This is a genomic window from Sphingobacterium sp. NGMCC 1.201703 (assembly GCF_047784615.1).
Classification (GTDB): domain Bacteria; phylum Bacteroidota; class Bacteroidia; order Sphingobacteriales; family Sphingobacteriaceae; genus Sphingobacterium.
The window spans coordinates 57,672-115,342 of record NZ_JBLOHD010000010.1; the positions used below are offsets into that span (position 1 = coordinate 57,672).

The 57,671-nt window shown below is 40.5% G+C and carries 47 protein-coding genes (2 of these 47 cut by a window edge); 30 read left to right on the forward strand and 17 right to left on the reverse strand.

Going from position 1 to position 57,671, the window contains the following annotated elements; all coding sequences use genetic code 11:
* From ACK8HY_RS18885 to ACK8HY_RS18955, 15 genes are all read left to right on the forward strand, one after another.
* Nucleotides 1–290 carry the 3' end of a GH92 family glycosyl hydrolase gene (locus ACK8HY_RS18885; RefSeq protein ID WP_416134487.1) on the forward strand. The gene continues 2,005 nt to the left of window position 1, outside the view, so only the last 290 of its 2,295 coding nucleotides appear in the window; its start codon lies off the left edge, out of view; its stop codon occupies nt 288–290.
* Nucleotides 291–540: 250 nt separating this feature from the next.
* A complete protein-coding gene (locus ACK8HY_RS18890; protein WP_416134488.1) occupies nt 541–2,829 on the forward strand; it encodes a GH92 family glycosyl hydrolase in 2,289 nt (762 codons plus the stop codon).
* Nucleotides 2,830–2,985: 156 nt separating this feature from the next.
* Complete coding sequence (locus ACK8HY_RS18895) at nt 2,986–3,366, forward strand: hypothetical protein (RefSeq protein WP_139351229.1); 381 nt, start codon at nt 2,986–2,988, stop codon at nt 3,364–3,366.
* Nucleotides 3,367–3,511: 145 nt separating this feature from the next.
* Nucleotides 3,512–4,618 (forward strand): efflux RND transporter periplasmic adaptor subunit, encoded by a 1,107-nt coding sequence (locus ACK8HY_RS18900; protein ID WP_077438262.1) that lies wholly within the window; start codon nt 3,512–3,514, stop codon nt 4,616–4,618.
* An 11-nt stretch (nt 4,619–4,629) separates the two neighbouring features.
* Nucleotides 4,630–9,180, forward strand: coding sequence for an efflux RND transporter permease subunit (locus tag ACK8HY_RS18905; protein WP_416134489.1), 4,551 nt, complete (start codon nt 4,630–4,632; stop codon nt 9,178–9,180).
* A gap of 276 nt (nt 9,181–9,456) precedes the next feature.
* Nucleotides 9,457–10,986, forward strand: a complete 1,530-nt coding sequence (locus ACK8HY_RS18910) for a DUF6377 domain-containing protein (protein ID WP_416134490.1) — start codon at nt 9,457–9,459, stop codon at nt 10,984–10,986.
* A gap of 243 nt (nt 10,987–11,229) precedes the next feature.
* Complete coding sequence (locus ACK8HY_RS18915; protein WP_416134491.1) at nt 11,230–14,202, forward strand: SusC/RagA family TonB-linked outer membrane protein; 2,973 nt, start codon at nt 11,230–11,232, stop codon at nt 14,200–14,202.
* A 10-nt stretch (nt 14,203–14,212) separates the two neighbouring features.
* The gene (locus ACK8HY_RS18920) at nt 14,213–15,733 is read left to right on the forward strand and encodes a RagB/SusD family nutrient uptake outer membrane protein (protein WP_077438258.1); all 1,521 of its coding nucleotides are present in this window, start codon (nt 14,213–14,215) and stop codon (nt 15,731–15,733) included.
* Between the two features lie 36 nt (nt 15,734–15,769).
* A complete protein-coding gene (locus tag ACK8HY_RS18925; RefSeq protein WP_139351227.1) occupies nt 15,770–17,242 on the forward strand; it encodes a glycoside hydrolase family 30 protein in 1,473 nt (490 codons plus the stop codon).
* An 11-nt stretch (nt 17,243–17,253) separates the two neighbouring features.
* Nucleotides 17,254–18,588 carry a DUF5125 domain-containing protein gene (locus tag ACK8HY_RS18930; protein WP_416134492.1) on the forward strand — a complete coding sequence of 445 codons (1,335 nt, stop codon included), beginning with the start codon at nt 17,254–17,256 and terminating at the stop codon, nt 18,586–18,588.
* 110 nt (nt 18,589–18,698) lie between these two features.
* Nucleotides 18,699–19,079 (forward strand): hypothetical protein, encoded by a 381-nt coding sequence (locus tag ACK8HY_RS18935; protein WP_416134493.1) that lies wholly within the window; start codon nt 18,699–18,701, stop codon nt 19,077–19,079.
* Between the two features lie 328 nt (nt 19,080–19,407).
* Complete coding sequence (locus tag ACK8HY_RS18940) at nt 19,408–20,349, forward strand: hypothetical protein (RefSeq protein ID WP_416134494.1); 942 nt, start codon at nt 19,408–19,410, stop codon at nt 20,347–20,349.
* A gap of 5 nt (nt 20,350–20,354) precedes the next feature.
* Entirely contained in the window at nt 20,355–22,343 is a 1,989-nt protein-coding gene (locus tag ACK8HY_RS18945; RefSeq protein ID WP_416134495.1) for a TonB-dependent receptor plug domain-containing protein, read from the forward strand.
* A 29-nt stretch (nt 22,344–22,372) separates the two neighbouring features.
* Nucleotides 22,373–23,239 carry an MbnP family protein gene (locus tag ACK8HY_RS18950; protein WP_416134496.1) on the forward strand — a complete coding sequence of 289 codons (867 nt, stop codon included), beginning with the start codon at nt 22,373–22,375 and terminating at the stop codon, nt 23,237–23,239.
* A gap of 172 nt (nt 23,240–23,411) precedes the next feature.
* Nucleotides 23,412–24,428, forward strand: a complete 1,017-nt coding sequence (locus ACK8HY_RS18955; protein WP_416134497.1) for a cytochrome-c peroxidase — start codon at nt 23,412–23,414, stop codon at nt 24,426–24,428.
* 46 nt (nt 24,429–24,474) lie between these two features.
* On the opposite strand, the gene folP is transcribed toward ACK8HY_RS18955, so the two are convergent.
* From folP to ACK8HY_RS18975, 4 genes are all read right to left on the reverse strand, one after another.
* Nucleotides 24,475–25,314: a dihydropteroate synthase gene (gene folP / locus ACK8HY_RS18960; protein WP_416134498.1), complete on the reverse strand. Its 840-nt coding sequence runs from the start codon at nt 25,312–25,314 to the stop codon at nt 24,475–24,477.
* 53 nt (nt 25,315–25,367) lie between these two features.
* Nucleotides 25,368–25,847 carry a DUF4920 domain-containing protein gene (locus ACK8HY_RS18965; protein ID WP_416134499.1) on the reverse strand — a complete coding sequence of 160 codons (480 nt, stop codon included), beginning with the start codon at nt 25,845–25,847 and terminating at the stop codon, nt 25,368–25,370.
* 219 nt (nt 25,848–26,066) lie between these two features.
* Complete coding sequence (locus ACK8HY_RS18970; protein ID WP_416134500.1) at nt 26,067–26,645, reverse strand: L-threonylcarbamoyladenylate synthase; 579 nt, start codon at nt 26,643–26,645, stop codon at nt 26,067–26,069.
* 28 nt (nt 26,646–26,673) lie between these two features.
* Nucleotides 26,674–27,492: a 2,3,4,5-tetrahydropyridine-2,6-dicarboxylate N-succinyltransferase gene (locus tag ACK8HY_RS18975; RefSeq protein ID WP_077438248.1), complete on the reverse strand. Its 819-nt coding sequence runs from the start codon at nt 27,490–27,492 to the stop codon at nt 26,674–26,676.
* A 176-nt stretch (nt 27,493–27,668) separates the two neighbouring features.
* Between ACK8HY_RS18975 and ACK8HY_RS18980 the strand changes: the two genes are divergently transcribed.
* The 3 genes from ACK8HY_RS18980 to ACK8HY_RS18990 all read left to right on the forward strand — a co-directional run bounded on the left by ACK8HY_RS18980 (nt 27,669) and on the right by ACK8HY_RS18990 (nt 29,573).
* Nucleotides 27,669–28,079, forward strand: a complete 411-nt coding sequence (locus ACK8HY_RS18980) for an RNA-binding S4 domain-containing protein (RefSeq protein ID WP_077438247.1) — start codon at nt 27,669–27,671, stop codon at nt 28,077–28,079.
* A gap of 179 nt (nt 28,080–28,258) precedes the next feature.
* Nucleotides 28,259–29,311 carry an isoaspartyl peptidase/L-asparaginase family protein gene (locus ACK8HY_RS18985; RefSeq protein WP_416134501.1) on the forward strand — a complete coding sequence of 351 codons (1,053 nt, stop codon included), beginning with the start codon at nt 28,259–28,261 and terminating at the stop codon, nt 29,309–29,311.
* Nucleotides 29,312–29,411: 100 nt separating this feature from the next.
* Nucleotides 29,412–29,573 (forward strand): hypothetical protein, encoded by a 162-nt coding sequence (locus ACK8HY_RS18990; RefSeq protein ID WP_175992107.1) that lies wholly within the window; start codon nt 29,412–29,414, stop codon nt 29,571–29,573.
* On the opposite strand, the gene ytxJ is transcribed toward ACK8HY_RS18990, so the two are convergent.
* From ytxJ to ACK8HY_RS19015, 5 genes are all read right to left on the reverse strand, one after another.
* Nucleotides 29,574–29,903, reverse strand: coding sequence for a bacillithiol system redox-active protein YtxJ (ytxJ, locus tag ACK8HY_RS18995; protein WP_217700109.1), 330 nt, complete (start codon nt 29,901–29,903; stop codon nt 29,574–29,576). It lies immediately after the preceding gene.
* Nucleotides 29,904–29,905: 2 nt separating this feature from the next.
* On the reverse strand, nt 29,906–30,646 hold the full coding sequence (locus ACK8HY_RS19000; RefSeq protein ID WP_077438245.1) for a hypothetical protein: 741 nt from the start codon (nt 30,644–30,646) through the stop codon (nt 29,906–29,908).
* A 147-nt stretch (nt 30,647–30,793) separates the two neighbouring features.
* On the reverse strand, nt 30,794–31,282 hold the full coding sequence (ribH, locus tag ACK8HY_RS19005) for a 6,7-dimethyl-8-ribityllumazine synthase (protein ID WP_077438244.1): 489 nt from the start codon (nt 31,280–31,282) through the stop codon (nt 30,794–30,796).
* Nucleotides 31,283–31,365: 83 nt separating this feature from the next.
* Nucleotides 31,366–32,037: a tetratricopeptide repeat protein gene (locus ACK8HY_RS19010; RefSeq protein WP_077438243.1), complete on the reverse strand. Its 672-nt coding sequence runs from the start codon at nt 32,035–32,037 to the stop codon at nt 31,366–31,368.
* 78 nt (nt 32,038–32,115) lie between these two features.
* Complete coding sequence (locus ACK8HY_RS19015; RefSeq protein WP_077438309.1) at nt 32,116–34,041, reverse strand: polysaccharide biosynthesis protein; 1,926 nt, start codon at nt 34,039–34,041, stop codon at nt 32,116–32,118.
* Nucleotides 34,042–34,262: 221 nt separating this feature from the next.
* On the opposite strand from ACK8HY_RS19015, the gene ACK8HY_RS19020 reads away from it, so the two are divergent.
* On the forward strand, nt 34,263–35,474 hold the full coding sequence (locus ACK8HY_RS19020) for an alanine dehydrogenase (protein ID WP_077438242.1): 1,212 nt from the start codon (nt 34,263–34,265) through the stop codon (nt 35,472–35,474).
* A 205-nt stretch (nt 35,475–35,679) separates the two neighbouring features.
* The gene (locus ACK8HY_RS19025; RefSeq protein WP_077438241.1) at nt 35,680–36,531 is read left to right on the forward strand and encodes an alpha/beta hydrolase; all 852 of its coding nucleotides are present in this window, start codon (nt 35,680–35,682) and stop codon (nt 36,529–36,531) included.
* On the opposite strand, the gene ACK8HY_RS19030 is transcribed toward ACK8HY_RS19025, so the two are convergent.
* The 3 genes from ACK8HY_RS19030 to ACK8HY_RS19040 are packed head-to-tail and all read right to left on the reverse strand — an operon-like array spanning nt 36,528 to nt 39,567.
* On the reverse strand, nt 36,528–37,622 hold the full coding sequence (locus ACK8HY_RS19030) for an ABC transporter ATP-binding protein (RefSeq protein ID WP_416134502.1): 1,095 nt from the start codon (nt 37,620–37,622) through the stop codon (nt 36,528–36,530). The two genes, ACK8HY_RS19025 and ACK8HY_RS19030, sit on opposite strands and share 4 nt — an antisense overlap.
* Nucleotides 37,591–38,001: a tRNA (adenosine(37)-N6)-threonylcarbamoyltransferase complex ATPase subunit type 1 TsaE gene (tsaE, locus tag ACK8HY_RS19035; RefSeq protein ID WP_343564844.1), complete on the reverse strand. Its 411-nt coding sequence runs from the start codon at nt 37,999–38,001 to the stop codon at nt 37,591–37,593. The genes ACK8HY_RS19030 and tsaE overlap by 32 nt, the downstream gene beginning before the upstream one ends.
* A gap of 12 nt (nt 38,002–38,013) precedes the next feature.
* Nucleotides 38,014–39,567 (reverse strand): bifunctional response regulator/alkaline phosphatase family protein, encoded by a 1,554-nt coding sequence (locus tag ACK8HY_RS19040; protein ID WP_077438238.1) that lies wholly within the window; start codon nt 39,565–39,567, stop codon nt 38,014–38,016.
* Nucleotides 39,568–39,828: 261 nt separating this feature from the next.
* Between ACK8HY_RS19040 and ACK8HY_RS19045 the strand changes: the two genes are divergently transcribed.
* The 8 genes from ACK8HY_RS19045 to ACK8HY_RS19080 all read left to right on the forward strand — a co-directional run bounded on the left by ACK8HY_RS19045 (nt 39,829) and on the right by ACK8HY_RS19080 (nt 48,484).
* The gene (locus ACK8HY_RS19045; RefSeq protein ID WP_077438237.1) at nt 39,829–41,079 is read left to right on the forward strand and encodes an HD domain-containing protein; all 1,251 of its coding nucleotides are present in this window, start codon (nt 39,829–39,831) and stop codon (nt 41,077–41,079) included.
* Nucleotides 41,080–41,112: 33 nt separating this feature from the next.
* On the forward strand, nt 41,113–42,153 hold the full coding sequence (lpxD, locus tag ACK8HY_RS19050) for a UDP-3-O-(3-hydroxymyristoyl)glucosamine N-acyltransferase (RefSeq protein WP_077438236.1): 1,041 nt from the start codon (nt 41,113–41,115) through the stop codon (nt 42,151–42,153).
* Nucleotides 42,154–42,296: 143 nt separating this feature from the next.
* Nucleotides 42,297–43,697: a bifunctional UDP-3-O-[3-hydroxymyristoyl] N-acetylglucosamine deacetylase/3-hydroxyacyl-ACP dehydratase gene (locus ACK8HY_RS19055; protein WP_416134588.1), complete on the forward strand. Its 1,401-nt coding sequence runs from the start codon at nt 42,297–42,299 to the stop codon at nt 43,695–43,697.
* Between the two features lie 10 nt (nt 43,698–43,707).
* On the forward strand, nt 43,708–44,496 hold the full coding sequence (gene lpxA / locus ACK8HY_RS19060) for an acyl-ACP--UDP-N-acetylglucosamine O-acyltransferase (RefSeq protein WP_075990789.1): 789 nt from the start codon (nt 43,708–43,710) through the stop codon (nt 44,494–44,496).
* A 23-nt stretch (nt 44,497–44,519) separates the two neighbouring features.
* Nucleotides 44,520–45,143 (forward strand): ABC transporter ATP-binding protein, encoded by a 624-nt coding sequence (locus ACK8HY_RS19065; protein ID WP_077438234.1) that lies wholly within the window; start codon nt 44,520–44,522, stop codon nt 45,141–45,143.
* Nucleotides 45,144–45,227: 84 nt separating this feature from the next.
* The gene (gene efp / locus ACK8HY_RS19070) at nt 45,228–45,788 is read left to right on the forward strand and encodes an elongation factor P (RefSeq protein WP_077438233.1); all 561 of its coding nucleotides are present in this window, start codon (nt 45,228–45,230) and stop codon (nt 45,786–45,788) included.
* A 163-nt stretch (nt 45,789–45,951) separates the two neighbouring features.
* Complete coding sequence (locus ACK8HY_RS19075; RefSeq protein ID WP_077438232.1) at nt 45,952–46,524, forward strand: 5-formyltetrahydrofolate cyclo-ligase; 573 nt, start codon at nt 45,952–45,954, stop codon at nt 46,522–46,524.
* A gap of 217 nt (nt 46,525–46,741) precedes the next feature.
* Entirely contained in the window at nt 46,742–48,484 is a 1,743-nt protein-coding gene (locus tag ACK8HY_RS19080) for a transcriptional regulator (RefSeq protein ID WP_416134503.1), read from the forward strand.
* 640 nt (nt 48,485–49,124) lie between these two features.
* Here the strand turns inward: ACK8HY_RS19080 and galE are convergent.
* Both galE and ACK8HY_RS19090 read right to left on the reverse strand, forming a co-directional pair.
* Nucleotides 49,125–50,156 carry a UDP-glucose 4-epimerase GalE gene (gene galE, locus ACK8HY_RS19085; protein WP_416134504.1) on the reverse strand — a complete coding sequence of 344 codons (1,032 nt, stop codon included), beginning with the start codon at nt 50,154–50,156 and terminating at the stop codon, nt 49,125–49,127.
* Nucleotides 50,156–51,148 carry a UDP-glucuronic acid decarboxylase family protein gene (locus tag ACK8HY_RS19090; RefSeq protein WP_077438229.1) on the reverse strand — a complete coding sequence of 331 codons (993 nt, stop codon included), beginning with the start codon at nt 51,146–51,148 and terminating at the stop codon, nt 50,156–50,158. Before ACK8HY_RS19090 ends, galE begins: the two co-directional genes overlap by 1 nt.
* A gap of 66 nt (nt 51,149–51,214) precedes the next feature.
* Between ACK8HY_RS19090 and ACK8HY_RS19095 the strand changes: the two genes are divergently transcribed.
* Complete coding sequence (locus tag ACK8HY_RS19095; RefSeq protein ID WP_077438228.1) at nt 51,215–52,453, forward strand: 3-deoxy-D-manno-octulosonic acid transferase; 1,239 nt, start codon at nt 51,215–51,217, stop codon at nt 52,451–52,453.
* A 149-nt stretch (nt 52,454–52,602) separates the two neighbouring features.
* Here ACK8HY_RS19095 and ACK8HY_RS19100 read toward each other — a convergent pair whose 3' ends face one another.
* Nucleotides 52,603–54,051, reverse strand: a complete 1,449-nt coding sequence (locus tag ACK8HY_RS19100; protein WP_077438227.1) for a glyceraldehyde-3-phosphate dehydrogenase — start codon at nt 54,049–54,051, stop codon at nt 52,603–52,605.
* Nucleotides 54,052–54,188: 137 nt separating this feature from the next.
* Nucleotides 54,189–55,319 (reverse strand): radical SAM family heme chaperone HemW, encoded by a 1,131-nt coding sequence (hemW, locus tag ACK8HY_RS19105; RefSeq protein ID WP_077438226.1) that lies wholly within the window; start codon nt 55,317–55,319, stop codon nt 54,189–54,191.
* Nucleotides 55,320–55,630: 311 nt separating this feature from the next.
* Here hemW and ACK8HY_RS19110 point away from each other — a divergent pair, with 311 nt between their 5' ends.
* Complete coding sequence (locus tag ACK8HY_RS19110; protein WP_416134505.1) at nt 55,631–56,752, forward strand: glycoside hydrolase family protein; 1,122 nt, start codon at nt 55,631–55,633, stop codon at nt 56,750–56,752.
* 131 nt (nt 56,753–56,883) lie between these two features.
* On the opposite strand, the gene ACK8HY_RS19115 is transcribed toward ACK8HY_RS19110, so the two are convergent.
* Nucleotides 56,884–57,671, reverse strand: the final stretch of a protein-coding gene (locus ACK8HY_RS19115; RefSeq protein WP_077438225.1) for a M1 family metallopeptidase. It continues 1,090 nt past the right edge of the window; 788 of the gene's 1,878 nt are visible here — the last part of the coding sequence; the start codon falls outside the window, past its right edge; it ends in the stop codon at nt 56,884–56,886.

Below are 57,671 nucleotides of genomic sequence, written 5' to 3' on the forward strand. Positions count from 1 at the left end.
ATTGTGGACAGATGTCTGCTTGGTACCTATTTACGGCACTCGGATTTTACCCTGTAGCACCGGGAGAAGATTCCTACTGGATCGGTAGCCCATTGGTGAAATCTGCAAAGATCAATCTCGAAAACGGAAAAACGATCGCCATCACCGTGCGCAACCAGTCGGAGAAGAATGTGTATGTCAAATCCGTAACGCTGAATGGTCAGCCTCTGGATAATTTGAAACTGCCATACAATAGCTTGATCAATGGTGCCGAATTGATCTATACGATGAGCAGTAAACCAAATAAATAATATGGTAGGCAATCTACGAATATAGTAATCAAACAAGTATAAAATATAGCATAGAGCAATCAAACTCGCTGTGCTGACATTTTTAGAATCCATTCCCCTATTCAAACAGACGCTTGAATAGGGGATTTTTTGTAACCATCTTGTGAAAATAAAGCGGTTCTCTCCTATATTTAAATTTCTTAACTATATTTACTAATACGTTTTAGCTTTTTGAGGTGTTTTTAAGACGGCTTCAACCAAATCAAGAATTATGTTTAACATTAAAAAAATAACGGGCGGTATCCTTTTTCTTTTTGCTGCTCATGTAAGTTTAGCGCAGCAATCTTCGCCGGTAGACTATGTAAATCCGTTGATCGGTACCGAATCTAAATACGAACTGTCTAATGGAAATACTTATCCAGCCATAGCGCGCCCCTGGGGAATGAACTTTTGGACACCGCAAACGGGGAATATGGGTGATGGTTGGGTATATACTTATACTGCTGATAAAATTAAGGGATTTAAACAGACACATCAACCGAGTCCCTGGAATAATGACTATGGGCAATTTTCGTTGATGCCCATGACCGGAAAACCGCAGTTTGATCAAGAAAAACGTGCAAGTTGGTTTTCACATAAAGCAGAGGTTGCCAAACCTTATTATTATAGTGTTTATCTCGCTGACCATGATGTCACTACGGAGCTCACCCCTTCGCAGCGAGCAGCGATATTTCAGTTTACTTTTCCAAAGACAGAGCATGCCTACGTAGCTATCGATGCTTTTGACAAGGGATCTTATATCAAGGTTATTCCGCAGGAAAATAAAATCATTGGTTATTCAACAAAAAATAGTGGTGGTGTCCCTGACAATTTTAAGAATTATTTTGTCATCATTTTTGATCGTCCTTTTTCGTATAAAGCCGGCGTAAGGAATGGCAATATGAAGGATAATCAGCTGGAAATTCAGGATGATCATGCGGGAGCGATCGTTGGCTTCCCTGCGTTAAAGCGGGGAGAGAAGGTACTGGCAAAGGTGGCCTCATCCTTTATTAGTTTTGAACAGGCAGAACTTAATCTCAACGAAGTGCGGTCCAAATCATTTGAGCAGGTTGCAGATGAAGGTAAACAGCAATGGAACGAGGTATTGGGTCGTGTTCAGATAGAAGATAAAAACGTAGACCGTTTGCGTACATTTTATTCCTGTCTCTATCGTTCAACTTTGTTCCCACGGGATTTTTCCGAGATTGATGCTTCAGGGAAAAGAATGCATTATAGTCCCTATAACGGTCAGGTCTTACCCGGCGAGATGTTCACCGATACGGGTTTCTGGGACACATTCAGAAGCTTGTTCCCGCTTTTGAATTTATTGTATCCATCCATGAATGATCGTATGCAGGCGGGCTTGGTGAATGCCTATAAGGAAAGTGGATATTTGCCTGAATGGGCATCGCCTGGACATCGTGCATCGATGATTGGCAATAATTCTGCATCGGTCGTAGCGGATGCCTTGGTCACCAATCGAACAGGTTATGATAAAGAACTCCTTTGGGAGGCGCTCAAACATGGAGCAAATAATGCCTATCCCAAACATTCTTCCACAGGGCGTTTTGGTCACGAATACTATAATAAACTTGGCTACATCCCAGCAGATGTAAAGGTTGACCAGAACGTGGCCCGCTCCTTGGAATATGCTTATAACGATTGGTGTATTTATGAATTTGGTAAGACAATCGGCAAACCGAAATCTGAAATAGCTATCTATGCACAACGGGCGATGAATTACAAAAATCTTTTTGACCCAACGACAAAGTTGATGCGCGGTAAAAAAGCGGATGGTTCGTTTGTTGCTAATTTTGACCCAAGTGCATGGTCCCGCGAATATACTGAAGGTAACGCCTGGCATTGGAGTTTTTGTGTATTCCATGATCCACAGGGACTAATAGACTTGATGGGCGGAAACAAATCTTTCGTTTCCATGCTGGACACTGTTTTTGTTATCCCGAGTTATGAAGGAATGAAAAGCCGTAGCATGATCCACGAGATGCGAGAAATGCAAGTGATGAATATGGGCCAATATGCACATGGTAATCAGCCTATCCAACATATGCCTTACCTTTATAACTATGCGGCAGAACCATGGAAGGCGCAATACTGGGTTCGTAAAATAATGGACAAATTGTATCTCCCGACACCGGATGGCTACTGTGGCGACGAAGATAATGGTCAGACTTCTGCCTGGTATGTATTTTCATCCTTGGGATTTTACCCGGTTTCACCTGGATCTGGAGAATATGTAATCGGTTCACCTCAGTTTGATAAGGTAACTTTAAAACTCGAAAACGGAAAGGAGATTCATATCCAAGCAAAGCAGGAGAGTGTTGATCAAGTCTATGTGAATCAGCTTTCCTTAAATGGAAAAGCTTATGAAAAAAATTATATTCGTTATTCGGATCTGATTGAAGGAGCAGACCTGAAATTCAAAATGAGTACCGAACCGAATAAAAATAGAGGAATTAAGAAAGCTGATGCGCCATATTCTTTCAGTAACGAAAAACGTTAATATAAAAAGGCTTGGATGAACAAATTGTTATTAAACACGGATACAGTTCGCCAAAAAAATAGTAAAATATTAAAAAAACCATGACAATTAATCGACTTGCTGTCATGGTTTTTTTACACGAATAAAATAATCTTGGTTATTTAAAGTCATACCTTTGTGATTCGAAAATTCGATATGTTAGGTAAATTATTCCATTTTTTAACACTCTTTGCGTATCTCAATCTCCTGACGTATGAGTCATTCTCATCGACGACGGGGCAGGTGCTGCATGCGGGCGAAACGATCGTGGAGTATTTTCTGGATGATGTATTGGATTTAGAACCTATTCATCCTTCAAAGGAAGAGAAAGTTTTATTGCAGGATGACTATCGCATATTTTCTGTCAATAGTCAGGTATTGTCCATTTTCATATTTGTTTTTGGAATACTATTTACTGCTTTATGCTTTTCAAAGGATAAGGTACATCCATTCTACCGGTCGAAAACACTCTGTCGACCTGGATATTACCAATTCCTATATAGACTCCGGCCTTTCTAGGTATTCAACCATACTTTTCTATTGGAGTCTATAAAATAATAGCGTTTTTACTCTTCTGGTGACCCGGGGTAGTTGCTTCGGTGTTTCCCTTTACAATATTATTGTAGCTCCCATCCAGTTTTACATTTTATTTTTTATCGTTTCTATGAGAAAATTATTTGCACTGTGCCTGTTATTGGGCGCGGTAGGGATGCTGGCTTCTTGTCGCTCCTCCAATGCTAATGCCGAGCAAAACAAAGAAATTAAAAATATCCCAATTACACCATTAGTTGTAATGGATACTACAGTGTATCAGGAGTATATCGCTGATATTCAGGCTTTGAAAAATGTCGAGATCCGCTCCAAACTAAATGGATTTCTAGATAAAATCTACGTAGATGAGGGCGCCTGGGTAAAGAAAGGGCAGGTTTTGTTCAGATATAATAACGAAGAGTACCGCTCCGAGCTTGCCAAAGCAAAGGCGCAATATGATAATTCCATTGCTGAAGCCCAAAAAATTAAGCTAGAAATGGAAAGAACCCAAAAGTTGGTGGATAAAAACATTGTGAGCTCTTCGGAATATAATCTTCTGAAAATTCAGTTGAAAGCCGCGAATTCTAAAATTGAGGAAGCCCGTGCCTTGGTCAATCAGGCCCAGACCAGACTCGATTACACGGTTATCCAAGCTCCTTTTGATGGTCGGATAGATCGGATTCTATTGAAGGAAGGATCACTCCTGACCGAAGGAAGTCTCATCACAACAATTTCCGATCTAAGCCAGGTTAACGTATATTTTGATATTTCAGAACGGGAGTATCTGACGATGATGCAGGATAAAATGAATGGCAAGGAAACCCGCAAAACGGTGAAATTAATTTTGGCAAATGGAGCATTATATCCACATGAAGGCGTAGCACATATTGTCGAAAGTGAATTTGAGGCAAATACAGGATCTATTGCACTTCGTGTACAATTTCCAAATAAGGAACATATTCTGAAGCACGGTGCAACCGGTAAGATTGCCGTACCTATGGAAACGGGAGAACATGCATTTGTACACCAGAAATCAGTATTTGAGATACAGGACAAGACCTATGTTTATACCATGCAGGCCGATAGTACAGTCAAGATGACACCTTTCGTTGCAGGGCCTCGTGTAGGTCACTATTACATTGTTGACGGCGGCCTTGATCCGGATGTTAAAGTGGTTTATGAAGGTGTGCAAAATTTGCGTAACGGGATGAAGATTAATCCAAAATTGAGGAAGCTGTAGCGGAGGATATTATGTTTGAAACATTTATAAAAAGACCCATATTATCGCTGGTCATATCGGTTTTTATTACACTTTTGGGTTTACTGGCATTATTTACCTTGCCGATTACCCAATTCCCGGATATCGTTCCTCCATCGGTAGTTGTGAACGCTAATTACACCGGTGCAAACGCTGAAGTTAGTACCAATGCCGTTGCTATCCCACTTGAAAAAGCAATTAATGGTGTGGCGGGTATGACCTACATGAACTCCGTATCGACCAATAACGGAAGTACGGTGATACAGATTTTCTTCGAAGTAGGAACGGACCCAGATATTGCTGCGGTCAATGTTCAGAATAGGGTGACAACAGTGCTCGATGAATTGCCCGAGGAAGTTATCAAAGCCGGTGTAACAACAGAGAAAGAAGTCAACTCCATGTTGATGTACCTGAATGTCTTTACCGACGACGAAACTGCTGACGAACGCTTTATCTATAATTTCGCCGATATCAATATCCTGAAGGAACTTAAACGTATTGAAGGGGTAGGTCTCGCTCAGATTATGGGTATGCGCGACTATGCGATGCGTGTATGGGTAAAGCCCGATCGTATGGCAGCCTATAATATCTCTGCGGAAGATGTGGTTGCTGCTTTGCGTAAACAGAATATTGAAGCTGCTCCTGGGCAGACGGGTATCAGCTCCGATAAAATGCGTAATATGCAACAATACGTATTGCGTTACCCTGGAAAGTTTACAGAAATTGATGAATATGCCAATGTGCCTATTCGCGCAAATTCAAATGGTTCGATTATCCGTATTAAGGATGTCGCCGATGTTGAATTCGGATCCCTGGATTATGAAATGGTTTCTAAGACGGATGGTCGGCCATCTGCCTCGATCATGTTAAAACAGCTCCCCGGATCAAACGCACAAGAAGTTATTCAACGGGTAAAAGATCGGATGGCGGAATTGAAACAGACTTCGTTTCCAGCAGGTATGACTTATACCATGGGTTATGATGTTTCCCGTTTCTTGGATGCTTCTATTTCATCGGTGATCAAAACCCTGTTGGAAGCATTTCTATTGGTTTTCATTGTCGTGTTTATCTTCTTACAGGATTTTAGAGCGACTGTTATCCCGATTCTAGCGGTTCCGGTCTGTCTGATCGGTGCTTTGTTTTTCATGCAGATGTTAGGTTTTTCGATCAACTTGTTAACGCTATTTGCCTTGGTATTGGCCATCGGCATCGTGGTCGACAACGGTATTGTGGTCGTAGAGGCCGTCTATGCCAAAATGGAGGAAGAACATTTGCAGCCTATGGAGGCGACCTTAGAGGCAATGAAAGAAGTGGGGGGCGCTGTAGTAGCGATCACGCTGGTCATGTCAGCGGTGTTTGTACCCGTTGCTTTTCTTTCCGGTCCGGTCGGGATATTTTATCGACAGTTTTCGCTGACTTTGGCTGCTGCCATTGTGATTTCAGGTATAAATGCCTTGACATTGACACCAGCACTATGTGCGCTTTTCCTGCGGTCACCCCACGACCGTAAACCTTCCAATAATTGGTTAGATCGTTTCTTTAAACAATTCAATGCGATATATGACCGCACAGCTTTCGGATATAAAGGAATCTTAGTGAAAACAAGTGCGCGGCGCGGACTTACGTTACTATTGCTGGGAGGATTCTTCGTAGCGACTTGGGGGAGTAGCGCTATATTGCCATCGGGGTTTATCCCGACGGAAGATCAGGGGATGATCTATGTCGCTGTCACTACGCCTCCAGGGGCTACGGTGGATCGTACCGAACGTGTGTTGGATAAGATCGATTCCGTCGCACGTAAACTGGATATTGTTGAAACGGTTTCAACTTTATCAGGGTATAGTATCGTGACCGAGGTATCGGGTGCTTCCTATGGGATGGGAATGATCAACCTTAAACCCTGGAAAGAACGTGATCAGACGGTGGATGATGTGATCAAAGAACTAAGGGAGAAAACGAAAGATTTTGTCGATGGGCAGATTGATTTTTTCCCGCCACCTACGGTTCCTGGCTTCGGTAACTCTTCCGGATTTGAATTACGCTTGTTGGACCGTAGCGGTAATGAGGATCTGAATAAGACCGCAGAGGTATTGGAGAAGTTTATGGAGGATATGGAAAAAAGTGAAGTTATCCAGGATATCAGTTCCAGTTTTGACGTTAACTTTCCACAATATATGCTCAAAGTGGATTATGACATGGCCGCTAAGAAAGGGATATCCGTAGAAAATGCGATGAATACCTTACAGACCTTGATGGGTAGTCTCTATGCGACAAATTTCATCCGTTACGGACAGATGTATAAGGTGATGGTGCAGGCTGGACCTGAGTACCGTCAACGACCAGAAGATGTCCTCAGGCTATATGTCAAGAATGAAACCGGCGAGATGGTACCCTATAATGCGTTTATTTCCATGGAACGTATCTATGGCCCTGAACAGATTACGCGCTACAATATGTTTAGCTCGGCCATGATCACTGGCCAGTCATCACTGGGTTTCAGTTCGGGACAAGCAATCGAAGAAGTGGAAAAGATTGCTTCTTCTTTGCCACAAGGCTATAGCATTGAATGGTCCGGAATGACGCGCGAACAAAAGATTTCAGGAAATCAGGCGCTATATATTTTTGCGCTCTGTCTATTATTTGTTTACCTGTTGTTGTGCGCCCAGTACGAAAGCTTTTTATTGCCGCTGCCGGTTCTACTCTGTTTACCAGCCGGAATTTTTGGCGCCTTTATCTTCCTGAAAGTCTTTGGCTTGGAAAACAATATTTATGCCCAGGTAGCTTTAGTCATGCTGATTGGTCTTTTGGGTAAAAATGCCATCCTAATTGTCGAATATGCTAATTTAAAATATAAACAGGGAATGGATATTGTAACAGCTTCTATTGAAGGTGCTGTGGCTCGTTTGCGTCCTATTTTAATGACTTCATTTGCCTTTATTGCCGGATTGATTCCCTTGATGATGGCTAGTGGTGCCGGAGCTTTGGGTAACCGAAGTATTGGTACAGCTGCGGTCGGCGGGATGCTTATTGGGACGATATTAGGAGTTATTGTTATCCCGGGGCTGGTCATCTTATTCTCGAAAAAAGAGAATAAAAAACAGGTCATCAAACAGACTTCACTAGTGATCGCTGCGCTCATTCTTTTCGGTAGTTGTTCCGTCCCTAAGAAGGCGGCGCAGCCTGAAAAAGTAGCCGTACCAACGACTTTTTCAGAAAGGACTGCCATGGATAGCGTAAATGTGGGTAATCGATCCTGGCGGGAAATCTTTAAGGATCCGCATCTGGTCGCATTGATTGATTCCGCTCTGAAGAATAATATCGATGTCCGTCAATCCATCTTACGACTGGAATCTGCACAAGCTTATTTTAAACAGCGGAAAGCAGCATTGGGGCCTACAGTCGAAGCCGCTGTCGAGGGCGGGATACGTAAGTATGGTCACTATACGGAATCAGGGATCGGTAACTATGATTCAAACTTTTCAGATAATTTAAAAAGTGATGAAAAGCTGCCTGAACCATTTATTCCTGATTATTTCATCGGACTTCGTTCTTCTTGGGAAATCGATCTATGGGGTAAATTAAAAAGCCAAAAACAAGCTGCTTATTTTGGCTTTTTGGCTGAACAGGAGGGAAAACGCCTGTTGGAAACGGAATTGGTATCCAACATCGCGACTGCCTATTATGAGTTAACGGCTTTAGATCAAAAGATCAAGGTGTATAACCGCAATATTGAACTGCATACCAATGCGCTTGAAGTGGTGGAGGTAAAAAAAGATGCCGGTTATGCCACAGAACTGTCTGTTCAGCAGTTTAAAGCATTATTGGCAAACTCTAAATCTGCTAAGGAGAAATTAAGTCAGGAAATTGCGCTTTGGGAACATCATATCAACGGATTACTGGGAAGGTATTATCAACCTATCAAGCGCAGTGAATACGTTGAGAACACAAGTCTATACCATGCAATGGCCTTCGGGACGCCAGACGATCTGGTCAACCAGCGTCCGGATATCAAAGCAGCCTATCTGAAGATGATGGCATCCTCAAATAGTCAGGAAGCATCACGACTGGCTTTTTTGCCTTCGGTGGCCATTAGTCCTTTTATCGGTTTGCAGAGTTTCAGTTTCAACAAATTGTTTAATCTGGACAAATCCATCGCTTATAATTTATTCGGAGGGATCACGCTGCCTATATTAAATCAACGGCAATTGAAGACACAGTATGAAGTTGCAAAAGCCGATTACGGAATTGCCTTTCTAGACTATGAGAAATCTGTTGTGAACGCCTATAATGAAGTTTCTAATGTGATTATGACCCAAGAGGCAATCAGTAAACGTAGAACATTTGTAGACGAACATGTAAAAGCCTTGGACCTTTCTATTGAAGCGGCGCAGGAGCTATTTATCGCTGGCCGCGTGACATCACTGGATGTGGTTACAGCGCAAAAGGAATCCTTGGAAGCTCAGATTGGAAAAGTTGAACTGGAGAAAGAAAATACCTTGAACCAGATTTTACTTTACAAAGCTTTGGGTGGCGGGTGGAAATAAATCCACCTTTGAATAAAAATAAGAAAACTATTTTTCATGCGATAAAGAATTAAATTGTTAATTCTTAGGCCCCTAACAGGGGTAGAAAAAGAGGCCGTCGTGAGATGTCCTCTTTTTTATTGTTATTTTTATGTAGTTTAGCTTGACGATGTTGAACCGAGCCTTATTATGTTGCAGCGCATTATTGTTTTCATTTTTCTATTTCATTTGAGTTGTTTATTGTCTGCTCAGGATTATTCGGATAGTACCAAGATTTTTCATCGCTTAGAATATCTAATGGAAAATCAGAAGATGTATGTAAAAAATCGGGAAGACAAGCTGGATAAACTAAAACGGGAAGCGAAAGCACTGGAAACTGATAGAAGTCGCTTTTTTCAAAAAAATTACGAAATCTTTCAGAACTATAAGAAATTCGATTCAGATGCTGCACTTACCTATATCACGCTTTGCCAAAAATTAGCTCCACCTAATAATGATTCACTTCATACAGTTATTCAACTTGATTTAGCCTGGGTTTATTCGACGGTTGGCCGTTATATTGAAGCATCAAAATTGTTGAATGAGATTAATCCCGCAGCTCTTGGTACCAAACTTTTAGCCAAATATTACGATACCTATAGTTCATTTTATAGTCATTACGGGCAAAGTAACAATCGTCAGGAATATTATCAGGCAAGCGAACGTTATCGCGATTCCCTATTACAGGTTTTGCCGAAATCTTCCTTGGAATACCGGACGACCATGGCGATAAAAACCTTATTTAATGGCAGTCGGGAAGATGCAAAAAAACAATTTTTCGACCTTTGGAAACAAAATCAAAAAGACCTCGAACAGCGGGCCTTATTGTCCTATTTTATCAGTTTGATCTATAAATACGAAAAAAATGCGGCCGGCCAACTTTATTATCTGACTGTGTCGGCAAGTGCGGATATTGAAATGGCAAATCGGGACAATGCGTCATTTCATGATCTAGCACTAACTTACTATGATAAACAGGATTTTGATCGTGCCTTTCGCTATATTGAAAAGGCAATCGATGACGCAATGCAATGTAAAGTTCGTTATCGCATTATCGAGGGTACTTCTTCCTACCCGATCATTAATGCTGCATATCAGCAGAAAATCAATAGTCAGAATAAACAGTTGATTGCCTTGATTGTTGTGGTCAGTTTTTTGTTGATCGGTGTTATTATTGGATTGATTGTGATTTATCGTCAAGTACAGCATCTGCGTAGAATCAGATCCGAATTGTCCGGAACCAATCAGCAGTTACGCGCGTTGAACAGTGAAATCAATCAAACGAATCTTAAACTCTCCGAGTCCAATCACATTAAGGAAGAATATATCGCGCAATTTTTTGATATGTGCTCAAGTTATATCGACAAAATGGAGGATATACGAAAGGCTTTGCTGAAGAAGGCAAGCAATCAGCAGTGGGAAGCACTTCGTGAACAATTGAAATCAACGCAGATGGAGGAAAGAGAAATACAGCAACTGTATATCAATTTTGATCGGATCTTTTTAAATCTTTATCCCACATTTGTTGACGAATTTAATGCACTTCTTCAGGAGGACGAGAAGATATATCCGAAGAAAAGCGAATTGCTCAATACAGAACTGCGTATTTTTGCACTGATTCGTTTAGGCATAGACGACTCCGTTAAGATCGCCAGTTTCCTGAGGTACTCCCTGCGCACGGTTTACAACTACAGAACCAAAGTACGCAACAAAGCCGCCGGCAATCGGGATACCTTTGAGGCTTCAGTTTGTCAAATTGCAACCATCGATCGGCTTAATAAGCAGTGAAACTACCAGAAAAGTAATAATACAGAAATGAAATCTATCTCTTTTTAGTACTTTTTATCCTGCTTTTATTTTCCAAAAGTATTGTTTTTCAGTTGTTTGTAATTTTTTACGGGTACTTTTTAAGTACCGGCACTTTTTTCCCTGTCTGGGTCCTGCTAGTTTTGTTTTGAGCGATGGAGCAGGGGAAACTCCTCGCAATTTGGAATAACCAAAAACAAAACAATAACCAATTTTTTATTTCATATGATTTACTTTACTCGAAAAGTAACCTTTTCCATGGGGCTGGTTTTCTTGTGTGCCTGGTTGAATTCGGTATTTGCACAGGACCGTATTCAGGTCAGCGGGCGGGTGCTGGATGCCCAGGATCAAAAACCACTCACTGGCGTAACGATCACACAAAAGGGCACCAGCAATGCAGTTTCCAGTAATGGAGAAGGTCGTTTCCAGATTTCGGCCTCACAAGGCAGTATTCTTCAATTTAGTTTTATTGGCTATGACAACAAAGAGTTGCCCGCCAATAGTACCATGACTGTTCAGCTAAACGCTGCGACTAATGTCCTTGAAGATGTTATTGTCATTGGTTACGGGGCCGTAAAACGGAAGGACGTAACTACTGCAATATCTTCTGTATCAACCAAAGATTTGGAGAAGAGGCCGGTCGTAAGTTTGGGACAGGCTATACAAGGCAAGGCGGCCGGTGTATCGGTGATCCAGCCCAATGGAGCACCAGGAGGGGAAATGTCAATTAAAGTCCGGGGTACAACATCATTCAATGGATCAAACGATCCCCTTTATGTTGTCGATGGATTACCTGTTGAGGACATCAAATTTCTATCGCCAAGTGATATTACAGACATCCAGATTTTAAAGGATGCTTCTTCTGCGGCTATCTATGGGTCGCGCGCAGCAAATGGTGTTATTCTTGTGACCACAAAATCCGGAAAAGCAGGGGAAGCTAAAATTACCTTGGGAGCGCAGGCGACAGCAAATGTCGTAAATAATACCGTAAAAGTATTGAATACCGCGCAATACAAGGAATTGATGGAGGAGACAGGTTATGTTAAACTGCCAGAAGGGCTTACTGATCAAACAGACTGGTTTAAGGAAACCTATAAAACCGGAGTTCAACAGAATTACCAGTTATCAATCTCTGATGGTAATGAAAAATTGCGCTATTATTTGGGTGGGGGCTATCTGACTGAGAAAGGCACGCTGCAAGGTTCATTCTTTAGACGCTATAACTTCAAAGCGAATATAGACAATCAGGTAAAAAAATGGATGAAGGTTAACGCTAATATATCTTATGCGGATTACAATACCAACGGAATTATATCAGGTAATGGATCTAATCGGGGTGGAGTAGTTACTTCGATCATCAATACACCAACTTATGCACCTATATGGGATCCTTTGTTCCCCGATCGGTACAACACCAATTTTAATGGGCTAAATATCAACAGCCCTTTAGAAAATCTTGAACGAACCAAGAATAACAATAATCGTGAGAATAGGTTATTGGCGACAGGAAGTGTTTTGATATCCTTTATGCCCAATTTAACCTGGAAGTCTTCATTTTCAATGGACAGACGATCGGGCGTACTGACAACATTTTTAGATCCCTGGATTACACAACAGGGTAGAAATCAGTTTGGAGAAGCTTCCGATGCCCGAAACACAAACACGGTATTGACCTGGGATAATGTGCTGACTTATAGCAGAAGCTTCGGAAAACACAGCTTGGAGGCGATGGCGGGTTCATCCTGGACCGATTCAAAATATACCAATAGTTATATTTATGGTTCCAACTATGCTAACGGAATTATTCAGACACTCAATGCTGCAAATAAGATTTCATGGAATGGAACAGGATCAGGAGCGTCCAATTGGGCTATCTTATCTTATTTTGCCCGTGCGATGTACAATTACGATGGAAAATATCTTGTAACTGCAAATATGCGTGCGGATGGATCGTCTAAATTAAGCCCTTCTGGTCGTTGGGGATATTTTCCTTCGGTGTCAGCCGCATGGCGCTTATCCGCAGAAGATTTTATGAAAGATGTGGACTGGATCAATGATCTGAAAATACGTGGCGGATGGGGCCAGACCGGTAACCAATCCGGACTTGGCGACTATTCTTATCTATCGTTCAATGTAATTCAGCGCTTACCTTGGTTTGAGGACAAATACCAATATTCTCCGCCAAATATTGGGAATTCGACTACATTGCGAGCAACAGATCTAAAATGGGAAACGACCACTCAGGCAAATGTGGGGATTGATTTCTCTACATTAAATAATAGATTGAACCTGACCTTAGACTACTACCATAAAAAAACAACAGATATGTTGATGGAAGTGAGCTTGCCTACAGGCTCTTCTTCGGCGAGTACAATCAAACGGAATGAGGGGGAGATGACCAATAAAGGATTTGAGATTGGCATCAGCTCCAAAAATCTTACAGGCGATTTTACATGGAATACAGATTTCAATATTTCCTTTAATAAGAACCGTCTCGATAAACTGGTCTTTACAAAAATCTACAACGATGCGGTTACAAATAACTTAGTCAATGCAACGGTCGTTAGGAATGAGCCTGGCAGGCCTTTAGGTGGATTTTACGGTTATATCTCCGATGGTGTAAATCCAGAGACAGGCGAATTGATGTATAGAGATCTGAATGCTGATGGCAAAACATCTCCTTCCGACCTGACTTATATTGGAGATCCCAATCCTAAATTTGTATATGGATTGACAAATAACTTTTCCTGGAAAAATTTTGACTTAAGTATATTTCTTCAGGGCACTTATGGTAATGATATTTTCAATGCGAGCCGAATGGAAACCGAGGGCATGTATGATGGCCGTAATCAAACGACAGTTGTACTCGATAGATGGCGCGTTCCGGGACAGATTACACATGTGCCTAAAGCAGGCTTTGATATCAGAAACTCATCTTATTTTGTGGAAGATGGAAGCTATTTGCGCGTAAAAAATATTTCATTGGGTTATTCCATTGCACCTGAACGATTGAAAAAGATTGGAATTCAAAAGATCCAGCCTTATTTTTCCGCCAGCAACCTATTTACCCTAACTAAATATTCAGGTATGGATCCGGAGGTAAACCAGTGGGGAAATTCGGGAAGAGTACAAGGTCTCGATTGGGGGACTTATCCGCAAAATAGATCTTTTGTACTTGGTGTAAATGTAGAATTTTAATTGAATTGTGATGAAAAAAACAAATATTAAATACGTTTTACCTTTGTTTGTGACAGGTTTGCTGCTGGCTTCTTGCTCGCTAAATCGTGATCCTCTGGACAGTTATACAGATGTGAGCCAAGGTAAAACTGAAAATGGAACACAAATCGTCTTTAAAAATAAAAGCGAGGTTGATAACTTTCTTTCGGGGATTTACCAACAGATGCGCGATAGGCAAGAGCATTGGTATTTGGATCTATTACTGATCGGTGATTCCCATGCGGACAATGCGTACGCAGGAACAACAGGAGCCGAAGTTGTACCCTTTGAGAATAATTCTATTGAGGGATCTAATTCCGTTATTGATCGCGATTGGGCGCGTTATCTCGAAGATATTGCGCGAGCCAACCGTTTAATCATCAATGTCGATAGTGTTGCGGATAAATCCATTAGTGATGCGGACATCAAAGTCTATAAGGCACAGGGTAAAATCTTTCGGGCGTTGGCAATGTTTGATATGGTGCGCATATTTGGATCCATTCCGGTAATCACAACACAGGGAAAAGATATTACCGCGGAAAATATCGAAGCAGTATATCCAGAATATTTCCCCAAACAGGCGACCGAAGAGGAAGCGCATAAACAGATTGAGAAGGATCTTTTGGAGGCTCTGGTTGATGCCCCGGTCAACAACAATGCAAATAAAACTTTGTTTACAAAGTCTGTCGCCCGGGCAATGTTGGCCAAACTCTATGCCGAAAAGCCCCTCCGGGATTACAATAAAGTTATTCAGTATGCGGACGCATTGGCTGGAGATGGTTTTGAGTTAAATCCTAATTACGGAGATCTCTATGAATTGAATACGGCAAAGACCGATTTAGCGCAACGAAATACCAAAGAATCAATTTTAGAGGCGCAATTTATGCCTGGATCGGGCAACTGGGCGACCTGGATGTTTGGCCGCGACCTGTCTAATTACGACAATGCATTTACCTGGGCCAAATGGGTCACACCATCACGCGATTTGATTCAGGCATATACGAATGAAGCAGACCAAATTCGGATGGCGCAATCCATTGTTTATTATACAACAACCTGGAGCAACTATTACCCCTCAAACCATTATCCTTTTATGTTCAAGCTGCGTTCGGGCTTGAATAGCATCGTCAAACTCCGCTATGCCGATATTTTATTGCTAAAGGCCGAAGCCAAGATCCAATTGGGGTCAGATCTTTCCGGAGCAGCTGACATTATTGATAAGATCCGTGCACGTGTAAAATTACCGAAATTACCTGCGGGAATTCGGTCCAATAAAGATGCTTTATTGGAAGCATATCTGAAAGAACGCCGCCTGGAATTGGCCTTCGAAGGACAGCGTTGGTTTGATTTGGTCCGTTTGGAGAAAGTAGAAGCAGTCATGAATGCCGTGTATGCGAAGGATTCAGGAAGAAAGGCGCAGGTATATCCGTTCACAAAGAATTCCTACCGTCTGCCGATTCCACAGCCGAAAATTGACCAGAATCCTAACTTAGTTCAGAATCCAGGATACTAATTATTTTAATTGTTTATGAAACGTAATAATAACACTATGATATATACATTCTTGTTGTCCTGTTTGATCACAGCAACATCTTGTAACCGTGATAGCTTCGTACCTTCACAAGGTGATGATATCAAAAAATCTGGCGATGTCACTGTGGTAATGACCAATACAAAGCGCGCCTATGATCTGACCAGAAAATACGTCGACTTTAGCACAAAGTTTAATATGTCGCCGAATACAATTACCTTAAATCCCACTCAAAAATTTCAGACAATGGACGGATTCGGTGCGGCTATTACCGGTTCAACATGTTACAACCTGATGAAAATGAGTAAGGAAGATCGGAAGAAGTTTCTTACCGAGACTTTCTCCGATAAAGATGGAATAGGCATGAGCTATATCCGTATTGCTATCGGTTGTTCGGATTTTTCATTGAGTGAGTATACCTGTTGGGACAAAGAAGGAAAGGAAAATTTTGGACTTCAGTCAGAAGAAACCCAATATGTCATCCCTGTGCTGAAGGAAATCCTGGCCATCAATCCGAGCATCAAAATTATGGGATCACCATGGACTCCACCAAAATGGATGAAGGTCAATAATCTGACTGATCTAAGGCCTTTTGATTCCTGGACCAGTGGACAATTAAATCCAAAATACTATCAGGATTACGGCTGGTATTTTGTGCAATGGATTCAGGCAATGAAAAAAGAGGGCATTAATATTTATTCGATTACTGTTCAAAACGAACCATTGAATCGAAAAAATTCTGCTTCAATGTACATGTCATGGCAGGAACAGCAGGCATTTATCAAACAATCCTTGGGACCTCAGTTAAAGGCCGCAAATATAACGACAAAGATCTATGCTTTCGACCATAATTATAATTATGATAATATGGCCGATCAGGAAGATTATCCGATCAAAATCTATAATGACTCCGGCGCTGCTTCTTTTATCGCTGGCGCTGCCTACCATAACTATGGTGGAGATAAAGCCGAGCTCATCGATATTCATAACCAGCGACCAGATAAAGAATTAGTCTTTACAGAAACATCCATTGGCGAATGGAATGAGGGGCGTAACCTTGACAAGCGTTTGATGGAGGATATGCGCGAAGTAGCGTTGGGAACAGTAAATAATTGGAGTAAGGGGGTTATTGTTTGGAATTTGATGCTGGATACCGATAAAGGGCCAAATCGCCAGGGCGGTTGTCAGACCTGTTATGGCGCTGTTGATATTAGCAAGTCAAATTACAAGAGTATCACACGCAATTCGCATTATTATATTATAGGTCAACTTTCATCTGTAGTGAAGCCTGGGGCAACTCGCATTGGTGCTACCGGATATACCGCTGAAGGATTAGTCTATAGTGCCTTTAAAAATACGGACGGAACCTATGCTGTGGTATTGTTGAATGAATCGAGTGATAATCGGAAAATTACGCTGGCAGATGGTAAAAATCATTTTAGCTATGAGGTTCCCGCGAATTCAATAGTCTCTTATCGGTGGAAAAACTAAATAATGGGCTTATGAAAAGATATCTCATCAATATACTATTGGGAACAGTAGCTGTTGTCAGTTCCTGTAAAAAGGATGAAAAATATGTCTATCAAATCGGCGATCCCAAAATTGAATTGAAATCAGCTATTTCTGCTGCTCATTTTGGTGATAGTTTGGTTTTTAATGTTCGTGTATCGGATAGCGAAGTCGCTTTGTCCACGCTGAAAGCTCAATTATATTTTACAGATGATAAAGTTAACGAAACGACGATCCGTACAAAAGAGAATGGCGAGTATAGTGGAAAAATTTATGTCCCTTTTTTGAAAGACATCCCAGATGGAAAAGCGACGCTTAAGTTTGTTCTGCAGAATATTAGTCAGAAGAAGACTGAACAGTCTTTTGAAGTAGATTTAAGCCGTCCGGACTTTCCTTACCTCACTTTGGTTACTGAATCAAAGTCTTATCGGATGGAGAAAACTGGACGGAATCAATATGCCGCCAAGGAGAATTTTCCATTTTCCGTTAAAGGGTATATTCAGGCGCCAAAGGTTGGTGAGCAGGGGAATAACATGACTTTTGGATGGGTCAATAATGCCATTTCACTCGGATCCATATTGGATATTCCATTCTCAAATTCAACCTCTGGTGTATATAGTATCGCATTTAATACCTTGACTTATCAGGCATCACCTTTTATTATCGCCTACGCGATCGACGGTACGGTTTTTAATCGTCTTGATGATACACATTTTAGAGCGGAACTGAATATGACCAAAGGTAATTCGGTCACGATCGATGGTATCGAAGATTTGAAAGATTGGTGGATTGATCCGGATTTCTTTAGCCAGTCAGCCGATGGAAGCATTACATTTAATGGCATTAATGGAAAATACCGGATTACGGCTGATTTTGCGCTAAAGTATTTTGTCGTCGAAGCGATGGCGGGAAATGACCTTGCTAAATTGCAGGAAGATGGTACTGGAGCTGTATGGATTATTGGAGAAGGTATTGGAAAACCAAAGGTATCCAACAATCAGGTGGGCTGGAACACAGATAAGGCACTTTGTTTAGTCCCATTGGGGAATAAGAAGTACCAAATTACAGTAAAGGCTGGGGAGTCTATCAACACCGATAATATCAACTTTAAGTTTTTCCATCAGAAAGGCTGGGGTGGCGAATTTGGCGGAGCGGATGTAACAACCCCGAGCGATCTGATTTTTATCGGTGACGGTAAAAATGGACGTGATTCCGGAAACCTGGGTATCAAAACGGGTAAAACCTTAGACGCTGGAAAAACCTATCAATTTATGCTGGATTTATCCGCCGGTAATAAAAAAGCTGTACTTACAGTTGCACCAAAATAATCTGTCTTTTGATTTTTCAGTCCCCAGGTAAGGCTTTACTTGGGGACTTTAATATTCCTATTGAATTTGCGGATTCAGGGATTCATTTATATATTTGCCGAACTCACAAGATGAAAACTAGACAGTTCATATGGATTTTATTGCCTTTGATGCTCCTCCAGAGCTTCTCAACAGTGTGGCTATGGTCCATTTTTGAGCTAAATCGGGATTACATCGCCCGTTACGAATGTATCAACCGTTTCAACGATAAGGCACTCTCGTGTAGAGGACAATGTATCCTGATGAAGAAAATGCGTGAACACGAAGAAAAGGAGCAAAAGAACCTTGAATCACGTATTATCGACGTCGTTTTTATCAATAACTCCCAGAGTTTTGATTTTAAGATTTCTTCTTTATTTCAAGAAGAGGAAGTGGAACGCTCGTTCCCTGAATATAAAGAAAATTATTCTTACAGACCAATCTTCACAATTTTCCACCCACCGTTAGTTTAAATCCATTTTAGAAGTCATCGTGACATGTATGTTGCTAATTGATAGCGATATACCTACTCATGGTCAGTTCATCGGCTATAAAGTATAATTTATTCCGATGGAGCCATCGTTATTTATTCGATCGTATCAGGAATAACCAGGCAAAGCTATTGCTGAATGCCGCTTAGTACACGCGATGAATAAATCTGATCGCTTTATCAGTACTGAATAAAAATTTAAGCAGATGAAAATTTTATTTGGACAGGTCGTCGTTTTTTGGATGACGGGTTCCAGCTCGTCCCCGTGCCAAAAGCCCGGCCTGTGAGTCAAGCTAAGATAGGATTTTTTTATGAAGGTAAGTTTATTGATAAAAACCATTGGTTTTTATAGTGCTATAGCGTGCGTTTTTCTCGGATCATGTACAAAAGGAAAAACGGATTATGAAGCCGAAAGAGGTGTTGTTGATGAGGTTGTTGAATTCAAGGAGGTTACAAGTGCTGTGACCGCTGGTTACACGATCAGTATAGAGGCGTTGAATGGAACATTCTATCGCGGCTATAATGATATTCGTGTGAAAATTAAGGATACACAGACGAATACGCCGGTTGAGGTGTCGGCTCTTACATTTCTGCCCATTAAAACCGCTGTTACAGGAGAGAAGAGTTCATGCCCACATCAGTATGATTTCGGTTATAACGCGGAGAATAAGTATTTTTTCGGTTATACAGTTTTCACGAACGAAAGTGGCACGGAAGGAAGTTGGACCCTCGATATCAGTTTCACAGTCGGTCATCAAACCGTTTCCCTGATAAAAGAGGTGTCAGTCAGACAGCAGACAAATAAAAATCTGAATATGACTGCCTTTACGGGGAAAGATGATCAGCAATATATCATCGCATTGGTTTCTCCGCAGAAACCCAATATTGCAGAAAATAAATTGGTCGCTGGTATCTATAAATTGAATAAGCCACTTGATTCTTCATCGAACAGCATCGCTGATCAATTACAGTTTTCCTATTCGCAAGCCGATCGTTATACACTGAAGTTAGACCCACGTATGCCTGAACCTTCTATGGGCAATCACTCATCTCCTAACAACAAAGATTTGATCCAGGATAGGGACGGTTTATACCATGGTGTGGTGAATTATACCATGACAGGAAATTGGACATTAAATTTTATCCTGTTGGATCCAGATGGAAAAGTAGTCCGTGGTACTGAGGTGCCAAAGGATTTTACACCGGGAGTGGAAGGACGTAAGAGCGAGCTGCATCTCGATATTTTATTCTAAGAGTCATGAAGAAATTAAGTACTGTTCTTTTTATTCTTTCTCTTGGATTGAAAGTACATGGGCAGAGTACCCCCGAAAAAAGAGATACAACCAGAAGGTTAGGCGAAGTTAATGTCGACGCACAGGTCAGGCGAAAAGTTGAAAGTGACCTAAAAATGGCCGTCTCCGTCGATGAGTTTTTGGCTTCATCGGACAATATCAGCTTTATCAAGCGTGGGGCCTATGCATGGGAACCTCTGTTAAATAACATGAGTACGGAGCGTTCAACCATAACCATTGATGGCATGCATATATTTGGCGCCTGTACAGATAAGATGGATCCCATAACTTCCTATGTGGAAAGTAATAACCTGTCTTCCATTGATATCAAATCCGGACAAGGGGGGAATATGCATGGGGCTACTGTTGCGGGAAGTATAGACCTTAAAAGGAGGAGCACCCCCTTTGGTCTACCTCAAAAAATAGGCGGAGCTTATCAGACAGGATTCGAATTTAATAATAAGCAGGCATTTAATCTTGGTAATCTATTCTATTCAACAGACAATTTTGTTGCCGATGGTAGTATTGCCTATCGTAACGCAGGTAATTATTATGACGGGAACAACAAGGAAGTACTGCACTCGCAATATAATAAACTGAATGCATCATTGGGTCTAGCCTATAAGACAAGTCCACTTTCTGCCATCAGGGTAGATGCGATATTTGACCGTGCAAAAGATGTTGGTTTCCCGGCTTTGCCTATGGACCTCTGGTTATCACGTGCGATTATTACATCCGCATCCTATAAGCAATTGTTTGAGGAAGGTTTGGTAAAAGTATGGGATACCAAAGTTTATTTCAACGCTGTGGAGCACTATATGGATGATACGACGCGTCCGGAGAATTTGGTACATATGGATATGCCGGGATGGAGTACGACCTATGGATTGGTATCAAAAATAAATTTGAAAAAAGATCAGTATTCCTCGGAAATACAGTTGAATGCCTATGATAATCTCTCTATAGCGGAAATGCGGATGTATCCTCAGGATCGTTCCAAACAAACCATGTTTGCCTACAGCTGGCCTTGGATTACAACCCGTTTTGCAAGTATTGCGATGAATAATTCCTGGGAAATTTCCGATCGAAATAAGGTGAATTTAGGCGGTTCGTTAGGCTGGAATTACAATTACTCAAAATACGTGGAATTTAACTGGATTTTTCATCCGGGAGCGCCACAAAAGAAGAACAGGGTACTTCCAAGCCTACAGGCCAGTTACGAGTTAAACTTAAATCAATTTGATATCGCAATCGGAACAGGCTTTGGACATCGTGCTCCTTCCGTTTCGGAAGCCTATGGTTATTATATCTACAATAGCTTTGATCGTTATGATTACATCGGAAATCCTGATCTCAAAAATGAGATTTCTTATGAGGTCAATGCCAGTGTTGGATTCAAAACGGAAAAACTAAGTGTTGCCGCGAAAGTCAACTATTTCTATATCGACAATTATATCATCGGACGGATCCTGAGTTTAGGAAGCCCCATGAATTATCAATCCGTTGGTGTAAAAGGCTATACATCGTTGAACTATGCGACGCTGTTTAATACAGCGGTGAGCATGGATTACAAAATCCTGGATAATCTGCATTGGAAAGCGGTGCTTACCTATGCCAGAGGCAAGGACGACGCGGGGGGAAATCTCCCTTTTATACGGCCATTGAGTTATCAGACAATACTGCATTATGGATCTAAACGGCTCGGCTTGCAGACTTCACTAAACGGTGACTTCGCACAGCACAATTACAGCCCCATGTACGGTGAAGATCTAACAGCAGCCTACAATCTGTGGAACCTGTCCGCAGATTACAGTTTCAGTCTTGGCAGATTCAAAACTGTCTTTCAGATTGGTGCCGAGAACCTCTTGAATGAATATTATAGCACCTATGCGGATTGGGGAAATATTCCGCGGATGGGACGGAATATTTTCACATCCCTAAAAGTCAATTTTTAAAAATCAATCACATTTAAATAACACATACAATGAAAAAAACAACAAACTATCTGATTTTAGTGGCTGTTTCATGCGTAATGATTGCCTGTAGCAAAAACGAGCACAGCCCAGTCGCCAACAATATCAGTTTACATTTTAATAATACCTTTAAAAATAACACGATTGTTTTGGGGGGTGCCAATTCTGTTGATGCAACCAGCAATATTTCCGATAGCGCTCAAGTGCATCATCTCTCCGAGCTTAAGTACGTTGTCAGCAATATCCGGCTTGTAAAAGCAGACGGAACGGAGGTTCCCTACAATGTAAATGACTTGGACAAAGGTGCTACTGTCGTTAACCAGGCCAAACCGGCAAGTCTGGACTATGTATTGACCAATATACCTGTCGGGGAATATCGGCAGCTCAAATTTGGACTAGGAGTGAAGCAAGAAATTAATACACTGGATCAGGTCAGATTTCCGGCATTTTATGCGGCGGCAGGTGCCAACGATACAGATATGATGTGGCAATGGGCAACTGGCTATCGTTTTACGAAGATCGAAGGTTTCTTTGGCAGTGAAAATAAAGCATTTCAGGTTCATACAGGAAGCACCTTGAACGGAGAAGGGGGTAAGCCCGAAACGTATACACAGGGTGTAGATGCCTATCGCGATATTACATTAGATCTTACAGCTGCCGCTGTCGTGGGCAACAATGCACCTAAAATCACCGTCAAAGCAGACTTTGATAAATTGTTGAGTGGACAAACGAAGGTAATCCTTACAGCAAAAAATGCGATTACACCGAGCCTGCATAGCAGCATGGCAGCCATGGAAGTATTTGTAAATAATATTGGTGGTAATGGCAAAGAGAATAAGAGTGGTATGTTCTCTGTTGAACGTGTAGAAAACAACTAAAGGAAAAATAAATTGATAACAAGGTCATCCGGAGCTTTATTTTAAAAATAGTAATGTCTCAGATGTTCATGGGGTGACCTTGTTTCACTATAACATCTAACAGCTTCTTGTTGTTAGGCCAGCAACAATAACCGCATCGGCGGTTATTCTTAATACAAAATCACGTATTCGAATGAAAACAGTCCTATGGGTCTTAACCGCATTGTTGATTGCAATCTCCTGCAGTAAAAGAGAAGTGAACGAATCAATCAATAATCCTGAAATTGTTTTGGAGACTCCTGCTGAATTTCCAGCTTTAAATAGTTCCGTAGCGCAAAATAGACCGACGAAATATGGGGTCGAATTAGGCGAGAAGTTATTTCATGAAAAGAGGTTCAGCGGAAACAATACCATTTCCTGTGCGAGTTGCCACAATCCCGCCCTGGCTTTTTCAGATGGCAAGCCACGGGCTGTCGGTATTTACGGACGGACGGGATTTCGCAATACCCCTGCCATCCAAAATATGGCATTTATGAAGTTTTATAATTGGGATGGGAATATCCTGCAATTGGAAAAACAACCGCTTGTTCCGATAATTACACATGAGGAGATGAACTCTTCTATTCTGGAGGTTATCGGTAAAATCGCTGGTGACGCCGATTATAAAAAATTATTTACGCAGGCCTTTGGCGATGGAACGATAACAGCTGATCGAATTTATCGCAGTATTGCACAATACGAGTATACTTTGATTTCAGCAAACAGCAAATACGATCGTGTAAAAAGAAATGAAGGCGATCAATTTACGGCGGAAGAAGCCCGGGGATATGCAACGTTCAAAAGTAAATGCGCAAGTTGTCATAGTACTGCATTATTTACCGATCAGAGTTTTAGGAATGTTGGGTTTCCATTGAATCCAAATGCGGAGGAAGCAGGACGTGGACGGGTGACAGGGCGTCCGTCAGATCAGATGGCCTTTCGCGTTCCGTCGTTAAGAAATGCTATCTATACGGCCCCCTATGGGAGTTTTGGCCAATTTCCAACCTTAAGGTCTGTTTTGGATTATTTTGATAAAGGTGTATTGGATGCAGAAAATCTTGACCCTATTCTAAAAGAAAATGGGAATCGAATTCCATTAACAGCACAGGAAAAGCTAGATATTATCGCTTTTATAGAGACGCTCAGTGACCCAACATTTATTGGAAAGTAATACGACATACCCCGACGATGTTTATACAAATAGTGTGCACACTGCTCTAAAAGAAGAGATCAACTAGCTGTTTCGCCTCTGCTACATCATGGACACGCAGGAGCTGTACCCCTCTTTCGAGCAATAACGTGTTTAATGCAGTAGTTCCATTAAGGGCCTCTTGGGCTGTAATGCCCAATTTTTTGTAAATCATAGACTTACGGGATATACCACCTAAAATTGGTAGTCCAAAATAGTGGAGCTCATTAATACGGTATAACAATTCGTAATTTTGATCGATTGTTTTCGCAAAGCCAAACCCAGGGTCGAGGATAATGTCCTTTACACCCAAATCTCTTAACTGTGCTATACCCTGTCCCAAAAAAGTAGCAACATCGGTCACGATATCGGAATATTCGGTTTGCTCTTGCATGTTTTCCGGAGTTCCCCGCATATGCATCAGAATATAAGGAATCTGATACTTGGCTACTGTTGCAAACATCTCCTCATCAAGCGTGCCACCAGATACGTCGTTGATCATGTGCACTCCAGCATCAATAGCTTCAGCGGCGACATCCGCCCGAAAGGTATCTATGGATAAGATGGCTTCTGGAAATGTATTTCTAATGGCCTGAATAGGAGGAAGTGCTCTGTCCATTTCCTCCTGTGAAGAGATCAATGGAGCACCTGGACGTGAAGAGTAAGCGCCAATATCGAGGACCTGAGCTCCCGCTTCTAAAAGATGTCCTGCTTTTTCCAGCGCTTTCTCCACCGTGGTATTATCGCCACCATCAAAAAAGGAATCAGGCGTTACATTGAGAATACCCATGATAACAGGTTTTTCAAATGTCATTAGTTTTCCACCGGCGTTGATGGATGGGGCAGATGCTGTCTGAAATTTTTTCATCGGAATAAATTGTTCCCCGCTGCTGGGGAGAGAATAACGATTATAAGCCCTGTTTATCTGACCACTAGAACACCATCAGCAACAATATTAATGTCCTTTTTGGGCTGCGTAATCTGATTAATCTCAGCTTGCGATTTGCCGAGATCTTTTGCGGCATGTTGCAGACTAGCCACTGAGGTTTCTTTTTTCTTAGCTACCCCTTCGACAACAACGGTCTTACCAACAATATCTGCAGGCATAAAGAATCCATAATCTTTAAAGCGAACCATAATCGGCTCCTGGCCATCTCGCTGCAGGGTCATAAAACAACCTTTCTTTTTGCAGACTTCAACAACCTTACCTTCAATTTTGCCCGTGAATGTATGCTTGCTGCTTAACTCTTTCTCTAATTTAGCAATAGAAATCGCCTTAGCTGACTGAATTTCCTTTCCATATTTTACACCTGGCTTTGCCGAAGGGACCTCTTTTTTTTGTGCATGCAATTGTGTACTTACAGCAATTGACAGTGTAAAAAATAAAATAATCTTTTTCATCTGTATAGAAGTTGATTTTTAAAGTTTATGGAGCCATCCGATTTACTGCCCGGGCATAAGAGCCAAGTTATCATGCTTGCCTGTAAAGACGGTATTCAAATAGGATATATGCGATTTATTCAATTTACCTTGGCCATGAAAAATCACATTGCCATTTGGGTCCAGTTTCATTACGGTAGACAATTTACCGTCGATTTTCCCCTACCTACCTGTTTTATATTACTTTCGAATAAATTCAAATTTACCACTTGGATCCAGTTTCATTACGGTAGACGACTTACCGTCCGTTTTCACATGCCTATCGTATGCGACAATATAATCTACACCTGTTTTGATTTCTTCAGCGATTTCATCAAAATCTTTTGCTGTCGGTTCGCCGCTGATATTTGCGGATGTAGAGATGATGGGCTTACGGAAACGTTGCAGTAGCTGTTCGCAAAAAGGATGTTTGACAATTCGAATGCCGATCGAGCCGTCCTCTGCAATGGCATTGGGGGCAAGATTTTTGGCATTCGAATAGACTATGGTCAGGGGCTTGTCTGTATATTCAATAAGTTGATAAGCAACATCAGGGATTTCGTTTACATAACTAGCCAATTGGTTGTCGTTATGTAAAAGGACGATCAGGCTTTTGGACTTATCTCTCCCTTTCAACTGAAAGACTTTCTCTACTGCATCAGGATTGGTGGCATCACAGCCTATTCCCCAGATGGTGTCTGTTGGGTATAAGATTAACCCACCAGCTTTCAGCGTTTCCAACGCCATGTTCAGATCCTCTCGATCCACAAATGCACTCATTTTTTATTTTTTTAATTCTGATCTTGAATTAGACAGCCACATTATGCTCACGCAAAGCATCATTTAATGATGTTTTCTTATCGGTCGATTCTTTGCGTTGACCAATGATCAATGCGCAAGGAACTTGATACTCGCCAGCGGCAAATTTTTTAGTATAAGATCCAGGGATGACAACCGAACGGGCAGGGACATAGCCTTTGTATTCTACTGGTTCAGGTCCAGTAACATCAATAATTTTGGTTGATGCAGTCAATACGACATTTGCTCCTAACACCGCTTCTTTTTCGACGCGAATACCTTCAACAACGATCGCTCTTGATCCAATAAATACATTGTCCTCAATGATAACCGGAGCTGCCTGAACTGGCTCAAGTACGCCACCGATACCAACACCACCACTTAAGTGCACATGTTTACCGATCTGAGCACAAGATCCAACTGTCGCCCAGGTATCTACCATTGTGCCTTCGTCTACGTAGGCTCCGATATTAACATAAGAAGGCATCATGATGACCCCTTTTGCTAAATAAGCACCCAAACGGGCAGAAGCACCAGGAACAACCCGTACACCAGTATGTTTGTAGTCTGTTTTTAGCTTCATTTTGTCATGGAATACAAAAGGACCAGCTGTCATTTCACGCATATCGTTGATCGGGAAATACAAGATCACAGCTTTCTTGATCCAGTCATTTACATGCCATCTCGTGCCGATCAATTCCGCTACACGGATTTCACCGCTGTCTAGCTTCATGATCACGGTACGAATCGCTTCTGTATATTCTTTATACTCCAATAATTGTCTATCTTCCCAAGCTTCCTCAATCAATTTTTTAAGTGGCTCTACCATATTATTTGTTTGCTTATTTGAATTTGTTTATTTTGATGTACAAACTTAGATAAAGTTGTATTTAAAAGCAACTTTATCGATCTCTCCCCAGCGGTGAAGAAAATATTCATCCGGGGAATCTGTTAATTTTGGGTGGAAATACCACGATAATTTGCTAATATAACTATTTTTGTGCTATGGCAGCAGCATCAGAAAAATTGAGAATTGATAAATATTTATGGTCGATAAGAGTGTTTAAGACAAGAACTTTGGCGACCGAAGCCTGTAAGGCGGGACGGGTAAAGCTAAACGGTCAAAATATTAAACCTTCTTACGAAGTGAAGATCGGCGATGTCTATCATATCCAAAAAGGAATAGAGAAGAAGGTCGTTAAGGTGATTGGTCTTCTTGAGCGAAGGGTGGATGCAAAAACTGCGGTGCAGTTTTATGAAGATCAAACCCCGGTAGAAGATACTGTTGGCTACAAATCTGTATTTCAGGCGCCAGTGCTTAAGCGGGACCGCGGAACGGGAAGACCAACGAAGAAAGATCGTCGTGAAATAGACGATTTACAGGCTTCTGAATGGTGGGACAAAGACGATGAATAGGACAAAAAACATTTCATTTCTTCGGTAATTATTTGCAGCCAATCCGCCTCGTCTGTCAATTATGGGAATTTATTTGAATGATGGCAGCAAACTGTGCACGTAAAAATTCTTCGCTTCCTACGATGAAATATTTGTGACCAAAAATAGGATGCAAAATTTAGGCTATATACAAGAATAATATGAAGATACATGCAATGATAGCGATGATTATCGGAGCTGCTGCGGTTACGGCTTCCTGTAATCGCAACGATGGAAATAAAAAAGAAGAAATGAAAGAAAAATTTGTTCTGGCAATTCATGGTGGAGCAGGGACAATTTTGAAAAAAAATATGACCGACTCGATGGAGCAGGCTTATAAAACTGTCTTAGAACAAGCTTTGAATGCCGGCTATAACCAATTGAAGGCGGGACATTCCAGTTTGGATGCGGTTGAACACGCTATTCATGTGATGGAAGATTCTCCTTTGTTTAATGCCGGAAAGGGAGCTGTATTTACAAACGCGGGAAGAAATGAATTGGATGCCTCTATCATGGAAGGTAAAACACTGGCTGCGGGTGCAGTTGCTGGGGTTACAACCATTAGAAATCCCATTTCTGCAGCGCGTGCGGTGATGGAAAAATCCGAACATGTGATGATGGTAGGCAAAGGAGCGGAAGAATTCGCCAAAGAAGTCGGGTTGCAACTTGTGGATCCATCTTACTTTTGGACTAAAACACGCTGGGATGCCTTGCAAAAAATTAAAAAAGGCGACAGTACCAAAACACAGCTGGATCACGATCAAAAGCAGAGCTCACGTTTAGGAACCCTTAACAAGGATTATAAATTTGGAACGGTAGGGTGTGTAGCATTGGATAATCAGGGGAATTTAGCTGCAGGGACCTCGACCGGAGGGATGACCAACAAAAAATTTGGCCGCGTAGGCGATTCACCAATTATTGGTGCTGGAACTTATGCGAATAATGCGACCTGTGCGGTTTCCTGTACCGGATGGGGCGAATTCTATATACGTAATGTAGCAGCATACTCTGTTTCGGCCTTAATGGAATATAAAAACGATAACGTATGGCAAGCCGGCCAAGAAGTCATTGATCGAATCGGAAAGATGGGCGGGGATGGTGGAATGATCGTCATGGACAAACAGGGACATGTCGCTATGCCGTTTAATACAGAAGGTATGTATAGAGGGACCGTAACCAAAGATGGCAAGGTAAAAGTAGAGATTTATAAATAATCAAACAGATACAGCTCAGCTCCCGTCAAATAATTGTGACTTTACAGATGCCATCCACGCTAACCGAAGAGTCTGCGGAAGATATAGGTATGAAGGGACAATGACTGTCATTCGACAGAATACGGTAAAAGTGGTTGGGGAATCCCAAGTCATCGTTGCCAAAAATTCATGTGAATTAAGGAAAAAATCCAAAGGAATGATGACTTGGGATAATCTCACACGGAGCGCCTATGATGAGGGCAAAGTGTTTAAGATCAAATAACTATAGGTATTTTTCAATTTCGTCAAACTGGATATCCCCATGTGAAGCATTGTAAAGACTATTTTTACCTTCGACAATAAGTATCTGCGGGGATTGATGCTCGATATTCCAGCGTTGTGCAATTTCATTGGAAAGCGCACGATAGCGCAACAGGTCTAAAAGATAAATTGAATAGTCCTGATCAGCAGTATTTGACATCCGTTCCAAGCTGCGTTTTGCCATATTACTGATGCCACAAGTCGTACTGTGCTTGAATATGGCGGAAACTTTATCTGATTGATAAAGCTCCTGTAATTGTTCTTCTGTATTTAATTCTATCCAATTGATCATAATTATAATTCTTTAAATTTCTTTTGCTCGACTTGTACAAAGGAAGAAATCGAAGAGAATACGCAGGTTCTCTTGTCGTTGCTTGCAGCGCTAAATAAACTAGGCAGACGTATCCCATCTCCTATTTCTTTGTATTTGCCAACCTCATAACTGATTTTTTCTGATTTATCAGTGTATTCATAGCGTGTAATTTCGCCCGTATTTTGATCGATATAGATTAAGCCGTCCAGTTTCGAGCCGAGAACTGGGCCTGATGAGGTAATACTTGCGATGGTGAGTTTTTGTCCACCAATAAATCGTTCTTCCTGAATTTTAAACTGCACACTTCTCTGCTCTATTAGCGTCGGTAGCAGAAGCAGATTTAGATCCGCAAAAAGTTGATTTTTTATGGATTTCTTTATTTCCTGTCCGTCAGTAGCTACATTGCCGGCAATAAAAAGTTTATCGGCGCTACTTCCTTTAAAATTGAATAAATAGGTTACCTGATCAGAACCACTGAACCCGTCGAATCTACATTCTCCCGTGGTTCGGTTAAAAAGGAATTTACGTTCTTCATTGGATAACTCTTCGGATACTGTATTTCCTTTCGCGGAAAAGGCGAGATACTGTAGGGAGTCCCATTTGCCTTGGCCACCGATACTACGCCAGATTTGTTTGTTCAGACTATCATTCTGGGCGGATAAATGTCCGAAACCGAAGAACGATAACATCAATACTAAAAGTATGTTCGATAATGTTTTCATAATCATATCTAAAAAATAAAAATCGATTAATAAGATATTATCATACTTTATTAATCGATTTATTTAAAATAAAAGTATTCGTGCGTTGCTATGTTTTGGCCCAGAATACTTTTTCATGATTAAATAATAGACAAAATTGATACCAAACTAGAATTTTTTAGCAATGGCAGCCATTTGTATTGCTGTAATAGCAGCTTCTTCTCCTTTATTGCCATGTTTACCACCAGCGCGATCCAAAGCTTGTTGAAGGTTATCCGTTGTTAGTACGCCAAAGATAACAGGTTTGTTATATTTTAGTCCTACATTTGACACGCCATTTGCAACCGCATGGCAGATAAAATCAAAATGTCTGGTTTCTCCCTGGATGACACAACCCAAACAGATGACAGCATCAAAGCTTTGATTTCTCAATGCCAGATCTGCTCCGGAAGTCAGCTCGAAGCTCCCAGGCACTTCAATGATGTCGATATTACCTTCTTTTGCGCCATGTTTTTCTAAACCTGAGATTGCGCCGTTCAATAATGCACCAGTAATTTCTGCATTCCACTGTGCAACTACAATTGCAAATTTGAATGGACTTGCATCCGCAACTTGGATATGCGAAAAGTCTGATAGATTTTTAATGCTACTTGCCATAATAGATGCAAAGATAATGAATTTAGATGGTCACAAAAAAAGAGGCTATCAAATAGCCTCTTTTTTTGTGTATTTATGATTTCTTATAAATGTGCTTGTACTCTACCCAATAGACCATCGATAGTAGAAGCCTCTTGGCTTTCCGGAAAATCTGTTTTGATCTTTTTGTAAGCTGTTTCAGCACTTTTGTAGTCGTTTTGTGCTTCATAAACAAGTCCTAATTTTTTTAAGAATAGTGGAGTTGTGTATGAGTTGCTTGATTTTTCAGATGCTTGTTTATAGTAATCAGCTGCTTTTTTGTAGTCTTTTAACTCTGAATAGGCATCACCTGTTAAACCGATAACCAGTGGGTCTAAGATTTGACTTCCTGTAGGTGAATATTTTTCCAATGCTTTTACAGCATCATCAAATTTTCCTTGACGTAGGTAAAGCCCACCTAAATATGCATTTGCAATATTTGCGGACTTTGTATTTGAATATTCTTCGGCAATTTGTTTAAAACCAAGGAATGATCCATCACCTGTAATCGCTTTATTCTGTAAAGAGTCAATTGTAACAAGCTGCTCGGCTTTATACATACGATTTGATGCTTCTTCTGCCCGCGGTTGCAAATACAATTTCTCGTATCCAAAGTAAAGCAATATCAATACAACGATACCACCTAAAATAAACGCAACGCTTTTTTGGTTATCTTGAAAAAAAGATCCTTTTGAAGGTTTTAAACCTTGATTTGTATTATTTGTATTTTTAGACATTACTAATCAGTAAAATATGGATTGCAAAAATACACTTTTCGAGCAAATTTGCAAGTGTTTTGGAAATTTTAAAGTGAATTAACTTTTGTTTTCGGACGCATTTGATAATTCGATTTCTTTATCCAATTGTTCGTAGATCGAGTTTTTGCTTTTAAATTCCGGAACGATAAGCTTCATCTGGTAAACAACCTCATTCTTATTTTGAGTGGCTAATCTTTCTTTTAATTCCGCTAATTTTAAACTGACAATGTTATAATTATTTTCGCGCACTTTGGCGATCATAATTTTCTCATGGTGTGTCGGAAGGGTGTTCTCGAGGTCGTTTAGCAACTCTTCATAGAGTTTTTCGCCTGGTCTTAAACCGGTAAACTTTATTTCGATATCTTCATTTGGCTTAAATCCGGAAAGACGGATCATCTTCTTGGCAAGCTCAACGATCTTCACCGATTTGCCCATGTCAAAAACAAAGATCTCTCCGCCTTGCCCCATTGCTCCAGCCTCAAGAACGAGTCGACAGGCTTCGGGTATAGTCATAAAATAACGTGTAATTTCAGGATGCGTTACTGTAACAGGCCCGCCTTTTTGGATCTGATCTCTAAATCGAGGAATAACAGAACCATTTGAGCCAAGAACATTTCCGAAACGCGTAGTAATAAATTTTGTACTGACTTTTCCAGTTGATAAACTCTCCAAATGATTGTTCAACGACTGTACATATATCTCCGCGATTCGTTTTGTTGCCCCCATAATATTTGTTGGATTAACGGCCTTGTCTGTTGAAACGAAAACAAATTTTTCGACCTGAAATTCCACAGCTAAATCGGCCAGATTTTTCGTGCCCATAACATTCGTTTGTACAGCTTCAAGCGGATGATTTTCCATCATAGGAACATGTTTGTAAGCTGCCGCATGATAGACATAATGTGGTTTGAATGTTTCAAAGAGCAAGCGCATTCTTTCTGTACTTCGGATATCCGCGATATAGGTATGGTATACCTGATTTGGAAATTCGTCCTGCAAATCCAGTTGTAAATTGTGCAATGGCGATTCTGCCTGATCACAAAGAATAATCATTTGCGGTTCATATTTTCCTAACTGAGAGGCAATTTCACTCCCGATGGAACCAGCAGCGCCGGTAACAAGAATTCTTTTTCCTTTTGTTTGGCTTAGGATATGATCGTCATTGATTTTGATTGGATCCCTTTCCAATAGGTCTTCAATTTTTATTTTTTGGATCTGATTAGGATTAAGATCCCCATTCATAATCTTTTTGACAGGAGGAAGGGTTAAGATACTAACATTCCTTTCCAAAGCAATATCCGTAATTTCATTTTTGCGCTCTGAGGGAATATTGTGTGATGCAATAATGACCTCTTCAACATTCAGGGTGTTGATCAGATGGTTAAATTTTTTAGATGAGTAAATTTTGGTGCCATCAATCACTTTGTTGATCTTCTGGTCGTTATCGTCCAGAAAACCGATGATCGCATTTTTCGATCTCAGATCGTGATCTAATGTTCTTTTTACAGCAATGCCGAGATCACCGGCGCCATAGATCAGGGTTTTCTTTCTGGTGCCATTGACCTTTTTAGTATAGAGAAAGAAAATTTTGATGATAGTTCGATATACGGTTAATATTAAAAATGAGAAGAGAGCAAAGAAAATAATTAATGCGGTAGGGATATTACGTTCAATTTCATTAGCCTGAATAATCAATTTGATGATTAAAAGCATGAAAACACTAAATATGATGGTGGATAATATCCGGATGGAGTCAATTGCACTTGTGTAACGAATGATCCCGGTATACATCTTGAACAGGTAAAAGGATAGGGAACAAACGCTTACAAATAAAATATACCTTATGCTGAAATCGATATCAAGGAGAAAATCGAAATTAAAATCGTAATAAATGATGTTTGCAAGGAGATAGGCAACAGAGACACTGAAAATATCCAATAAAAAAATGATCCACCTGGGTACTATACTGATTTTACTTAGCATCGTATTATATCTGATTAATTTAGACAAATGTAGATAATTTTGTTTCATTCCCATGGTCTTATATGCATTAATCTTTATACTGTCCAATGATTGCTGAAGGCTAACCAAAGATCGATGGCCTGCTGTTAAGGGCAGGCAGCGAGCAGTGATTCTAGCAATTTTATCTGCGTTTGATTAGATTGATTATTTATCGTAATTTTAACTAAAGTCAATTTAATAAAATGAATGAGTTAGGAAAGCTTGCGAGCCAGGCCATGATTTCTCCAAAAGAGATGCTTTTTGAGAAGAAAAAGAATGGAAAAAGTCTTTTTATTGGGATTCCAAAAGAAACTTCACTTCAGGAAAAGCGTATATGTTTAACACCATTGGCTGTGGCACTGTTGGTCGAAAACGGGCATGAGGTCTTAATTGAGACTGGAGCTGGAGCCGGGGCTAATTTTTTGGATCACCATTATAGTGAGCAAGGGGCCCGTATCGTGACGTCTAGAGAAGAAATATACCAGGCAGATTTAATCATTAAAGTTGGCAGTCCTACTGTATCTGAAGTCAAATTGATGAAAGAAAGGCAGGTGCTATTATCTTCTCAGCAACCGTCTTTAATGAATGTAGAGGTATTAAAGGCACTTATGCATAAGAAGATCACAGCAATTTCTTACGAATACTTACGCGATGAAGGTGGATGTTTGGCCGTGGTGAGGGCAATGAGTGAGATTGTCGGGGCGACGGCAACGTTGATCGCCGGAGAATATTTAAGTAATGCTTTCGGCGGAAAAGGACTCATGCTTGGCGGTGTCACCGGAGTCGCCTCTACTGAAGTTGTCATTATCGGAGCAGGAACAGTGGGGGAACAAGCTGCTCGTACTGCCTTGGCCCTGGGCGCACAAGTAAAAGTATTCGACAATTCAATTTATAAACTTCGACGTTTGCAAAATAACCTCGGAAGCAGGGTTTTCACTTCGGTCATTCAGCCTATCATTCTCAATAAAGCCGTAATCAGTTCAGATGTTGTTATTGGCGCATTGCGCGCACGCAATGGCCGTTCTGCTTGTGTGATTTCCGAAGAAACAGTGTCAAAGATGAAGCCGAACTCGGTTATTATTGATGTCAGTATTGATCAGGGGGGGAATTTTGAGACATCGGAAGTAACTTCACATGATAAGCCCGTTTTTCGAAAATTCGATGTCATTCATTATTGTGTCCCTAATATTGCGTCGCGGGTAGCTCGTACAGCAACTTATGCCATGAGTAATATTTTTACCTCGATCTTGTTGGATTTTGCCGAATTGGGTGGATTGAAAAATGCAATTTGGAAAAGCCCCGGGATAAGAAGTTCAATTTATCTTTATCAGGGCAACCTAACCAATGCCGATATGGCGTCCCGCTTTAATATGACCGCAAAAGATTTGGACTTATTGGTAGTTTCCTCGCTATAATGAAAGCCTAATACCATAAAATACAATACAGATGAAACTATCTTGAATTATTCGAAAAGAGTGAAACGAACGAAATGAGCTCATGGATGTCTTACAAAAATAATGAGTAAACGAACTCATGAATCACAAATATGGACGAGTAATCACATCGTGGGATAAATAACTCTGATAGCTTAACCATAACTGAAAAACCAAATTTAAAAGGATGAAAAAAATTCTTATGATCTTATGCGCTATAATTTCGCTTGCCAAAGCTCAGGAAGCGATTAATCTTTATCAGGATTCAATTCCAAATGCTACGGACAAAGCCCAAGCTTCTCTGGAAAAAAACAGACCGCAATTATTTATTTACACCCCGGATCAAAATATAGCTAAAAATATCGCCGTACTCGTTATTCCCGGAGGAGGATACGCGCATATTGCAATGGATCACGAAGGGCATGCGGTTGCCAAAGAACTTGTAAGCAATGGATATGCGGCCTATGTCTTGCAATATAGATTACCGTCCCCTAATATTATGCGGGATAAAAGTATCGGACCCCTACAAGACGCCCAACGTGCAATACAGCTGATCCGGGAATCAAATCCAAAGTTTAAAAAAGTTGGTGTTATTGGTTTTTCAGCTGGCGGGCATTTAGCATCAACACTGATGACTAAGTTTAAAAATGCTTACATCAGTAATCCAGCTCATATCTCATTGCGACCAGACTTTGCAGGATTGATATATCCTGTTATTTCGATGCAGAACGATGTGACGCATAAAGGTTCGAAAATCAATCTCCTTGGAGAAAATCCTTCCGAAGGACTAGTTCAATTGTTCTCTTCAGATCTACAGGTTTCACCTGAAGTCTGTCCTGCTTTCTTTGTGCATGCCAAAGATGATACTGCTGTTCCGATCGAAAACAGCTATAGAATGATGGCTGCATTGGATAAAGTCCATGTCCCAAATAAGCTTTATGTTTTTGATCAAGGTGGCCACGGCTTTGGATTAATTAATAAAACCTCGGAAAAAAAATGGTTTGATGCATTTCTATCCTGGTTGTCGGACTTACATTAATCGAAAGCGATCCAATTGGATATTGTTAGATCAACGGCTTGATTTTTCTCTGGGATTAACTGTGAGGTGCTGATACAATGCAGATCAACGATAGTATTGGAAATTACAAGTTCGTAATAGAAACCTCTGAATTTAATGTCTTTGACAAAGAAAGACGACGCTTCTGTGGGCGAAATAGAAATCCATTCTTGATGAATGGCAATGGACTTATCGCTTTGGATACCTAAATTTTGAGCTTTTTCGGGGCTGAGGATATTGCTTTTTGCCAATAATTGTGCCGTATAAGGATGTGATGGCTGACTATACAATAGGTGAGGATTATTCTGATCTAATATTTTTCCCGATTTCATGACAATAAGGTTGTCCGCCAGCGCGAGTACCTCTGTGGGGTCATGTGAAACGAGGATGATCGTAAGACCTGTTTCCTTAACGATATCTTTGATGTCTTGCTGCAACGTGTCTCGAAAGGATGCGTCAACTTGATTAAATGGTTCATCCATCAGCAATACTTCCGGTTCATTGATCAATGCGCGGCAGATGGCAACACGTTGTTTTTCTCCGCCACTGATGTCAGCAACTCTTTTCTTTGCCAGATGATCTATGCGCAGGCGTTGTAAAATTTCAGCGGTTTTATCCTGTTTCCGCTTGATATCCGTATTAGGTAGCTGTGAAGCAACGTTATCCCATACATTCGCATAGGTGTTTAGATCGTCAAACCCCTGCGACACCAGTTTCATGGCATCATGTCCCGGTATGAGCTTGTCTTTGCGGGTAGGCACTTGCCAGCCTTTATACCGGACGACACCGTTTGTCGGTTCCAACAGACCATAAATTAATCTAAGTAATGTACTCTTTCCGCTTCCTGACTCTCCAATAATAGCTGTTATTCTCCCACCTTCGATAGCAAAAGACGCATTTTCAACAGCAAACTGCATATTGTTTTCATGGAATGAAAAACTTAGATTTTCGGCATGAATTGGTGTTAATCCCGGTACGTGGGTATCGGAAGGGATATATTGACAAGAGGACGGATGAGCCATAATGGGGATGAAAGATAGTTTAACGGATAGAAATTTTACGTGTTGCCGCATCTAAGATGCTGATCTGTATTTCTTTTGCTTCTTCTGGTAGTAAATTTGGTATTTTCTCAGGCCATTCAATAAAACAGTACGCGCCTGAATAGAAATACTCCTCATAGCCAAAATCAAAGGCCTCCTGTTCATCTTTGATCCGATAAAAATCAAAATGATAGATTGGCCCATTGTCAGAGTCATACTCATTGACAATGGAGAAGGTGGGACTTGAAGTACTGTCTTTTACGCCCAGCTGTTCACATAAATATTTTATAAAGGTCGTTTTTCCTGCCCCCATTGGGCCATATAATAGAAAAATTCGATCCGTTGGAAAACTATTTAAAAGAGTTTGTGCCGCAGCAGAAAGATCAGCTGTTGTATTTACGATAATTTCCATGCTGCAAAATTACTATTTCGGCGAGTATGTCGCAAAGGGGATGATCATTTCTTCCAAGGATATTCCGCCATGTTGGAATGTCCCATTGAAGTAATTGACAAATTGATTGTAGTTGTTTGGATAAACAAAGTAAGAATCCTCTTTGGCAAATACATAGGTGGAGCTGACATGCAGCTTGGGTAACTGTGCCTCGTGCGGGTTCCTGATCGTAAACACATCTTTTTCAATGTAGTTTAGATTTTTTCCTTGTTTATAGCGGAGATTAGTGTTTGTATTTCTATCGCCAACGATTTTGCTTGGCTTTTTTACACGAATCGTTCCATGGTCTGTGGTGATAATAACCCGTACCTTTTTCTGTGAAAGCCATTTGAGCGCCTCTAGGAGGGGTGAATGTTCAAACCATGATAAGGTAAGCGATCGATATGCTGCTTCATCATTGGCCAATTCGCGGATCATGGAGCTATCTGTCCGGGCATGAGACAGCATATCCACAAAGTTGTAGACCAGGACATTGAGCTGATTGTGCATCATATTGCCAAGATTGTCCAAAACATCCCTCCCTTGTTCAAGTGTTAAAACTTTCGTGTAGGAATGTTTTATTGGTTTGCGGTACAACCTTTTGATCTGATCATCAAGGAATTTATCTTCATATAAATTCTTGCCACCTTCATCTTCATCATTTTGCCATAACTTCGGAAAACGTTTTTCCATTTCCAGCGGGGTTAAGCCACTGAAGATGGCATTTCTTGCATATTGCGTCGCTGTAGGCAGAATACTGAAATAATTGATTTCCTCCTCCAGTCTGAAGTAATCTGTAATTACTTCGTTGATGATTTTCCACTGATCATAACGTAAATTGTCTATCAAGACGAAAAAGGTGGATATTTCTTCCTCAAGTACTGGAAATACTTTCTTTTTAAACAATTGGTGGGATAAAATAGGTGCATTTTCAGGTCTACTGATCCAGTTGATATAATTGTTTTCGATAAACTTTGAAAACTGCATATTTGCCTCGGACTTTTGCATCGTCAGGATTTCATGCATGTTGTTGTCTTCGAGCTTCTCAAGAGATAATTCCCAGTAAACAAGTTTTTTGTATACTTCTGACCATTGGCTGAAATCCAGGTTGTCATTTAATATCATGCCCAGGTTGCGGAAATCTTGTTGATAGGCCATGGAAGTTTTCTCATTGACAATGCGTTTGTTTTCAGTGAGTTTTTTTATGGTCATCAAAATCTGTTTCGGATTTACCGGTTTGATGAGATAGTCATCTATTTTAGAACCGATCGCATCTTCCATGACGTGCTCTTCTTCATTTTTGGTGACGAGTACAATCGGAACTGTGGGGTTGATGGATTTGATGATCGCGAGTGTTTCGAGCCCGGTTAATCCCGGCATGTTTTCATCTAGAAATATTAAGTGAAAAAAACCATTTTTAAAGGCCTCAACCGCATCGTTTCCATTGTTGACCGTATCAACTTTATACCCCTTACTTTCTAAAAATAAAATATGAGGTTTTAGAAAGTCAATTTCGTCATCAGCCCAGAGAATATGTGTTTTTTGCATCTTGTTATATATGTCTACTATAAGAGAGGTTGATATGTTACTCAAATCGTAACAAAAGAAAAATACCTCGTTTATTGAATGGATTTCAATATCGTACTATTATAAGCAAATATCGTGCTTTAGATTTATTTTTAACATTTCTTAACGATGAACTAACTATCTTTGTTTTAAGTTTATATTAGTGATAACCATAAGTTTGTGTGTTACATAACTGGGTTTTCTATTTAATATGTTGAAAAGTAGCATTAATTTATCGCCGCATTGAACAAAAATAAAATCATTAATGATCCTGTATACGGGTTTGTTGCCATTCCTACAGGTTTGGTCTTTGACCTTGTACAGCATCCCTATTTTCAGCGACTTCGTTATGTCAAGCAGGTGAGTATGACACATTTGGTGTATCCGGGAGCTTTACATACACGGTTCCAGCATGCTATCGGAGCAATGCATCTGATGTCGATGGCCCTAGAAACCCTTCGGAGTAAAGGGATCGAGATTTCTGAACAAGAAGAAGAAGCTGTCTTAGCCGCGATTTTACTGCACGATATCGGGCATGGCCCGTTCTCGCATTCATTGGAACATAGTTTAATTGCAGGTGTTTCGCATGAATTGCTGTCTTCATTACTGATGGATCGCATGAATCAGGATCTGGACGGGAGACTAAGCCTGGCGATTGATATATTTAATAATAAATACGCACGAAAATTTCTCCATCAGCTTGTCTCCAGTCAATTGGATGTGGACCGTATGGACTATCTGAATAGAGATAGTTTTTTTACTGGCGTTTCTGAAGGGGTGATTTCATTTGACCGCATTATAAAGATGTTGAATGTGGTGAATGACGAGATTGTCGTTGAATACAAAGGGCTTTATTCGGTGGAAAAATTTCTTATCGCGCGCAGACTGATGTATTGGCAGGTTTATTTACACAAAACGGTAATAGGAGCAGAACAATTATTGATTAAAATTTTACAAAGAGCCAAATATTTAACAGCATCTGGGGTACAACTCTTTTCTACTCCAGCATTCCACTGGTTTTTGAGCCAAGAGATTGATCGTACAAATTTTATGGCAGACCCGTTGCATTTGGACTGGTTTACTCGTTTAGATGATACAGATATTATGTCAGCGATAAAAACATGGGAACTGCACGAAGACAAAATTTTAAGTAAAATGTGTCAGCGGATCATGAAAAGGGACTTGTACCGTTCAATCATGAGCAACAAACCCTTTTCTCCGGATTATATTGAACAGGTAAAAAACAGCGTGAGACAGTTTCTGGGTGTGAAGGAAGAGGATATTCATTATTATGTGTTTACGCAGGAAATTCATAATCGTGCATATGACCCTTCCAATGACCAAATCAAGATATTATTGAAGTCGGGCGAACTGGTTGATATTACTGAGGCGTCGGATCTTGGAAATTTAGAAGCATTATCAAAAAATGTGTCCAAATATGCATTATGTTATCCAAAAGAGGTCGGATATATTGCAATTCCTTCCATGGGATAGTTATTTTTTAATAAAAAAACATAGATTTGTACCATGCAATTTACTGCTCAACAAATAGGGACATTATTAGAAGGAAGGATTGAAGGGAATCCAGAAGTTACTGTAGGTAACCTTGCCAAAATTGAGGAAGGTAAAAAAGGCGATCTTTCTTTTTTGTCAAATCCAAAATATGAGCATTTTATTTATACGACTGATGCTTCGATAGTCATTGTAAATGAAGATTTGCAATTGATGCAAGCAACCAAACCCACACTGACGATTATTCGTGTTAAGAACGCCTATGCAGCTTTTTCTACCATATTGAATATGTATAATGAGTTTCGTCTTGACAAAAGTGGACGCGAAGAACCTTGTTTTATACATCCTGAGGCGACAATAGGAGCCGGGGGCTACATTGGAGCTTTTGCGTATATCGGTAAGGGTGCTAAGATCGGAGATCATGTTAAGATTTATCCCCAGGTTTTTATTGGCGATAAGGTCACAATTGATGACAATACGACGCTTTACCCCGGCGTTAAGATTTATCATGACTGTAAGGTAGGGAAGAATGTTGTTGTGCATTCAGGTGTAGTGATTGGTTCGGATGGTTTTGGTTTTGCTCCGCAGGAAGATGGTTCTTATAAGAAAGTTCCACAGATAGGCTATGTGCAGATCGAGGATAATGTTGAGATCGGCGCAAATACGGTGATCGATAGAGCTACAATGGGAGCAACTATTGTGCGTGAGGGTGTCAAATTGGACAATTTGATTCAAATTGCACATAATGTTGATATCGGTAAAAATACTGTAATAGCTGCGCAAACAGGTATTTCTGGAAGTTCAAAAATTGGAGAGCGTGTGGTATTGGGTGGACAGGTTGGTGTTGTAGGCCATATCGTTGTGGCTAAAGGCTCTCAGATACAGGCTCAATCAGGCGTTAACAGATCAATAAAAGACGAAGGGAAAAAATGGGGTGGAACACCAGTAATGCCTTATCAGCCGCAGTTACGATCAAACGTGATATTTGCGCGCTTACCTGAGTTGGAGAAACGTATCCAGGAGCTGGAGAAATTAATAGAATCGAAGTTAAAATAATCTTTTTTCATTGAAATAAACTGTTATTTAATTGTAATGAAGCTATCATGAGCAGTCCTAGCTTGCTGCTATTTCGATATAATATTATAATCTCATGATGGTTTTGTCAAAAGAAGTTTTGATTTAAAAATATGTTATTAGAAATGAATGTGAAACAGAGAACCATCAAAAACGAGGTTGAAATTTCGGGGGTAGGTCTTCATACAGGAAAAATTGTATCGATGACAATCAAACCAGCTCCGGAAAATCACTGGTTTAAGTTCAGACGTGTAGATTTAGACGGTCAGCCAGAGATATTGGTTGATGCAGATAATGTCACAGACACTTCCAGGGGAACCACGATTTCTCAAAATGGAGCAAGTGTTAGTACAATAGAGCATTTAATGGCATCATTAATTGGTTTACAAATCGACAATGTCCTGATTGATATTGATGGTCCTGAAATTCCGATATTGGATGGTAGTTCGGCAATTTTCGTGAAACTGTTGGAAGAAGCAGGGTTTGAAGAACAGGAAGCAGATAGAGATTACTATGAAATCTCCAATAATATTCATTATGCAGAGCCTGATCGTAAAGTTGAGATCTTGGGTATGCCGATGGATGGTTATCGTCTGACTTGTATGATTGATTTCAATTCACCTGTTTTGGGCAGTCAACATGCTGCGATTACGTCAATAGAAGATTTTAAAGCTGAAATCGCATCTTCACGTACCTTTTGTTTCCTACATGAACTGGAGATGCTGGTCGATCACGGGTTGATTAAAGGGGGAGATCTAAGCAATGCGATTGTCATTGTAGATAAAGAAACTTCTCCGGAGGAGTTGCGAAAACTGGCTCATCTTTTCCATAAAGAAACTGTTGCTGTAGCAAAAGAAGGTATTCTGAATAATAATCAATTGCGTCATCAGAACGAACCAGCGAGACATAAGCTGTTGGATATGGTTGGTGATCTGGCGCTAGTGGGCAGGCCTTTGAAAGGTCATATTATGGCCGCTCGTCCTGGACATGCTGCGAATGTTGCCTTTGCAAAGAAAATCAAAGAGCAGATTAAAAAAGATAAAACACGCAAAAAGATAAAGGTTTACGATCCTAATATGCCCGCATTGTATGATACGGTGGAAATCATGAAAATTCTTCCGCATCGTCAACCAATGCTCATGGTCGATAAAATTTTAGAACTAACGGAAACCCATGTGGTAGGGTTAAAGAATGTGACCATGAATGAAGATTTGTTTATGGGACATTTCCCCGGAGCACCACTATTCCCGGGCGTATTACAAGTAGAAGCGATGGCGCAGACTGGTGGTATCTTGGTCTTAAAGACTGTTCCAGATCCTGAAAACTGGTTAACCTTATTTCTCAAAATCGAGAATGCACGCTTTAAAGCACAAGTAACCCCAGGAGACTCTGTTATTTTTAGATGTGATCTGATGGAACCGATCCGGAGGGGCATCGCTAAAATGAAAGGTGTGGCCATGGTGGGAGAGAAAATTGTCTGTGAGGCTGAACTTATGGCACAGATCGTAAGAGTAAATAACAACTAAAGAAGTATAGATGATACAGCCATTAGCTTATATTCATCCAGAAGCAAAGATTGCTAAAAATGTGGTCATTGAACCATTTGTAACCATTTACAAAGACGTTGTCATTGGAGAGGGGACTTGGATTGGCTCAAATGTGACCATTATGGATGGAGCTCGAATTGGAAAGAACTGTAAGATATATCCCGGTGCCGTAATTTCTGGTGAACCTCAAGACTTAAAATTTGATGGTGAGATTACAACAGCAGAAATTGGTGATAATACAACGATCCGTGAATGTGTGACAATTAATCGAGGAACGAAGGATCGTTATAAAACTGTCATTGGAAAGAATTGTTTGATTCAGGCCTACAGCCACGTTGCACATGACTGTGAAGTGGGTGATAATTGTGTTTTTTCAAATAACAGTACCCTTGCCGGACATATCACCGTCGGAGATTATGTTGTTTTAGCAGGAATGGTAGCAGTACATCAATTTGTGAAAATTGGTTCGCATGCATTTGTCACAGGAGGTTCTTTGGTGCGTAAAGATATTCCACCGTTTGTAAAAGCAGCCCGTGAGCCAATTTCATATGCCGGAATTAACTCCGTAGGATTGCGTAGAAGAGGGTTTTCAGAAGAGCAGATCGCCGAAATTCAAAACCTTTACCGCATTCTATTTGTTCAAAACCGCAATTTAGCGAAAGCAATAGAAATTATTGAAGCTGAATATCAGGCTACTGAAATCCGTGATGAAATTTTGGATTTCATCCGCAATTCGGGTAGAGGTATCATGAAAGGATTCAACAATAGAGCGATGTAATCGCATTACCCAACCGCATAGCTTTGGAAATAACGTTAAAGGATATAGGTCGAAGATATAACCGCGAATGGATTTTCAGACATATTAATTATCGTTTTGAATCCGGTAAGAGCTATGCTGTCCTCGGACAGAATGGTTCCGGAAAATCGACCTTATTAAAGGTGCTTTCCGGCAGTCTGTCATCTTCCGAAGGCGAATTGATTTATACAGATGGAGAGCGCATCATCGGTATCGATCAGATTTACAAGCAGCTATCTATCGCCGCACCCTATGTCGAATTGATCGAAGAGTTTACCTTGCGTGAGCTATTCGATTTTCACTTTCAGTTTAAACCTTATCTCCAAGGATTCGATAAAGAAAGTGTTTTGAATCTGTTGGGGTTGGAAAATGCCTTAGATAAAGAAATAAAATATTTTTCATCGGGTATGCGTCAACGGGTTAAATTAGTTTTGGCCTGCTGCTCGAATACAGATCTGGTATTATTGGATGAGCCTACAAGTAATCTAGATATAGCAGGAGAGGAATGGTATCTGGATTTAATAGACCGTACCAAGCGGGATTTTAGAATGCTTATTATCTGTTCAAATCAAAAAAAAGAATACGAATTCTGTGACGAAAAGATTTCTATTATCGACTTCAAAAAGTAGCGAATGAAATTTTAATAAAACAATTAGTTTTTGTATTTTTGACGACTCAATAATGAGATAACCGTTTAAAGTTCAATTCAAAGAATGGCTAAGGCATCAGAGGTAAAATCAGGAAATATTTTAAGATTTAATGGGGAGTTGGTCTCCGTAGAAGAATATATACACCGTACGCCAGGTAATTTGCGCGCTTTTTATCAAGCAAGAATGCGTAATGTGAAGACTGGTAAATTAGTAGAATATCGTTTTAGAGTGGACGAGAGTGTGGAGATTGCACGTGTTGAAACGAATGATTACCAATACTTATACGAAGATGGCGAGTTTTTCGTCGTAATGGATAATAATACGTATGAGCAATTTAATATTCCTAAATTTTTATTTGGTGATTCAGCGCGTTTCTTAAAAGAAGGAATGACTGTGATTATTGCATTTGAAAGTGATGAGCCTATTATGGCAGAGGCACCTAAAAGTGTTGAATTGGAAATTACGTATACAGAACCTGCTGTAAAGGGAGATACATCTACGAATGCATTGAAAAAAGCTACTGTAGAAACGGGAGTAGAGATTATGGTTCCTCTATTCATTAACCAAGGAGAGAAAGTAAGAGTCGATACGCAAACAGGTAATTATATCGAACGCGTAAAGTAATATAAGATTTTAGGTTTAGGTTGATTATTCGGTCTTGATAGCGCTCGCTACAAGGCCGTTTTTTTTACTGTTTGTCCTTTTGTCAACTATTGCCAATACGAAAGAAATCTATTTTGTCCATTGTTATCCCGCGAAATGATGTTATAAAGATATATCTTTAAGCATGAAATCTAAAAAGGAATTAAGACAGGAATTTAAGTTAAAAAGATGCCAGCTTTCTAGGGAAGAAGAGGAGCGTCTCAATCGCGATTTACTGCTCCAATTTCAGATGATAGATCTAGCGGCAGTTAAATTTATGCATGTTTTTCTTCCAATTGAAAAATATCATGAACCAGATACCTATTCCATCATTAACTATGTGAAGGAATTTTTTCCGAAGGTTGTTCTCGTTGTCTCACGATCGAATTTTGCCGACTATTCCATGCAACATTATATCCTTGATGAGCGAACTGTGTTTGAAACAAATGAATGGGGTATTCCAGAACCTGTTTCAGGGACAGCAGTACTGCCAGCGGCCATTGATTTTATCCTAGTTCCTTTATTGGTGTTTGATGTTGATGGCCATAGAGTCGGTTATGGAAAAGGATTTTACGATCGGTTTTTTGCACTTTGTGCGCCAGAAATCCAACGTGTAGGACTATCTTTTTTTAATCCGATCGATCGGATAGCTGACCGAAATGAACACGATGTTCGACTGACTAAAGCGATTACACCCAATCGCATTTATAGTTTTTAATATTCTATATGCTTAATGCTGATTTTTGTTGATGTAGCAAACTAAAGTGTACTCCTTCCATGGTTTATTGTCTCTTCGAAGCCCATAATCCTGTTGGTCAGAAATAATACGATGAGCAAAGGGCATTTCTCATTTTATTTCCTGCTGATTTTATTATATACTGATTTAATTAAAATTATTTTTTATTTTTAATGTGAAATTCGACCTCGATGACAGTATGCTGAGATTTTTTATTGTACTTTTTTCTATAACGATAATTTCCGGTCGTGCTGTCTTTGGAATGGATATGATGGATTCTAATTCCTCGATGGAGGAAAAGAATTTTTATGAGACAATTATCCGTGAATCACAGAAGTACCATGCTTCAAGTGCGGCGTTGAGCAGATACCTAACTCCCTATTTCAATCAGGCTATTCGGAAAAATGACAATGCGTTGCTTGCCATTTATTATTGTTTGTTAGCGGATCAATCTTTTGACAGTGAAGGCGGAAGAAATAGTTTTAGTGACAAATACTACCTAAAAGCTCTGGATCTGGAAAAGAACTATAATTATCAAAATGTCAGCGCATGGGTGAAGGTCATGTACGGTTTTTATCTGTATAGGTGCTTAAAAGCGTCAGAGGCCCTTCCTTTACTCTTAGAGGGCGAAAAAGGATTGGAGGAGATACCCAAGGATCTGGCGTTGGATCTAGCACATACTTATAAGAAGCTCGGCTATTTCTTTGGCACGCTCGGAGATTACAGCGCTGGAATTAAGTACTTGGAGCTTGGCAGACAGCAGGAGGGTATTTCTCCAAAATTTAAGGCGGAGATCTTGGACAACCTTGGCTTATTGACCTTAAAAAGTGGTGGGGATACCGTGGAGGCAATGAAAAATTTCGAGATTGCGCAGAATCTGGCGCTTTCTGAGAAAGATTCTCTTCGTTATGCAAAGACTTTGGGCAATCAGGCGCGGGTCTATGAAGGAAGGGGAGACTATCAAAAAGCCTTATCACTTTTAGAAAAAGATCTGGAAATTTCAAAATCCCTGGGGAATAATAAAAACACCATTTTTGCTTTAATGATGCGGATTCGGCTGCGTATTTCAATGGGTGCAAACCAAGAGGTCAAAAAAATGATCAGGGATACCGAGCAACTATTGGAAGGAACCGATGACAAAAAGACAATCCTCGAACTGGAAGAGCATAAGCTGAATCTTGCTATCCAAAATCATGACCTGAAGCAAGAGTTAAAAGCACGTCGGCGTATTGAACAACTCCAGGATTCATTGCGCTTCCTGGATGGTGATCCAGTTTTGTCCCAGTTGAAATTTATGGCTGACAGGCAGAAATATGCTGACAAGTTATCATTAGCCCAGGCACTCATCAAGAAAAAGCGTGCAGAGACAAGATTGTGGGTGATATTGAGCTTGTTTGTATTGGTGCTATTCTTCTTTATTTATAACGCATTTCGATACCGCTCACGGAAGCGTATGCGGGAATATGAATATCAGTTGCTTAATCTCAAATACACCAAAGCCGAATTGGACAAGGAGCTAATGAGTTCCAAGAACCAAATAGATGAGTATATGGTCTATCTCAGACGTAATAATGAACAAATCGATCTCCTTTCGTCTATGCTTGAAGAGCGGGGGGCGGCAAGTATCAAAGACCGGGATGAGCTTAAAATACTTTTGCAGTCTCATCTTATCACCGATGAGAAATGGCAGGAATTTAAGCTTTTGATTACTAGGGAATTCCCAAATTTACTGCAAGATATCCAAGCTAAATTTCCAGATCTTACTGAATCTAATCTGCGTGTGATTGTGCTGATGAAATTGGGACTAAATAATAGAGAAGTCGCCAATGTTTTGGGCGTTACCCCCGATGCGATCAAAAAATCAATGCAACGCCTGAAAAAGAAACTTGGTGCACAAGCAGGCATATTGATGGAATATATTTCGGATAAAGAACTTGTTTAGTCATTCATTCCGAAACAGCTTGATAAAACCTCCAATGGATCGCTGAAGAATAATTACTCCTTTATCAAGCTCTTTATAGTGTATTTCTGTTACTTTTTTGAATCAAGCAGCCCATCTGGTTTAGACAATATCGTACTCAATTAATTTAAGTTATACCTTTTTCTTTCCTGAAATGTTCGACCATTAGTGCCCTTTGCTGGGGACCAACTTCGTACCATGTTATTACCAACTTTGTACTGCAAGCAGATTGAGTGTACTTTGAATCCACCTTGAGTCCACCTTTTACAGTGCTTGCACTGTGCCTGCACGTTTTTTACAAGTTGGGAGGAGGGCGAACTTGGGCCGAACTTGTCCATAAGCTGTTTACAAGAAAGGGCGAAGAAAATTGCAAGACTTGCAATTGTTATTTAGCTTTAATGAAGGATCAATGATAATGGATTTATCAAATACCTCGCGGTTCTTTGTGTAGGTATGCTAACAAAGATAATCCGATTTTACCTAGATTTGTTTCGTCACAAACAAGGTGTAGCTTTTGCAAAAAGAGAAAGGATGTAGACAATCCAATTCACTACTGCCAAAAATATGACCGTCTCAGTTCCCTGGACGGTCATAATAAGTGTAGAGCTCAATGGGCTTCTATCTAATCCAACGGATTTTCTTTTAGATTTTTTTCCCATGCCCATGCGGAGGCCATCATCTCATCGATACCCAGTGCAGCTTTCCAGTGCAATTGATTGGCCGATTTCGTTACATCCCCATATACCTTGATGATATCACCATCCCGACGGGGGCCAATTTCATAATTCAATTTTTGACCAGAGGCTTTCTCAAATGCTTTGATGGCTTCAAGTACAGAGTAGCCGTTGCCGGTGCCTACATTGAATACGTCGTATTGGCCATTCGGATTTCCTTTTTCCAATAATTTGATTGCAGCGACGTGGGCTTTTGCTAAATCGACCACATGAATATAATCACGTACACAAGAACCATCAGGTGTATCATAATCGTCCCCAAATACCGTTAATTTTTCTCTTTTACCGATAGCCGTTTGCGTAATGAAAGGAAGTAAGTTTTGAGGTACACCATTCGGCAATTCGCCAATCAGGGCAGACTCATGCGCACCTACTGGATTGAAGTAACGTAGGGCGATAATGTTATAGTTATCGTACGCAGCGGCTGTTTCTTCAAGAATCTCTTCAGCAATCTGTTTTGTATTGCCATAAGGTGAAGTCGCTTTTTTTACAGGAGCGCTTTCATTAACAGGAAGAGTATCCGGTTCGCCGTATACTGTACAGCTTGAAGAGAATACAAAATTAATTGGTTTGTTCCGATAGGACTCCAGGATGTTGATCAGGGAGAAGAAATTATTGTGGTAGTATTTTAAAGGGTTTTGAACGGATTCGCCTACCGCTTTAGATGCCGCAAAATGAATAATCCCAGATATATCGCTGTTATTTTTTACAAATTCATTTACTTTATTGGCATCACAAAGATCGAATTGATGAAATTCGGGTTTAATACCAATGATCTTCTCGATCTGATCCAAGATCTTGATATTTGAATTGGAAAGATCATCAATGATTACAGGAGTATATCCTGCCTGATGTAGTTCGACAACGGTGTGAGAACCAATATAGCCTGTTCCGCCTGTGACTAATATTTTTTTGCTCATTATTTTTGATTATAGTATGTAAAGTCTTTATGTGATAAGGTTTCCAAAGGAACCTTTCTGTAAAAATCGATGGTTTTTTCTAAGCCTAATTTTCGATCTATTTTGGGCTGCCAATTTAATTTTGCCTTCGCCAGGCCAATATCCGGTTTCCGCTGTTTGGGATCGTCCACCGGCAGGGGTTTATGGCTGATCTTGCTGGAGCTGCCCGTTAGTTCGACAATCTCCTGTGCCAGCTGTAAGAGCGATATTTCATCGGGGTTGCCTATGTTTATCGGTTGTATACAATCAGAATGCAATAATCTATAGATCCCTTCGATCTGATCATCAATATAACAGAATGACCGCGTCTGTGAGCCATCACCAAACAGCGTAATGTCTTCGCCACGAATAGCTTGGGCTATAAAAGTAGGGATGGCACGACCGTCATTGAGGCGCATTCTCGAGCCGAAAGTATTGAATATTCTGACAATACGTGTATCAAGTCCATGGGCATTATGGTAGGCCATCGTAATGGCCTCCTGAAATCTTTTGGCTTCATCGTATACCCCTCTGGGGCCGACAGGATTGACATTGCCCCAATAATCTTCTGATTGTGGCGATACCAAGGGGTCGCCATAGACTTCTGAAGTGGATGCGACTAAGATCCGGGCCTGTTTGGCCCTTGCCAGACCAAGGAGATTGTGGGTGCCCAGTGAGCCAACTTTGAGGGTTTGAATCGGAATTTTAAGATAATCTACAGGACTTGCAGGAGAAGCGAAATGGAGAATGTAATCCAAATGTCCCGGAATATGGACAAACTTTGAAACATCGTGATGATAAAAATCGAAATTCTCCAGCTTGAACAAATGTGCGATATTCTGTAGGTCGCCCGTGATCAGGTTATCCATCCCGATAACATCGTAGTCTTCGGCAATAAAGCGATCGCAAAGGTGGGAACCAAGGAAGCCTGCTGCTCCAGTGATCAAAATCCGTTTGCGATGTTTATTTTCCACTCAATGCTTCCTTATTAATGAAATGGGTTTGATATCTTTGACTAAGATAAACATTATTTTAACAACATGCGTTTGCTTTATTCAATTGGAATCTTTCTTTATGGACTCTTACTGCGTATTTTGGCCCCTTTTCATGCCAAGGCGCGGCTCATGGTGACAGGACGAAAAGACTGGTATTCACGGATGAAACAAACGGTTGATTCCAGCCAAAAACATATCTGGTTTCACTTCGCTTCCCTAGGGGAATTTGAGCAGGGCAGACCTGTTTTGGAGGCCGTAAAAAATAATTATTTGGACCATAAAATAATTGTAACATTTTATTCACCTTCAGGCTACGAAATAAGAAAGAATACTAATCTGGCGGATCATGTTTTCTATTTACCTTATGACACGTCTCAGAATGCACGGCTGTTTTTAGACCTGATCAATCCTTCATTTGCAGTCTTCACAAAATATGAATATTGGTATTATTATTTTGAAGGCTTACACAGCAGGTCTATTCCATTATTTCTTGTTTCGGCGATTTTTAGACCGGAACAGATTTTCTTTCAGGCTTATGGTACTTTTTTTCTTAAGATTCTGGGTTTCGTAACTTATTTCTTTGTACAGAACGAGGAAAGTGTGCGTTTATTGAAAGAATATGGAATTCGGAATGCGGGATTGGCGGGTGACACACGTTTTGATCGTGTAATTGACTTACCTAAGAATCGGAAAGACATACCGTTAATAGCGGATTTTGTAGGTACTGCTCCTGTTTTGGTGGCAGGAAGCACCTGGCCTGAGGATGAGAAATTATTGAAAGAGCTATTCCAACGGTTTCAAGAATATAAGCTGATCTTAGCGCCGCACGAGATCGATGAGGGCCATATTGTCAGTATATTAAATCTATGGCCTGCAGCCCTTCGTTTTTCAAAAATGAAAGAATATGATACGGCTACTTTAACGGAAGGAAAGGTATTGATCATAGACAATATCGGCTTGCTGTCTTCTTTGTACGGTTATGGTCAGGTGGCCTATATCGGCGGTGGATTTGGTGTGGGGATACATAATACATTGGAAGCAGCGACTTATGGAATGCCGGTACTGTTTGGGCCTAATTTTAAGAAATTTCAGGAAGCGAAAGATCTGATTGAACAAGGGGGAGGTTTCTCCTTTTCTAACGGCGAGGGGCTTGCCGCTGTATTTGAACAATTGCAGGATCAATACAAACGCGTGGAAGCAGCGAAATCCGCACGCCAATATGTACAGCAGAAAGCAGGGGCGACACCCATTATCATGAAATACTTGAAGAATGCCAATTTATAAAAATATGAAGAAAGCTGCTCCAAAGGTAAAAGCAAACTAACCAAGCGGCGAAGAGCCAAAAAAGAGCCACTAAGCGTAGACCAGCGAAAGTAAAGAAAAATAGGGCTCCGTTGATTTTGGATACCCTATTTTATATTGAAAATTGGATTTTAATAGTACGTGTATCTTCTTACACCTGCAATATGCCGCGATAAACGCATGACCTGATGGGAATAGCCATACTCATTATCATACCATACGTACAGTACAATATTTTTGCCATCAGCCGAAACAATGGTTGCGGGGCCATCAACAACAGCGGCAGCTGTGGTACCTATAATATCGGTCGATACAAGCTCATCATTGCTGGAGAATTTAATCTGTTCGACAAGATTTCCTTCCAATGCACTCGTTTTTAAAATTGTGTTTATTTGTTCCAAAGATGTGGCTGAGGTCAGTTCTAAATTTAATATGGCTAACGATCCATTCGGTACTGGTACGCGGATGGCATTGGAGGTGAGCTTGCCAGTTAAAGTTGGGAGGACTTTTGAAACAGCACTTCCAGCGCCGGTTTCGGTAATGACCATATTAAGAGCTGCAGCACGACCTCTTCTGGATTTTTTATGCATATTATCCACCAGGTTTTGGTCATTTGTATAGGAATGTATGGTTTCTATATGACCTTTCAGGATACCTATTTTCTCTTCGAGAACGGCCAAAACTGGCGCAATAGCATTTGTGGTACAGGATGCCGCGGAAAAAATAGCCTGTTTTTCCAGATCTATCGTGCTTTCGTTTACACCGTAAACAATGTTGGGTACGCCTTTGCCAGGTGCCGTTAACAAGACTTGCGAAGCGCCTTTAGAAACTAAATGGCGTGCAAGTTCTTTTTCATCACGAAAGGCTCCTGTATTATCGATCACCAATGCATTATTGATACCGTATGTTGTATAATCAATATCTTCAGGTTGCTTAGCAGAGATAACGTTGACTGTGATACCATTAATAATCAGCGCATTTTTTTCAGGGTCTGTATACACTTCACCCTCAAATTCCCCATGTATAGAATCGCTTTTCAGAAGAGCAGCTCTTTTTAACAATGATTTGGCATCATTGGGGTCCCTGGTGACTATTGCCCGTAGCCGAAGTTGCTTGCCAGAACCCGATTTATTAATGAGTTCGCGTGCCAGTAGGCGACCAATACGACCGAAGCCATAGAGCACAACATCGCGGGGTGTTAATTCCTGCCATTCCGCGATTCCCTGTAATTCATTGAGAATAAAAGAAGACAAATCCTCCGAATTGATCTGTCGGTTGGTGACTTTAGCCGCAAGTTGACCAATATCAATTCGAGCAGGAGCTAAAGCTGATTTTTCCAGTACACGGGCAACAGCTAATAGATCAAATATGGTCATTGTATTGCCAGTAAGGATAGTAGTTTCGCGGAGGTGATTGAGAATCACGCTCACTTTTTCATCAACAAGCTGTTCTCTGAAAAGGATGAGTTCAACAGCCTGATTATACCACAGATTGCTAATGATTTGAATCAGTTCAACAGCTGCATTTTGCTGTTCTCTGTAACTTTTGATTTCTGCATCAAAAGAAGGTCTATGTAACATAATATTTTATAATAGATTATGTTGCAAACATAGGATAAACAGCGCTAAAAATTAGACTTGATTTTCATTTTCGTAATTATCAAAACAAAAACAGGGTATTTATTGTTGTTTTGGTAAATTTTTAGCTTTTTTTGTTGCTAATTTTCAATGATAAATAATTCGGACATGATATGATCGGCCATTAGTTTGCCAGTATCTGTTAATCTTAATTTGTTATCGTCTAAAATTAATTGCTGTTGTTCGAGAAATGGCAAGGCATCTTCCATTATTTTGCTCTTAACACTGTAGTCAAATTTCTTTTCTAGTTGTTCAAGATCAAGTCCCCACATCGTACGCAGTGAGGTCATGATACACTCATTAATCTGATCACGCACAGATAGATGCTCGATTTCCAGTGGAAGCTGGTTTGTTTGTATCGAGCCGATATACTTGGCGTTATTAGCGATATTCCAGGATCTGGAATGACCATTGAATGAATGGGCTGAAGGGCCGATTCCAAGATAATGCTTACCTTTCCAATAATTGGTGTTGTGGCGCGCATATAAACCATTTTTCGCGAAATTGGAAATTTCATATTGTTCATAGCCCGCCTTTTTCAATGTTTCGATCAGCAGGTCCATCTGATCGGCAGCCTGATCTGAATCAATAGCAGGACTCGTGCCCTTCTTAATGAAATGATCCAGTGCTGTTTTGGCTTCCACGGTCATGGAGTAAGAAGAGATATGGGGGACTGCAAAATCGATCAGTTGTTGCATATTGTAGCGCCATTTTTCATCGGTCAACAGGGGGTAGCCATAAATAAGATCACAGGTGATATTCTCAAATCCTGCATCCTGTACACGCATGATTGCTGCAGATGCTTCCTGTCTGGTGTGGGCCCGATTCATCCATTTCAGATCTTCCTCAAAAAAGGACTGTATCCCTATACTGAACCTATTTATGGGAGTTGATGACCTTAATGCATTTACTTTTGCAGCGTTCAGGTCATCTGGATTTGCTTCCAGTGTAATTTCGGCCTGGTTGCTTATGTCAAATTGTTTGGCAACAGCGTCAATAATCCTAGCGATTTCATCCGCTTCCAAGAGGGAGGGCGTCCCACCACCAAAATAGATGGACTCAACTTTTCGGTCTTCCAGATAAGAAGATCGAAGTTCGATTTCTCGCAACAGGGCATCGACCATTTCAGTTTTGTATTGCAGTGAAGTACTGAAATGAAAGTCACAATAATGACAAGCCTGTTTGCAAAATGGGATATGGATGTAAATCATGGACACAAATATACCAAGACCGGATTAACTTCGTCGCTTATTCACATTTTTTCTTCTTTGCGCCGATCGGTTTAATCCTACATTAGCTACAATTGACAAGCTAAATGGGCCATTGAATTTTTGGAATGACAGACTTTGGCTTTCTTGTGCTTCCTTTTATGGAAGTTCTTTTTTGAAAATAGTGTTTGGAATAATATATAAAGAACTTGGCAACAAGTGAGTTATTTTTTATCTTGTTGTCGAGATTTAAACCGCTGTATCAAAAGGCAGACACCAATTAAAAGTATGTTATATCATCAAAAATCAATCTTATGAAACGATCTTCCCGTCGCGACTTTCTGAAAAATGTTCTTGGTGCATCGAGTATGCTGCTGCTTTCGCAGCAAGGATTTGCTGTGGATAATCGGTATGAAGAAGCATTTATTGATAAGTTGCTCCCAGCACCAAAGGGCGGCGGATTCGCTATGGAAGATTATTGGATATGGGATCCTTCAGTGATTAAGGGCGAAGATGGTCGCTATCATATGTTTGCATCACGTTGGAGCAAAAAATATGGCTTTGGTAATTGGGTAACCAATTCCGAAGTTGTTCGCGCAATTTCCGATACCCCAGAAGGGCCCTATGAATTTGTCGAGGTGGTCTTGCCGGCTCGTGGAAAAAAGTATTTTGATGGTTGTACAACCCATAATCCGCGTATTGTTAAAAATGGCGACTATTATGTACTTTATTATTTTGGAAACAATTATGAAGAGCCTAATCCTAGTTATTCCGAGAATGTTTGGGAATCGGGGCTGGGTGAGAAAGCCTGGATGCATAAACGCATCGGAATGGCTTATTCAAAGTCGATATCAGGGCCTTGGAAGCGCGTAGATCAACCGATTTTGAATCCGAGGAAGGGCGAGTGGGATGCTTCCATTACGTCAAATCCTTCTCCAGTTGTTTTGCCCGATGGAAAAGTTTATCTGATCTATAAATCATCACCGTCGAACTCCCGCCCCCCCTTGTTATTAGGGGCAGCACAGGCTGATTCGTTCCTTGGGCCCTATCTTCGTTTATCCAATAAGCCTATTTTTTCATTCCATACCGATCAAAATCATGAGAATGATGTAGAGGATCCTTTCGTATGGCATAATGGCCGGCATTTTGAATTGATTATGAAAGACCGTTATGGTAAAATCTGTGGGGAAGAGGGGGGGGGCATCCATGCCTATTCGAAAGATGGAATCGATTGGCATCTGTCAAAGGCGGTCAAAGCCTATTCCAAGACGATCCGCTGGAATGATGGGACTGTCAGTCATCAAGCTAATTTTGAACGTCCATTTTTACTATTTGAAAACGGAAAACCGACACATCTTTTTGCGGCTACAGGAGATGGATCCGAGTCTTATCAGTTTGGACGGACCTGGAATATGGTGATTCCGTTGAAGGTATAATAAAAAGAGCTGTATCATATTTTTAATACGATACAGCTCTTATGATTTTTATGATCTCATCAATGGAACATCTTTACATTAATCTGCTGCGATGCTCATGTTTAAACAGTGCCCATGTTTCAACAGTTGAATTAGCGTGTCAGGTTATTGTTCGCTGATTCTATATCTGCAAGTCGGAGCGATGGATCTATTGTGACTGTTTTTGGAGCTTTATTGACTGAAATTTTATATTCAGGGTTGGTCCAGAACCAATCCATCAGTACCGTGCGTTTTATACCCTTGTATATCTCAAAATTTTCCTCGGGTTTTTCACCGCGCATTTCACGTAAAGGGATGTAAAATAGCTCTTTGCTTCCATCTTGATATTCTACAAGTATATCGAGTGGCATCGCAAAGTTTGATTTGTTGAGCAGCTGAATTTCTGAATCAGTTACGTGACCGATTGCATAATCAATTTGACGTGTGGTATTGATAAATAAATTGAAATACCACTTCAGGTTTATTCCTGATACTTCTTCGGCAACACGTTTGAAATCATTGGGTGTAGGATGTTTGAACTTCCAGATATCGTAGAATTTCAAAAAGGTTTTCTCTAGATTCTCCTGACCGATAATGTAGCCCAACTGTTCAGCTAGCACAGCTCCTTTATTATAAGCTTCGTTACTATAGCCATAATTTGTATTATAATAGTCCGCAAGTAGGCTCATTGGTTCTTCTTTGCCTGAAAGTGCCAGCTTATAATAAGCCCGGTAGGCATCGATCAGCGGATTTGATGCGATAGCGCCCCGTTTTTCAAAAAGATGCTGCATGGCCAATTCTTCAACATACGAAGTGAATCCTTCGTCAAACCATTCATCAACGGTTTCGTTGATCCCGAATAGATGCTGATACCAGGAGTGAGCAGATTCATGGAAGATAA

Excerpts from the sequence above, each read along its gene's own strand:
- ACK8HY_RS18975 (WP_077438248.1), bottom strand. The coding sequence starts at position 27,492 with ATGGTAGAGCCACTTAAAAAATTGATTGAGGAAGCTTGGGAAGATAGA.
- ACK8HY_RS19030 (WP_416134502.1), bottom strand. The coding sequence starts at position 37,622 with ATGCGGCAACACGTAAAATTTCTATCCGTTAAACTATCTTTCATCCCC.
- lpxD (WP_077438236.1), top strand. The coding sequence starts at position 41,113 with ATGCAATTTACTGCTCAACAAATAGGGACATTATTAGAAGGAAGGATT.
- ACK8HY_RS18985 (WP_416134501.1), top strand. The coding sequence starts at position 28,259 with ATGAAGATACATGCAATGATAGCGATGATTATCGGAGCTGCTGCGGTT.
- ACK8HY_RS18930 (WP_416134492.1), top strand. The coding sequence starts at position 17,254 with ATGAAAAGATATCTCATCAATATACTATTGGGAACAGTAGCTGTTGTC.
- ACK8HY_RS18905 (WP_416134489.1), top strand. The coding sequence starts at position 4,630 with ATGTTTGAAACATTTATAAAAAGACCCATATTATCGCTGGTCATATCG.
- ACK8HY_RS19080 (WP_416134503.1), top strand. The coding sequence starts at position 46,742 with ATGCTGAGATTTTTTATTGTACTTTTTTCTATAACGATAATTTCCGGT.
- ACK8HY_RS19020 (WP_077438242.1), top strand. The coding sequence starts at position 34,263 with ATGAATGAGTTAGGAAAGCTTGCGAGCCAGGCCATGATTTCTCCAAAA.
- ACK8HY_RS19000 (WP_077438245.1), bottom strand. The coding sequence starts at position 30,646 with ATGAAAACATTATCGAACATACTTTTAGTATTGATGTTATCGTTCTTC.
- ACK8HY_RS19075 (WP_077438232.1), top strand. The coding sequence starts at position 45,952 with ATGAAATCTAAAAAGGAATTAAGACAGGAATTTAAGTTAAAAAGATGC.
- ACK8HY_RS19100 (WP_077438227.1), bottom strand. The coding sequence starts at position 54,051 with ATGTTACATAGACCTTCTTTTGATGCAGAAATCAAAAGTTACAGAGAA.
- ACK8HY_RS18900 (WP_077438262.1), top strand. The coding sequence starts at position 3,512 with ATGAGAAAATTATTTGCACTGTGCCTGTTATTGGGCGCGGTAGGGATG.
- folP (WP_416134498.1), bottom strand. The coding sequence starts at position 25,314 with ATGAAAAAATTTCAGACAGCATCTGCCCCATCCATCAACGCCGGTGGA.
- ACK8HY_RS19015 (WP_077438309.1), bottom strand. The coding sequence starts at position 34,041 with ATGCTAAGTAAAATCAGTATAGTACCCAGGTGGATCATTTTTTTATTG.
- ACK8HY_RS18970 (WP_416134500.1), bottom strand. The coding sequence starts at position 26,645 with ATGAGTGCATTTGTGGATCGAGAGGATCTGAACATGGCGTTGGAAACG.
- ACK8HY_RS18990 (WP_175992107.1), top strand. The coding sequence starts at position 29,412 with ATGACTGTCATTCGACAGAATACGGTAAAAGTGGTTGGGGAATCCCAA.
- efp (WP_077438233.1), top strand. The coding sequence starts at position 45,228 with ATGGCTAAGGCATCAGAGGTAAAATCAGGAAATATTTTAAGATTTAAT.
- ACK8HY_RS18950 (WP_416134496.1), top strand. The coding sequence starts at position 22,373 with ATGAAAAAAACAACAAACTATCTGATTTTAGTGGCTGTTTCATGCGTA.
- ACK8HY_RS18920 (WP_077438258.1), top strand. The coding sequence starts at position 14,213 with ATGAAAAAAACAAATATTAAATACGTTTTACCTTTGTTTGTGACAGGT.
- lpxA (WP_075990789.1), top strand. The coding sequence starts at position 43,708 with ATGATACAGCCATTAGCTTATATTCATCCAGAAGCAAAGATTGCTAAA.
- ACK8HY_RS18925 (WP_139351227.1), top strand. The coding sequence starts at position 15,770 with ATGATATATACATTCTTGTTGTCCTGTTTGATCACAGCAACATCTTGT.
- hemW (WP_077438226.1), bottom strand. The coding sequence starts at position 55,319 with ATGATTTACATCCATATCCCATTTTGCAAACAGGCTTGTCATTATTGT.
- ACK8HY_RS18935 (WP_416134493.1), top strand. The coding sequence starts at position 18,699 with ATGAAAACTAGACAGTTCATATGGATTTTATTGCCTTTGATGCTCCTC.
- ribH (WP_077438244.1), bottom strand. The coding sequence starts at position 31,282 with ATGGCAAGTAGCATTAAAAATCTATCAGACTTTTCGCATATCCAAGTT.
- ACK8HY_RS19055 (WP_416134588.1), top strand. The coding sequence starts at position 42,297 with ATGAATGTGAAACAGAGAACCATCAAAAACGAGGTTGAAATTTCGGGG.
- ACK8HY_RS19010 (WP_077438243.1), bottom strand. The coding sequence starts at position 32,037 with ATGTCTAAAAATACAAATAATACAAATCAAGGTTTAAAACCTTCAAAA.
- ACK8HY_RS19110 (WP_416134505.1), top strand. The coding sequence starts at position 55,631 with ATGAAACGATCTTCCCGTCGCGACTTTCTGAAAAATGTTCTTGGTGCA.
- ACK8HY_RS18965 (WP_416134499.1), bottom strand. The coding sequence starts at position 25,847 with ATGAAAAAGATTATTTTATTTTTTACACTGTCAATTGCTGTAAGTACA.
- ACK8HY_RS18890 (WP_416134488.1), top strand. The coding sequence starts at position 541 with ATGTTTAACATTAAAAAAATAACGGGCGGTATCCTTTTTCTTTTTGCT.
- ACK8HY_RS18945 (WP_416134495.1), top strand. The coding sequence starts at position 20,355 with ATGAAGAAATTAAGTACTGTTCTTTTTATTCTTTCTCTTGGATTGAAA.
- ytxJ (WP_217700109.1), bottom strand. The coding sequence starts at position 29,903 with ATGATCAATTGGATAGAATTAAATACAGAAGAACAATTACAGGAGCTT.
- ACK8HY_RS18955 (WP_416134497.1), top strand. The coding sequence starts at position 23,412 with ATGAAAACAGTCCTATGGGTCTTAACCGCATTGTTGATTGCAATCTCC.
- galE (WP_416134504.1), bottom strand. The coding sequence starts at position 50,156 with ATGAGCAAAAAAATATTAGTCACAGGCGGAACAGGCTATATTGGTTCT.
- ACK8HY_RS18910 (WP_416134490.1), top strand. The coding sequence starts at position 9,457 with ATGGAAAATCAGAAGATGTATGTAAAAAATCGGGAAGACAAGCTGGAT.
- ACK8HY_RS18940 (WP_416134494.1), top strand. The coding sequence starts at position 19,408 with ATGAAGGTAAGTTTATTGATAAAAACCATTGGTTTTTATAGTGCTATA.
- ACK8HY_RS19025 (WP_077438241.1), top strand. The coding sequence starts at position 35,680 with ATGAAAAAAATTCTTATGATCTTATGCGCTATAATTTCGCTTGCCAAA.
- ACK8HY_RS19095 (WP_077438228.1), top strand. The coding sequence starts at position 51,215 with ATGCGTTTGCTTTATTCAATTGGAATCTTTCTTTATGGACTCTTACTG.
- ACK8HY_RS18915 (WP_416134491.1), top strand. The coding sequence starts at position 11,230 with ATGATTTACTTTACTCGAAAAGTAACCTTTTCCATGGGGCTGGTTTTC.
- ACK8HY_RS18980 (WP_077438247.1), top strand. The coding sequence starts at position 27,669 with ATGGCAGCAGCATCAGAAAAATTGAGAATTGATAAATATTTATGGTCG.
- ACK8HY_RS19040 (WP_077438238.1), bottom strand. The coding sequence starts at position 39,567 with ATGCAAAAAACACATATTCTCTGGGCTGATGACGAAATTGACTTTCTA.
- tsaE (WP_343564844.1), bottom strand. The coding sequence starts at position 38,001 with ATGGAAATTATCGTAAATACAACAGCTGATCTTTCTGCTGCGGCACAA.